General features: G+C 41.5%; 31 protein-coding genes and 2 pseudogenes. 15 read left to right on the top strand and 18 right to left on the bottom strand.

The genetic code is table 11. From position 1 onward, the window contains the following. From F8S12_RS25310 to F8S12_RS25290, 5 genes and pseudogenes are all read right to left on the bottom strand, one after another. Nucleotides 1-291, bottom strand: a pseudogene (locus F8S12_RS25310) (ATP-dependent DNA helicase RecG); the annotation flags it as partial. A 148-nt stretch (nucleotides 292-439) separates the two neighbouring features. Continuing rightward, nucleotides 440-1,267 (bottom strand): hypothetical protein, encoded by an 828-nt coding sequence (locus F8S12_RS25305; RefSeq protein ID WP_196519056.1) that lies wholly within the window; start codon nucleotides 1,265-1,267, stop codon nucleotides 440-442. A 237-nt stretch (nucleotides 1,268-1,504) separates the two neighbouring features. Then, entirely contained in the window at nucleotides 1,505-2,449 is a 945-nt protein-coding gene (gene tsf, locus F8S12_RS25300; RefSeq protein WP_196519055.1) for a translation elongation factor Ts, read from the bottom strand. A 394-nt stretch (nucleotides 2,450-2,843) separates the two neighbouring features. Further along, the gene (gene rpsB / locus F8S12_RS25295; RefSeq protein WP_196519054.1) at nucleotides 2,844-3,638 is read right to left on the bottom strand and encodes a 30S ribosomal protein S2; all 795 of its coding nucleotides are present in this window, start codon (nucleotides 3,636-3,638) and stop codon (nucleotides 2,844-2,846) included. Between the two features lie 263 nt (nucleotides 3,639-3,901). Continuing rightward, nucleotides 3,902-4,951 (bottom strand): hypothetical protein, encoded by a 1,050-nt coding sequence (locus F8S12_RS25290; RefSeq protein WP_196519053.1) that lies wholly within the window; start codon nucleotides 4,949-4,951, stop codon nucleotides 3,902-3,904. A gap of 700 nt (nucleotides 4,952-5,651) precedes the next feature. Here F8S12_RS25290 and F8S12_RS25285 point away from each other — a divergent pair. Then, nucleotides 5,652-7,580, top strand: coding sequence for an alpha-amylase family glycosyl hydrolase (locus tag F8S12_RS25285; RefSeq protein WP_196519052.1), 1,929 nt, complete (start codon nucleotides 5,652-5,654; stop codon nucleotides 7,578-7,580). Between the two features lie 251 nt (nucleotides 7,581-7,831). On the opposite strand, the gene F8S12_RS25280 is transcribed toward F8S12_RS25285, so the two are convergent. Together F8S12_RS25280 and F8S12_RS25275 are read right to left on the bottom strand one after the other, a co-directional pair. Continuing rightward, nucleotides 7,832-9,322, bottom strand: coding sequence for an ABC transporter permease subunit (locus F8S12_RS25280; RefSeq protein ID WP_196519051.1), 1,491 nt, complete (start codon nucleotides 9,320-9,322; stop codon nucleotides 7,832-7,834). Nucleotides 9,323-9,382: 60 nt separating this feature from the next. Beyond that, the gene (locus F8S12_RS25275; RefSeq protein WP_196519050.1) at nucleotides 9,383-10,663 is read right to left on the bottom strand and encodes a glycosyltransferase; all 1,281 of its coding nucleotides are present in this window, start codon (nucleotides 10,661-10,663) and stop codon (nucleotides 9,383-9,385) included. A 159-nt stretch (nucleotides 10,664-10,822) separates the two neighbouring features. Between F8S12_RS25275 and F8S12_RS25270 the strand changes: the two genes are divergently transcribed. Beyond that, the gene (locus F8S12_RS25270; RefSeq protein WP_196519049.1) at nucleotides 10,823-11,917 is read left to right on the top strand and encodes a DUF4350 domain-containing protein; all 1,095 of its coding nucleotides are present in this window, start codon (nucleotides 10,823-10,825) and stop codon (nucleotides 11,915-11,917) included. A 55-nt stretch (nucleotides 11,918-11,972) separates the two neighbouring features. Continuing rightward, nucleotides 11,973-12,923, top strand: a complete 951-nt coding sequence (locus F8S12_RS25265) for an AAA family ATPase (protein WP_196519048.1) — start codon at nucleotides 11,973-11,975, stop codon at nucleotides 12,921-12,923. A 64-nt stretch (nucleotides 12,924-12,987) separates the two neighbouring features. Here the strand turns inward: F8S12_RS25265 and F8S12_RS25260 are convergent, their stop codons facing one another. After that, on the bottom strand, nucleotides 12,988-13,533 hold the full coding sequence (locus tag F8S12_RS25260; RefSeq protein ID WP_196519047.1) for a hypothetical protein: 546 nt from the start codon (nucleotides 13,531-13,533) through the stop codon (nucleotides 12,988-12,990). A gap of 136 nt (nucleotides 13,534-13,669) precedes the next feature. On the opposite strand from F8S12_RS25260, the gene F8S12_RS25255 reads away from it, so the two are divergent. Both F8S12_RS25255 and F8S12_RS25250 read left to right on the top strand, forming a co-directional pair. Beyond that, complete coding sequence (locus F8S12_RS25255) at nucleotides 13,670-14,995, top strand: DUF58 domain-containing protein (protein ID WP_196519046.1); 1,326 nt, start codon at nucleotides 13,670-13,672, stop codon at nucleotides 14,993-14,995. A gap of 498 nt (nucleotides 14,996-15,493) precedes the next feature. After that, the gene (locus F8S12_RS25250) at nucleotides 15,494-15,958 is read left to right on the top strand and encodes a Mov34/MPN/PAD-1 family protein (protein WP_196519045.1); all 465 of its coding nucleotides are present in this window, start codon (nucleotides 15,494-15,496) and stop codon (nucleotides 15,956-15,958) included. A 206-nt stretch (nucleotides 15,959-16,164) separates the two neighbouring features. Here the strand turns inward: F8S12_RS25250 and F8S12_RS25245 are convergent, their stop codons facing one another. Beyond that, nucleotides 16,165-18,963 carry a beta strand repeat-containing protein gene (locus F8S12_RS25245; protein ID WP_196519044.1) on the bottom strand — a complete coding sequence of 933 codons (2,799 nt, stop codon included), beginning with the start codon at nucleotides 18,961-18,963 and terminating at the stop codon, nucleotides 16,165-16,167. A 746-nt stretch (nucleotides 18,964-19,709) separates the two neighbouring features. On the opposite strand from F8S12_RS25245, the gene moeB reads away from it, so the two are divergent. Both moeB and F8S12_RS25235 read left to right on the top strand, forming a co-directional pair. After that, nucleotides 19,710-20,882, top strand: a complete 1,173-nt coding sequence (gene moeB / locus F8S12_RS25240) for a molybdopterin-synthase adenylyltransferase MoeB (protein ID WP_196519043.1) — start codon at nucleotides 19,710-19,712, stop codon at nucleotides 20,880-20,882. Between the two features lie 78 nt (nucleotides 20,883-20,960). Next, nucleotides 20,961-21,104: a hypothetical protein gene (locus F8S12_RS25235; RefSeq protein WP_196519059.1), complete on the top strand. Its 144-nt coding sequence runs from the start codon at nucleotides 20,961-20,963 to the stop codon at nucleotides 21,102-21,104. A 279-nt stretch (nucleotides 21,105-21,383) separates the two neighbouring features. Here F8S12_RS25235 and ftsH4 read toward each other — a convergent pair whose 3' ends face one another. From ftsH4 to F8S12_RS25200, 4 genes are all read right to left on the bottom strand, one after another. Beyond that, nucleotides 21,384-23,246, bottom strand: coding sequence for an ATP-dependent zinc metalloprotease FtsH4 (gene ftsH4, locus F8S12_RS25230; RefSeq protein ID WP_196519042.1), 1,863 nt, complete (start codon nucleotides 23,244-23,246; stop codon nucleotides 21,384-21,386). A 184-nt stretch (nucleotides 23,247-23,430) separates the two neighbouring features. Next, entirely contained in the window at nucleotides 23,431-23,640 is a 210-nt protein-coding gene (locus F8S12_RS25225) for a chlorophyll a/b-binding protein (protein WP_196519041.1), read from the bottom strand. 321 nt (nucleotides 23,641-23,961) lie between these two features. Next, nucleotides 23,962-28,413, bottom strand: coding sequence for a bifunctional diguanylate cyclase/phosphodiesterase (locus tag F8S12_RS40945; protein ID WP_230968261.1), 4,452 nt, complete (start codon nucleotides 28,411-28,413; stop codon nucleotides 23,962-23,964). Nucleotides 28,414-29,319: 906 nt separating this feature from the next. Continuing rightward, nucleotides 29,320-29,556, bottom strand: coding sequence for a hypothetical protein (locus F8S12_RS25200; protein WP_196519040.1), 237 nt, complete (start codon nucleotides 29,554-29,556; stop codon nucleotides 29,320-29,322). Between the two features lie 662 nt (nucleotides 29,557-30,218). Between F8S12_RS25200 and F8S12_RS25195 the strand changes: the two genes are divergently transcribed. Together F8S12_RS25195 and F8S12_RS25190 are read left to right on the top strand one after the other, a co-directional pair. Continuing rightward, entirely contained in the window at nucleotides 30,219-31,244 is a 1,026-nt protein-coding gene (locus tag F8S12_RS25195; RefSeq protein WP_196519039.1) for a cyanophycin synthetase, read from the top strand. A 587-nt stretch (nucleotides 31,245-31,831) separates the two neighbouring features. Beyond that, nucleotides 31,832-33,505, top strand: a complete 1,674-nt coding sequence (locus tag F8S12_RS25190; RefSeq protein ID WP_196519038.1) for a fasciclin domain-containing protein — start codon at nucleotides 31,832-31,834, stop codon at nucleotides 33,503-33,505. Between the two features lie 192 nt (nucleotides 33,506-33,697). On the opposite strand, the gene F8S12_RS25185 is transcribed toward F8S12_RS25190, so the two are convergent. Beyond that, nucleotides 33,698-34,363 carry a class I SAM-dependent methyltransferase gene (locus F8S12_RS25185; RefSeq protein ID WP_196519037.1) on the bottom strand — a complete coding sequence of 222 codons (666 nt, stop codon included), beginning with the start codon at nucleotides 34,361-34,363 and terminating at the stop codon, nucleotides 33,698-33,700. A 66-nt stretch (nucleotides 34,364-34,429) separates the two neighbouring features. Between F8S12_RS25185 and F8S12_RS25180 the strand changes: the two genes are divergently transcribed. Both F8S12_RS25180 and F8S12_RS25175 read left to right on the top strand, forming a co-directional pair. Then, nucleotides 34,430-34,837: a hypothetical protein gene (locus F8S12_RS25180; RefSeq protein ID WP_196519036.1), complete on the top strand. Its 408-nt coding sequence runs from the start codon at nucleotides 34,430-34,432 to the stop codon at nucleotides 34,835-34,837. 198 nt (nucleotides 34,838-35,035) lie between these two features. After that, nucleotides 35,036-35,809: a hypothetical protein gene (locus F8S12_RS25175; protein WP_196519035.1), complete on the top strand. Its 774-nt coding sequence runs from the start codon at nucleotides 35,036-35,038 to the stop codon at nucleotides 35,807-35,809. A 17-nt stretch (nucleotides 35,810-35,826) separates the two neighbouring features. Here F8S12_RS25175 and F8S12_RS25170 read toward each other — a convergent pair whose 3' ends face one another. After that, nucleotides 35,827-38,409, bottom strand: a complete 2,583-nt coding sequence (locus F8S12_RS25170) for a BsuBI/PstI family type II restriction endonuclease (RefSeq protein WP_331001446.1) — start codon at nucleotides 38,407-38,409, stop codon at nucleotides 35,827-35,829. 171 nt (nucleotides 38,410-38,580) lie between these two features. Then, nucleotides 38,581-39,165: pseudogene (locus F8S12_RS25165) on the bottom strand (Uma2 family endonuclease). A 422-nt stretch (nucleotides 39,166-39,587) separates the two neighbouring features. Between F8S12_RS25165 and F8S12_RS25160 the strand changes: the two are divergent. The 4 genes from F8S12_RS25160 (at nucleotide 39,588) to F8S12_RS25145 (ending at nucleotide 45,173) form a co-directional block, all read left to right on the top strand. After that, nucleotides 39,588-39,917, top strand: a complete 330-nt coding sequence (locus F8S12_RS25160; protein ID WP_196519034.1) for a DUF3040 domain-containing protein — start codon at nucleotides 39,588-39,590, stop codon at nucleotides 39,915-39,917. 16 nt (nucleotides 39,918-39,933) lie between these two features. After that, a complete protein-coding gene (locus F8S12_RS25155; RefSeq protein WP_196519033.1) occupies nucleotides 39,934-42,015 on the top strand; it encodes a dynamin family protein in 2,082 nt (693 codons plus the stop codon). 156 nt (nucleotides 42,016-42,171) lie between these two features. After that, nucleotides 42,172-44,358, top strand: a complete 2,187-nt coding sequence (locus F8S12_RS25150; RefSeq protein WP_196519032.1) for a dynamin family protein — start codon at nucleotides 42,172-42,174, stop codon at nucleotides 44,356-44,358. A 119-nt stretch (nucleotides 44,359-44,477) separates the two neighbouring features. After that, nucleotides 44,478-45,173 (top strand): DUF305 domain-containing protein, encoded by a 696-nt coding sequence (locus F8S12_RS25145; protein WP_196519031.1) that lies wholly within the window; start codon nucleotides 44,478-44,480, stop codon nucleotides 45,171-45,173. Between the two features lie 68 nt (nucleotides 45,174-45,241). Here the strand turns inward: F8S12_RS25145 and crtO are convergent, their stop codons facing one another. Further along, on the bottom strand, nucleotides 45,242-46,936 hold the full coding sequence (gene crtO, locus F8S12_RS25140) for a beta-carotene ketolase CrtO (RefSeq protein ID WP_196519030.1): 1,695 nt from the start codon (nucleotides 46,934-46,936) through the stop codon (nucleotides 45,242-45,244). Nucleotides 46,937-47,041: 105 nt separating this feature from the next. Further along, nucleotides 47,042-47,800: an LmeA family phospholipid-binding protein gene (locus F8S12_RS25135; protein ID WP_196519029.1), complete on the bottom strand. Its 759-nt coding sequence runs from the start codon at nucleotides 47,798-47,800 to the stop codon at nucleotides 47,042-47,044. Nucleotides 47,801-48,133 lie beyond the last annotated feature (333 nt).

Here is a 48,133-nt window from a genome sequence, read left to right as displayed (position 1 = left end):
CCCCTGCTCCCCCTGCTCCCCCTGCTCTATTTGATAGAGATACCTACGAGTCTCTGCAACCAAGTCTTGTCTTTCTTCCAGTACCAGATGTGGATAACTCGCAAATTGCACCGCTAGCCCTTGCCAACGGCGGCGTTCAGTTTGGGGCAAGCCTGTTGGGAATTTTCCCAAAGTCAGGCTAAGAAATTCACTGAAGCGGTATTGTCTGCCTACCAAGTCTGTAAAGCCATGTTCGGCTTCTATTGCTAAGGCTTTGTGCAATCGTATCCAATCTGGTTTTTCATTAGTCATTGGTCAGCAGAGTGAGGAGTCATTCAATTTTAGATTTTAGATTTTAGATTTTGGATTTTTAGTTTAATCCAAAATCCCAAATTCAAAATCTAAAATTGTCAGAGTTAGGAATAAACAACTAATAACTCATAATTAATAACTCATAACTTTATTCAAACCAACTGGCACGCCATGCAGCTTCAGCTTCAGCGATCGCTCTTTCTTGATGTTTCTTTTGATACTCTCGCCCTAGCTTACTGAGTTGAACTAAGATACTGCGGATTTGCCTGCGCTCAGAGGAGAGTGTCGCGTCAGCAAATTCAATTTCTCCTAGCCGCAGGTTAATAGCCATAATGTGCGTCAGTCCAGATTCTTCTGACTGCTGCTCACTTTCAATTTCAATTACTAAGTTTAATAAATTGGGTGGCCCTGGCATTACTTCGGCAGATGCTTCTGATGCGGCCGCCGCCGCCGCTGCTAAAATCGGTTCTGGTAATTTTTTGGGTAATACCCCAGCTTTTCGTAATAAAAGATTAGTCTCATGGGAAACTTTTTTCAGTATCTCTTGGGTGACGTCTTCTATGTTTTGTTGCCATTGTGCCAGTTCTATAGGACTAGAAGTGTCGGAGGTGAGAGTCTGAAGGGTAGAGGTGTCCAAAAACGCTGGAGGTGAGGAGGATGTTACTTCCCCATCTTCCTCATCTATCCGTGCTTCTTTACTTTTAATACAAGTGAGCAATTGCTCATCTGTCAGCTTACCCAACTTACGAATGGCTTGTTGTAATTGTTGGCGCTGATTCAATGACAAATGCAGAAAGTTTTCGGGATATCCCTGCGTACAGAGGTGGTAACTCGCCAGAATCAACTGTTTTCGCACAGCTAGTCCCAAGGTGGTTAGATAACTAGCATAAGCGCTTTGTAGTTCTACTGCGATCGCCCGGATCGCTTCTTTCAGTGCTGTAATATCCTGCTCAATTCGTTCGATTGCTCTTGCCATATCTTCTTGTTCTTGCCCATATAACCCATTTTAGTAGTACAAATATACTAATTTATTTAAGGGTAACTTTCCAGAGGATTTTAAATTAAAAGCGAAATTTCGCGTCTTATACTAAATAAAATACAGGTCAGGCTATTTGCTTGACCTGTCCTTAGAAAAGCTAGGAGTTAAGAATTATGAGTTATGAATTATGAATCAAATTCCTATTAACTCCTAACTCCTAACTCCTAACTAATATTACTTAGTACCCATTTGAGCAGCGACTTCTTCAGCAAAGTTACTTTCTTGCTTTTCAATGCCTTCGCCCAATACATAACGGACAAAGCGAGCCACTTGAATGTCTTCGCCTAATTGAGTCTTTACTTGCTTGAAGAGGTCTTCCACGGAAATACTTTGATCGCGAATGTAAGGCTGATCGAGCAAAGTCAATTCTTTTAGGCGTTTTTCAATCCGTCCCTGAACAATTTTTTCTTTGATGTTATCTGGCTTATTTGCCAAATCATCCTTGCCCATTTCAATGTCTTTTTCCTTTTGAGCAATTTCGGTAGGGATTTGGTCTACACTCACATACTCGACATTTGGGCAAGCCGCAACTTGCATTGCAGTGTTCCGTGCCAAGCTTTGGAACTCTTGATTAGCAGCCACCCCCTCAGTTTGGGAACCAAGTTCTACCAATACACCAACTCGACCGCCAGTGTGAATGTAGCTGTCTACAGTACCTTGCACACCTGCTGTTAACGCAAAATTGACAAAGCGACGCACTTGAATGTTTTCACCGAGTGTAGCAATGGTTTGCTTGATGAATTCTTCTACAATCACGCTTTCATTGTCAATATAAGGTTGAGCCAACAAAGACTCAACACTATCAGCAGTTGCCGCTTGTTTGGCTAGGTTCTTAACTAAAGCTTTAAAAGCCTCGTTACGAGCAACGAAATCAGTTTGGCAGTTGATTTCTATAAGTACACCCACCCGGCCATCTGGCTGAATGTAAGTGTCTACTAGACCTTCTGCCGCAATGCGATCGCTTTTTTTACCCGCCGAGGCGATGCCCTTTTTCCGTAACCAGTCGCCAGCTTCTTCTATGTTGCCATCAGTCTCTTTCAGCGCCTTTTTGCAGTCCATCATGCCAGCACCAGTTTTTTGGCGTAGCTCTTGGACGAGTTTTGCAGATATTTCCGCCATGTTGCCTCAATTCCTAACTTGACCTTGAGTTGTAATCGCTCACCGAATTTTAGATTTTAAATTTTGGATTTTGGATTGAAGATTCAAAATTAAAAAAGTCTGAGAGCAAGGGAATTTAAACGCGAGAATAAATCTAAAATCCAAAATTAAATGACAAGCCCCTGACTTAATTGCTCTTTTCAATCTAAAATCTAAAATCTAAAATCCAAAATTGTCTCACGGGTGTTGAGTATTTCTATCTTACTCAGGGCTGGGGGATAAAAAATAATGAAGTTATGAGGTGTGAGTTTTTTCGCCTCTACCTTAGCCTACGAATTGCCGCAGGCTAGGGCGGATTGCCGCTACTCTACGAACAACCGCCCGACTTTGCACACTTGCTTCACCCCTGCTTTACTTATTCCTCTTCTTCCTCATCGGGAATTACGGCATCAGTATATTCGCTTTCTTCGTAGTCTTCGTCATACTCACCGCCCTCGTAATCTTCGTCATACTCTTCACCATCGAGCTGACCGTGACGACCTTCATAAATGGCATCCGCCAATTTTCCTACTATCAGCTTAATTGATCTGATAGCATCGTCGTTTGCTGGGATGGGGATATCTACTACATCTGGATCACAGTTTGTATCCAGCATAGACACAATGGGAATATTCAGTTTTTGGCATTCTTGAACTGCGTTATATTCCCGCCGTTGGTCTACAATTACCACGATATCGGGTACTTTCCGCATTGTTTTAATGCCGCCTAAGTATTTCTGAAGCTTTGTCATTTCCCGACGCAGCATTGATGCTTCTTTTTTCGGTAATAAATCTAGTGCGCCAGTTTCTTCTCGGCGTTCCAAATCTTTCAGGCGGTCTACCCGTGTTTTGATTGTTGCCCAGTTGGTCAACATTCCGCCCAACCAGCGCTGGTTAATGTAGTGGGAACCACAACGGCTGGCTTCTTGGGCAATAATTCCAGCTGCTTGCCGCTTGGTGCCGACAAAAAGAAATTTCTTCCCTTGCTCAGAGTGCGATCGCATATAGTTATAAGCATTATCCATCAGTTGGGCAGTCTGCACCAAGTCGATGATATGTACACCATTGCGGGAAGTATAAATGTAAGGAGACATTTTTGGGTTCCAACGCCGGGTCTGATGCCCAAAGTGAACCCCTGACTCCATCATTTGAGCCAATGAAACTACTGGCATATAAATTCTTAACTCCTATTCGGGTTAAACCTCCATCCAAGTGTATTTCCCAACTGGGAAACACCCGAATTCTTAGATGTGCGAGATTATAGTTAACCATACTAGGTTAGCATATTTTAGGGGCATTGGGCATTGGGCATTGTGGTGTTATTTTCCTGATACCCCTACTCCCCATTCCCTACTCCCCATTCCCTACTCCCTACTCCCTACTCCCCATTCCCTACTCCCTACTCCCCATTCCCTACTCCCTTTCGATTTTGAGACTAAGTGAACTCGATAGTCTCAACAAACTCTAAAATATTATCCTTAATGTCTTCGGCTTCTTCTTCAACCGAGTCGGGAGTTTCGCCGTTTAAAAAGCTGTGTTGACTGCTAACTATATATAAAAACTCACCATTGATAAAGGTGAGTAGCCCTCGGTAGGCATCCAATCTCATCGCAGTTCCATTATTTTCTTGCTTAGAAATCGTCGAACCTTTGGGCATATCTACTAACACGTAGTAAGCCCCTGCCAAAGTATCTTCCAAATATTCTGCATACTCCACAGAAGCATCTGGTACATTGGCAAAAATCGCTTGGGATATATACTTGTCTACTAAAATTGTTTGTAAATATTCTTCTTGTCCAACAGACTCCAATTCTTCTAACTGTTCCGGCGGGAAAGGATAATAATCGATTCTCAGCAATGTGCCAATGTCATCGGAAAAGCCAACTACTCCTTCCTGACTTTGAATTCTACCGCCCTGCTGGGGATCAACCGGAATCGTTACCGTAAAATTACCTAAGGGGGATTGATATGTCTGTTGAGTATAATCTTCTATGACTACTGTTTCATCTTCGTCATCTTCATATTCTTCTTCTTCTGCTTCTTTAAAGGCTGCAATTACCTCTTTGATGATTTCCTCTGCTTCTTCATCCTCAAGTTCCAAGGCTGTTTGTAGCTTTTTGAGGTAGGCTTGTTTTTGTTTAGGGATGGCGAGTTCATCGTCTAAAAGCACTATCACTCCAGCAGCAAAACCATCCAGAACTAACTCATCTGAGAGAGATACTTTGGCGGCATTAAATAGGGGTCCAATTCCCTCCTCTTCTGCAATGCCTATAAGTCTATCGACTATTTCTGTAATTTCATCTTCTGAGTATTCCTCGAATACCTCGAATTCCCAGAGGATAACCGCTAAACTTTCTGCATCTACATCTTCAATCGATGAATCAGCGATCGCTGTGACAGCTGCGATCGCCGCTACCGCTTCCTCTGGACTTAGTGATTCTTCTGATGTCTTTGGTGAGTTAAAAATCTTGTCATGTTTGGTCATAATCGTTACCCAAATTAATTGCTTTATAGTAATAACAGATTGAAAGTGACAATGGTCAGTTTAGCAACAGAGCAAATCTCCTAGAGAGAAACTTCGTTAATAAATAAGTTGGCACAATAAAACTAAATGATAAATTGAACATACATAGTTACCATTTTTATAAAAATACTTTGGTTTGAATAGTTCTGATGATCTAGTCACTACCACTCCATGATTATTTTTCGCGCACAACTCTATAGCTTGACATCCAGTGGTAACAAAAGGAATTTGTTACCTCAAATTTATATATTTTTTGATTACTTATTATTTACTTTCTTTAAAAATCTTAAAGATAAATATATATTCTTTAAAACAAATAATTTTACTCAATTATGTATGAAGCTCGACGAGCCTGCCGCCGAATGTGTCTACCTTACTCAAACACAAGCTAGGCTCAGTATTTCCCGCAGGTCACTTTGACTAGATATTGATATTGTAAATTTTTGTTAGCAAGCAATTACCGTCAATAACTGCTGTATCCCTTTGTTTTTATCCTCTAGCAGAGGAATTACATCTATTGATAGAATTATAAACTAGCTAGCGATAGATACCTACACCGTGGGCAGGATGTCAAAATACCGATGTTTGTAGCTCACATAATACTCAAAACGCTGTACTGTTGAATCTACAAACCTGAATTTCGTGAAATTTTGAGTTTTTTATGGTAACAACTCCTCCATCCCAGTTTTCACCAGATCAATATAAAGTTGATTCTGCACAAGAAAAAGTAGAAGCTCTTATAGAAACACCACCATCAGATACGGAGGTTGACCTAGAGTTCCTTTACACTAGAGATATTGAATTTCGTCAGGAAACCATTTACTTTCTTGTGGTTGATCGCTTTTTTGATGGCGATCCAGATAACAGCGAAGGTGCAAATTCCGAGTTGTACGATCCTAATAGGCAAGATTGGGGTAAGTACTGGGGTGGAGACTTGCAAGGTGTCATTGACAAATTGGACTATCTCAAAAATATGGGAGTCACAGCCCTTTGGCTAACTCCGTTATTCGAGCAGGTTGAAGAGTTATTTGTTGGTAATGCAGCGCTACATGGCTATTGGACAAAAGATTTTAAGAGGCTTAATCCTCGCTACATTGCTGACGGAGACAACCCTTCTTTAAACGCTACCCAGGAAGAAAGAAATACGACCTTTGATCGGTTAATTACAGAACTGCACAAGCGCAATATGAAGCTGGTGCTGGATATTGTCTGCAATCACAGCAGCCCTGATACCAGTGGTAGTAAGGGTGAATTATATGATGATGGCGTCAAAATTGCTGACTTCAATGACGATGTTAATCATTGGTATCACCACTATGGCGAAGTACAAAACTGGGAAGATGATTGGCAAGTACAGAACTGTGAATTATGTGGTCTAGCAACCTTCAATGAAAACAATACGGAATATCGTGAGTATATCAAGTCAGCCATTAAACAATGGCTAGACCGGGGTGTGGATGCACTACGGGTGGATACTGTCAAGCATATGCCCATCTGGTTTTGGCAAGAATTCACTGGTGAGATGACCAATCACAAACCAGATGTATTTATTTTTGGTGAATGGATTTACAGTAATCCTAGTGACGATCGCTCGGTGGAATTTGTTAACCACTCAGGGATGACACTTCTAGACTTTGGGTTGTGCGTGGCAATTCGAGCCGCACTAGCGCAAGGTTCAGAAAACGGATTCCAAACAATTCAATACATCTTTGACCAAGATTATCGCTACAAGGGGGCAACAGAGTTAGTCACCTTCATCGATAACCATGATATGTGCCGCTTCCAATCGCTGAATCCCGATCCAGCGATGTTGAAGATAGCGATCGCCTTAATCATGACATCTCGCGGCATTCCCTGTATATACTACGGCACAGAACAGTATTTGCACGATGACACCGATGGCGGTAATGACCCATATAACCGCCCGATGATGGAAAATTGGGATACTGAGAGTGAGATTTATCGTTGTATCAGGCTGCTGTCGGGATTACGGCGACTGAATCCAGCCGTATCAATGGGTAGCCACTGGCAAAAATACTTAACACCCGACGTTTATTGTTATTTGCGCCGCTATCGTGACTCACTGTGTTTTGTAGCTTTAAACCGGGGAGGAGAAGTTACTCTACCAGAAGTAGAAACAGAATTACCCGATGGCGAACATACCTGCGTGGTAACTCGTAATAAGTATGAGGTGAAAGATGGCAAGATTTATAACCTGATACTGGAAGAACGGGGAGTGCTTGTTTTCAGCCGCGTTGGGGAACGGATAAAAGGACAAACAATTGTGCGTGTCCAACTCACTGGCGTGCATACCGAACCCGGTGAAATCATTGTGGTAACAGGAGATTGCCCAGAGTTGGGTAACTGGGATATCAGCAAAGCATATCCTTTAGAGTACATCAACACCAATACTTGGTCTGCTGAGATTCCTTTTGATGAAAGTGCTGGTAAGCTGATTGCTTATAAATATGCCATGTGGCGGGAAGGGCGATCGCCTCTGCGCGAAAATTTGGTAAATCGCCGTTGGGTAATTGCGAAAGAAGGCACAGTCAAATGGCGTGATACCTGGGCATCGGGAAGAGAATCGTAGAGTTTCCAATAAATTTGATTCAAAATACAGAAATTCAGTCTAATACCCTCTATAAAGAGATTAGGCTGAATTTTTTATTCGGTTTCTGTGCTGGGTAGAGCGAGCCGCAGACTATCACCTTTAATAAATTTTCTCTTCAAAATGATGTCGTCTGAGATTTTTCCAAGCAGCCGTCTTTGTATTTGTATTTACCTACAGGTAAATCGGCGATCTTTTCAGGCTTACAACATTCGTATAAGAGGTCTATTGCATTACTCACTTTGCCGTAACCTTTTTTCTAAAGCGGATGCACTAAAAGTCAAACCCATTACTAGAAGATAGTAGATTAAGCCTGCAAATAGCAAAGGTTCAAAATAAATATATTTATTTGCACCAACAATTTGGGCACTGCGTAATATTTCCACTACACCAATTGTTGACACTAATGCAGAATCTTTTAGCAGTCCGATAGTTTCATTCACCAATGCTGGAAGAATGTTCTTCAATCCTTGAGGAAAAATTATATCCCACATCATCAACCAATAGGGAACACCCATAGACATCGCCGCCTCACTTTGTCCTTTATCCACCGCTTGAATCCCACCCCTGATGGTTTCCGACATATAAGCCCCAGAATTGAGGGTAAAAGTTAGTACTCCTGCTTCCAATGCCGAAATGTCATAACCTGTAAGCTGAGGTGTTGCGTAATAAACCAACGCCAACTGTAACAGCAAGGGTGTGCCTCGAAAGACAGAAGTGTAGGCGTTAGCAAGCCAGGTAAGCGGTTTGATGCCGATAATTTTTAATAGAGAGAGTATTGTTCCCCAAATTAAACCCAAGGATACAGATAATAATGTAAACAGCAAAGTTAAGGGAATTCCCCGAAGAATAAAGGGAATATCTGGGAGGATTCTGGTGAAATCGAGATTGAGTCCACTTTTAATAGGAGTTGAGGATGCAGTAGTGGCGATAATATTCTGTGAAAACCACTTGGTTCCTAGTTTTTTCAATGTACCCAAGTCCTTCATTTGTTGAAGCACTTTGTTAAACGGTTCCACCAAAGAAGAACCTTTGGGAAAAGCGATCGCTGATCCACTTGCTTCGGATGAGGGAATAGTATTAAACTCTAAATCTGGGTTAGCTTGGGCGAATCCTTTAGCGACGGTATCTTCAACAATTGCGGCATCAATTCGCCCCGATTTAATTTCTTGAACTACTTCCGGCACTTTGTTGAGTTGCTTTAGCTGAATACCCGCAACTTTTTGAGCAATTTTTTGAGCATTTTGCTCTTGTATCGTTCCTAGTTGCACTCCAACTTTTTTACCTGATAAATCTTGTGGTTGCTTTAAGTTGCTACCCTTGAGGGCGACAATTGTATCTTTGGCTTCGTAATAAATAATTGAAAAATCAATATTTTTCTGACGTTCTGGAGTTGGAGTCATCCCAGCCATTGCAAAATCAGCCCGATTTGCTTGGAGTGCAGGAATCAATCCATTAAAATCGGATTCCATTATCTGAAGTTTAAACCCTAGTTTTTGAGCTAGAGTCTTGGCAATATCTATATCAAAGCCAACGATTTGGCGATCACCTCCTTTGGTATCATAAAATTCATAAGGCGGATAATCTGGTGAAGTAATCATCGTCAGGGTATCTTTATTTAAAGATGAAGCAGCTTTTAGAGGATCACTATGTCCTGTGATCATGTTGATTACTAAAATTGCTACAAACAGTATCGTTAATAGCCGAACTTTTTTTTTCTTCATATTTAAAGGAATTCCTCAGAAAGCAGGGAAGTACTTTGTTTTATACTTAACGAACGTCCGCTATGGACTTGGCTTAAGATTATTCAGCGTTTTTTCAATAATTTCCACTGCTGTTGCAACGCCATTTTCTAAGCAGATTTTTTCAGCGAGTGCAGTAGCGCGATCGCGTATACTTTTATTTTGAACTGCGGTTGTAATTGCGATCGCTAATGAATCTACAGTCAATTCATTCTGGCGAATCATTGCGGGACTCACACCTAATTTGACACCTAAATATCCCCAAAATGGCTGATCTGCCAAAAATGGAATTATGATTCCAGGTACTCCGGCTCGAAATGTTGCGGCAGTTGTTCCTGCACCACCATGATGTACAATACAGGCCATTTGAGGAAATAACCAACTGTGGGGAATCGATTCTATTTCAAATATAGTATCGGGTAAGTCTGCATTTTCAATCCCACCCCAACCCGTCAGAAAAATTCCCCGTTGCTGAGTTTTAACAAGTGCAGCTAAGGCAATTTCAGCGACTTCTTGGGCTTGTTTTCCGCTCATGCTGCCAAATCCAATGTACACCGGAGGCGCACCCGAATTAAGAAATTCAACTAAGTCGGGAGGGGGTGTAAAGTCCGCAGGTGGATCAAGAAACCAGTATCCAGTAACATGGTTGTGTTCTGACCAATCGACTGGCTTAGGGATAACCGAAGGACTAAACGCATTTAAAAATTGGACTTGAGCAAGTTTCATGCGTTTAAACGGCAAATCCCACAATTTTAATGGTGGTTCGTTCAGAGTTGTTTCACGAAATTGATTAGTACTTTTACGGAATACAAACCAGAACAATTGGCTGATCACAATATACGTAAATCGATTATACAGACTTCCTAGCCGGGCCAGTTCTGGTGGTGTAACTGTATTCGGAAACGCGCTAGTGCGATTCAACGGTTGCATTGATGCCAAATAAAAAGGAACTCCCAACTTCTGGGCAATATCAAATCCCCAAAAAGCAACACTCCCACTGATAATTACATCGGTTAAGATACAAGCGTTCCATGAGTCCTCTAATGCAGTTTTCATAATCGGATCAATTACGGCTGCAAACTGACGCGGGAAGTTAATTGGATTTTTTGTTTGCATTAACGCTTGTCCGGCTTCGCTGGCGAGTGCTTCTTGAGGATTACCGCTAATTAAAGCAAATTCTAATCCGTATGCGCGAATTTCTGGCTCAAATTTGGCGTGGGTTGCTAGTTGCACCCTATGTCCAGCGTTTTGCAAGCCTATCGCCAACGCTATGTAAGGCTGAACATCGCCACGCGAACCAATGGTTAAGATTGTGATGTGCATAATTTAAGGAATTTGTATAGTTTGTTTCATAAGTGTTTTAATGCATGGGTTTAATAAAGTTAATCATATTTTTGACTTTACTTAAAAAATAAGTAAGTATTAGCACTTGTCATCTCTAATCTTGATCGTGAAACCAAGTGATTATTTAGAAAATTGAAAATGAAACGTTCAAATCGCCTTGCTTGGATGGGAGCGATCGCACTAGCAGCCATTATTTTACTTAGTTTGATCGCGGCTCCCAATAATAGTAAACTTAATAATGGCTCTACTTATAACCGCGCCTCCGATGGCTATGGTGCTTGGTATGCTTTTATGCAACAGCAGAAAATTTCTATCAAGCGCTGGCAAAAACCTTTTAGTGATATTCAGCCAGAGAATAGCCCTGTTACCCTTTTGCAGGTAAGTAGCTCTCCCAGAGAGGCGAGCCTGGATAGTGAAGAGCTTGAATGGGTAGAAAAAGGGAATACTTTGGTAATTTTAGGTACGAGGGCGCGGGTTACAGAAGCAGACTTTAGCACCATGCAGAAATCTCCCCAAGGAGATGTTAAGATTGACACGCGCAGACGATATCGCAAAGCTAACCAGAAGCAAGTTAATTTAGGCGATCGCTTTGGTGCTGTAGTCTGGGAAGAAAAGTATAAAGAAGGAAGCGTGATTTTTTCTACCACTCCTTATTTAGCCGCTAACGCTTACCAAGATTATTTAAGTAATTTTAAGTATCTAGCCAATTTAGTTACTCAAAAAGGTAACACAATATTAGTAGATGAATACATCCACGGCTATAAAGATGCCGATATTAGAGAGAAAGAAAACGAAGGAAGTTTATCAAGTTTCTTTGCAAAAACTCCTCTATTTCCAATATTAGTGCAAGTAGGTATCCTGCTATTGATGCTAATTTGGGCGCAAAATCGCCGCTTTGGTAAGCCAGTAGCTTTAGATATACCAGTCATAAACAACAGCGAGGCATACATCCAAGCTTTAGCAGGAGTGTTGCAGAAAGCTGATACGAATAACTTTGTTGTCGAGATGCTAGGTAAACAAGAACAACTGCAACTCCAAAAAACTTTAGGATTAGGGCAAATACCTTTAGAACATCAAGCCTTGATCAATGTCTGGATAGAAAAAACAGGCAAAAGTCCAGCAGAACTAGATGCAGTTTTAAAGCTACAATCCCGGAAACAACCCATCAGTGAACGAGAACTGTTAAGCTGGTTGGGGAAATGGCGAACCATTAGGGTAATTCGTAATTCGTAATTAATTTTTGCAATTAGGCATGATATTTCTGCGTTAGTTCTTTATAAATAAAAATATGAGCGAAACCCATCCTATCTTAATTCGCCTCGGTCAAGGTCTTAACCAAGTAATCGTCGGACAATCTAGCCTTATACAACAACTCCTAATAGCATTGCTAGCGGGGGGACATATAATTTTAGAAGGAGTACCGGGAACTGGTAAAACCCTCCTAGTTAAAGTTTTAGCGCAGTTAATCCAAGGAGACTTTCGCCGGATTCAACTAACACCAGATGTCTTACCATCGGATATTACTGGTACAAACATTTTTGACTTGAATAGCCGCAATTTCACTTTAAAAAAAGGACCAATATTTACCGAAATATTGCTAGCAGACGAGATTAACCGTACTCCTCCCAAGACACAAGCGGCGCTGTTAGAAGCGATGGAAGAGATGCAAGTAACACTCGATGGTGAAAGTTTGCCCTTACCAGATTTATTTTGGGTGATTGCGACGCAAAACCCCTTAGAATTTGAGGGGACTTATCCCTTGCCAGAAGCGCAGTTGGACAGGTTTTTATTTAAGCTGGTGGTAGATTACCCAGATCAAGCTGCGGAAAAACAAATGTTACTCAATCGTCAGGCGGGTTTTGCAGCACGGCGTTTGGATATTAGCCGTTTGAAACCAATAGCAACAGTAGCCGATATTTTGCAAGCACGACAAGCAGCTAAAGAAGTTAAAGTATCAGAAGCGATCGTTGATTATTTGTTGGCATTGGTGAGAACATCGCGCCAACATCCCGATTTAATTTTAGGTGCATCGCCTCGCGCCGCCGGTGCTTGGTTGCAGACATCTCAAGCCTTAGCCTGGTTAGCTAAAAGGGATTTTGTAACGCCAGATGATGTTAAAGCAGTTGCATCGCCCTTGCTACGTCATCGGCTTATTTTGAAACCAGAAGCAATGCTGGATGGTTTACAAATAGACGCGGTAATTGCATCGGTAATTAATCAAGTGCCAGTTCCCAGGTGAAAAAATTCTGGCGTTGCTGAATTCAGGCATGAAAATGATTTTGCGTAATTTCAAAACCTTTAAATTAAGAACAGCCTTCAACATATTCGGCTTCCGGCAATTTACCCGCTCTCAACTTAGTGACAATCTTACCATCAGTCTCGAAGACTAGACGATAGTTCTGATCATCGCGGTCTTTTGGGACGAAAGTTAGATAATGTCCGTCTTTGACATATTTATGGGATGTGACTTCAATCTTTCCTGGGTAAAGGGACTTGATTTGCGCTTCGGTGTCGCTAATTTTTGCACCTTTGAGTGTAGTAATCTGAGTATTTTGCCGCACGTCTATTCTAGAAATGCGACCTCCTGTTACCATGAATGAAAGATTTTTGGGTTCATTTTGTGGCTTAACATAATAGCAATTGTTATTTGGTGGATCACCCACTAGCTGAGTACCAGCAGCTTTTGCCGCTTGGGGGACAGTCATGCCAACTCGTACTGGGCCGATGCCGTTGATAAACAGTTTTGACTGGTTCGTTAGTTTTGACTGTCCTACAACTGTGCTGACAGTCAGAGAAGAAACTGCCAGCGTGACGGTGACAAAAGTCGAGAATTTAGTTTTGCTATTCATGATTGTGCAAATTAATAATTATTTGCTATTGATGGCAGTAATAAATCTATATAGTGATTGTATCGTTAGTTGATCACTGGGATATTTTTTATTTGGAAGTCCCTTATATCTAATTCCTAACTTCTCGCTTTAAAAAATGGTTCCTTCCAGACGAGTTTATTTATTGTTGGTTTTGGGTATAGTGATTGTTCCGATCCTATCCTTATTTCTTACCATTAGAGCAGCGATCGCCATCACTTTGCTATTTGATGCCGTAGTTCTCCTATTAATGGTTATAGATGGTTTGTGGGTGCAACGTTCTCGCGTACAAATTATCCGCGAATTACCGCCACGATTATCAATTGGGCGAGATAATTTAGTTGTATTAAAAGTAACATCGGAAAATACCAACGCTCAAATTCAAATCCGTGACTATTACCCCACAGGGTTTGGCGTGTCTGCGCCTGAACTTAGCGCCATCATTCCCCGGAACAGCACTCAGGAATTAACGTATACTGTCCACCCGACGCAGCGCGGAGAGTTTCCTTGGGGAAATATTCAAGTTCGTCAGCTGGGATTTTGGGGATTAGCTTGGGATGATTGGCAAATTCCCCAAAGTCTGCCAGTGAAAGTTTATCCTGATTTAGTGGGATTGCGATCGCTTACAATTCGTCTGACACTGCAATCATCGGGATCAATGCGCCAAGCTCGTCAAACGGGTATTGGTACAGAGTTTGCTGAACTGCGAAACTATCGCACTGGTGACGATTTGCGGTTTATTGATTGGAAAGCTACAGCTCGGCGAGTTGGTGCTTATGGTAATGCAATGCCATTAATAAGGGTTCTGGAACCAGAACAGGAGCAAACTTTACTGATATTACTCGATCGCGGCAGGTTGATGACAGCAAAAGTGCAGGGTTTGCAGCGATTTGATTGGGGTTTGAATGCAACCTTATCCTTAGCTTTGGCAGGTTTACATCGAGGCGATCGCATCGGTGTTGGTGTATTTGATCGCCAGATGCATACGTGGATACCCCCAGAACGCGGTCAACATCATTTGAGTCAGCTAATTGATCGCCTAACTCCGATTCAACCAGTATTATTTGAATCTGATTATTTGGGGGCAGTAACAAATGTTGTGCAGCGACAAACTCGGAGGGCGCTGGTAGTGGTGATTACCGACTTAGTTGATGTTACCGCCTCTACAGAACTCCTCGCGGCACTCTCCAAGCTAGCGCCTCGCTATTTGCCATTTTGCGTGACTCTACGAGATCCGCAAGTTGATCGTCTGGCGCACACCTTCACAGATGATGTTACAGGTGCTTATGCTCGTGCAGTGGCACTCGATTTATTAATGCAACGACAAGTAGCATTTGCTCAGTTGAAACAAAAAGGTGTATTAGTACTAGATGCACCAGCAAATCAAATTGCCGATCAGTTGGTTGACCGATATCTGCAACTCAAAGCGCGGAATCAACTTTAGCTAATTCCAGTGATATCAAGTTCGGCAAATCACTTACGATATGTCATTGCGAATGTAACGTACTCCTTCGGAGAAGCAAGCTACGCGCTTGCGTCTCGTAGAGAAGCGGCATGTTCGCGCAGCGTCTCTAAGAGTTGCAATCGCAAGGCTTTGGGATTGCCGCGCGACCCTCGCAATGACATAAGTATTAAGCCGGACATGATATGATTCATCAAATGCGAGGTAATATTTTCAGCACCTCGCAATACTTGCCTAAAGAAATGAACCACTAATCACGATTAAACAATCACAAAATTGTTGTTGGTTAGAGACAATCCAGTAGATTTGCTGAGGTTTTCCAAGTTTTGCAGGATGACTTTGGTACTAAAAATGCTCGTTCCATAATTATCCCTATAACTATTGATCGCTGCGATCGCCTGGATTAGGCTACACCCATACTATGATAAAGATAAAGTCAGTGCGTGGCGATGTTAGGTTGCCAAAATTACCAACGCAGACATGATCCAACTTAGCCAAGAACAGTTGCAAACTATCCGCACTCATGCCGAAAGCACCTACCCAGACGAGTGCTGCGGGATTATTTTAGGCTATCTGGCTAGTGAAAGCAAAATTGTGGTAGAAGTCATGCTAACAGAAAATGTCTGGAATACAGAAGCGGCTGCTGATTTCCCAGGGGAACGCACAGCAGAAAGTAAAAAACGGCAATATGCGATCGCACCTCAAGTTATGCTAGAAACACAAAAGCAAGCACGCGATCGCTCACTGAACATTATCGGCATTTTTCACTCCCACCCGGATCATCCTGCTATACCCTCAGAATGCGATCGCCTCTATGCTTGGCAAGGATACTCGTATATAATAGTTTCCGTCCAAAACGGTAAAGCCGGAGAACTCCGAAGTTGGAGCCTTGACCATCATCATCAGTTTCAAGCAGAGGCAATTGAAATAATTCCTAATTTATAATACTCAGAAGAGGCTTAATCCTTTGTTTCCCAAGTCCGCCTAGGCGGACTTGAGTTTGTATAGCCACAAATGAGCTTCAGCGGGGCTTAATTTGACACGCATGAGCAATTATTTATGTACCCCTGCGTGGTCTATTTACCTGAAAATAGCTAATTAAGCACTTCGCTATCTTCCTCTGCTGCTGATTTATGGAATACGAATCACGATTAAACAACCACAAAATTGTTTTCGGTAAGTGACCATTCAAATCCTATTTGTGCAAATTTAACCTGACTAAATGCACCCACACTGCCATCTTGGTCAAAGAACAATGCACCTGTAACGTTGTCATAGATAAATCGTTGATTGCTTGTGATTGCAGATGTTCCGATGGTAAACTGCTCAGATGAGAGTGAACCTAGTGATAAACCGCCACTAAAGCCAGTGGACGATACTTGAATTAGTCCACCATAGCTATAGATAGTATCTATGCCTTCATTAAAACTATTGAAAGCAAAGGTATCAAAACCGTTGCTGCCGCCTATCAGTATGTCGTTCCCATCGCCCCCAAGCAGCAGATTATTGCCTGATGAGTAGTCAACATTCAAGTAATCGTCACCAGCACCACCGTTAAGGGTGTTATTGCCAGAAACAGTATAAACTCCATAAGAAGAGTATACCGAGCTATCGCCAGAGGCAGTAAGAGAATCATTGCCATCGCCACCATCGAGTAGGTTATTGCCAATTGAGTAGTTAATATTTAAGGTATCATCACCAGCGCCACCATTAAGGGTGTTATTACCAGAGATAGCATCAAGAAAAAACTCGCCACGGTACTTGAAGGCAGAGCCATAGGCAGTGAGATAATCAGCGCCATCACCTCCATCCAGTAGGTTATCGCCTGATGAAAACTCAACAATCAAGCGATCATTACCCTGGCCGCCAATAATCGTATCATTGCCATAATAGCCCCCGAGAGAATCGTTGCCATTGCTCCCCACAATCAAGTCATCGTAGGCTGTACCATCGATGTTTAATCTTTCGATATTCTCGTAGCTAATCTCATTGGGACCTACCGTAATTGATCCTTGGTCAGTAGTAGCATTGAAAGTTGAAATGATCCCCCCTGTATAGTAATTAGCATTGTAATAATTGACAGATAATAAATCGTCACCTGTTCCTCCATTTACTGTTTGAGTCAATACAGAAGAGGGGGCAATATATGATGCCCTGAAAGAGAAGGAGTCATTGCCATCATCTCCATTCAGTAGATTATTACCTCCTGAATTGTCAATGCTGAAAATATCATTACCATCGCCTCCGTTGAGAGTGTTATCGCCTATTGAATTGTCAACATTTAAGTAATCATCACCAGCACCACCGTTGAAGGTGTTATTGCCAGATGCGGTGTAGCTTTGATTGAAATAGCCAGAGGCAGTAAGAGAATCATTGCCATCGCCACCATCGAGAAAGTTATTACCTGTTGAATAGTTAATATTGAAGGTATCGTTACCAGCAGCACCGTTGAGTGTGTTATTACCTGATGCGCTACCTGCACTAAAGTAATCGTCGCCATCGCCACCATCGAGGAAGTTATTGCCTGTTGAATTGTCAACAATTAAGTAATCATTGCCATCGCCACTATCGAAGAAGTTATCACCTGTTGCAGAGGTAGCATTTAAGTTATCATTACCAAAACCACCGTTGAGGGTGTTATTGCCTGTTGCAGAGGTAGCATTTAAGTTATCATTACCAAAACCACCATCGAGGGTGTTATTGCCTGTTGCAGAGGTAGCATTTAAGTTATCATTACCAAAACCACCATCGAGGAAGTTATCGCCTATTGCAGAGGTAGCATTTAAGTAATCGTTACCCTGACCGCCAATAATCGTATCATTGCCACTACTGCCCCCGTAGAGAGAATCGTTGCCATCGTTCCCCACAATCAAGTCATCGTAGGCTGTACCTGTGATATTTAATCGTTCGATATTTTTGTAGCTAGCCCGATTCGTCCCATCTGTAATCAAGCCTTGGTTATTACTAGCGTTAAAAGTCGAAGTGATTCCGCTAGTAGTGTAGGTGTAATCGACAGACAACAAATCATCACCTGTTCCACCATCGAGGGTGTCATCACCTCTTCCCCCATCCAGCGTATCATTACCACTTGTGCCTACAATCAAGTCATTATAGGCTGTACCTGTGATGTTTAATCGTTCGATATTTTTGTAGCTAACCCGATTCGTCCCAACTGTAATCAAGCCTTTTTTGGTACTAGCGTTGAAAGTCGAAGTGATTCCGTTAGTAGTAGTAGCATAGGTGTAATCGACAGACAACAAATCATCACCTATTCCCCCATCTACCGTTTGAGTCACTAAGGAAGAAGGGGCTGTATATGAAGCACTAAAATAAAAGGAGTCATTACCAGACTCTCCATTGAGAGTATTTCTGCCTTGAACTTCATAGGCGGAAAAAGAATCATCTCCTGATCCACCTGAAACCGTATTGTTACCAGTAGAGTAATTAATACTAAGGATGTCATTTCCTGCACCTCCAGAGAGGGTATTATTTCCAGCAGAGGCAGAAGCATCAAGGAAATCACTCTCAGAGCCACCGTCTAAAATATTATTCCCAGAAGAAACGGAAATATCTAAATTATCAGACCCACTTCCACCCTTGAGAGTATTTTTCCCTGTAGAATAGGAGGCAGCAAGGGAATCATTTTCAGAGCCACCATCTAAAATATTATTCCCAGAAGAGTAGGAAATATCTAAATAATCAGACCCGCTTCCACCCTTAAGATTATTTGTCCCTATAGAATAGGAGGCATAAAGAAAATCATTACCATAATCACCATCTAGGGTGTCATTGCCCCCATTCAGATATGGGTCATCATAATACCCATTACGGGGATCATAGTAATAAAAATTCCCATATAGGTAATCATCACCTCCTAAGCCTTTAATGAGGTCATTGCCCGGTGTGCCATATAGATAATCATTACCATTCGTGCCATTGATATTTGCCATAACTTTCTACCTACCTAAATTATTGATGTTTTCAGTAACTTCAGTTCTCAATCTGTTGTTAGTGCTGTTTTAAGGCACAGTGAACTAGCCGAGAGTTGAGGCTTTCAACTTCGATATGGTTTTAACGTCACCGTTGAGGGTTAGCAGTTTTTCCTAAAGATTCGCTATCTTAACTAGCTTGCATGTAATACTTATCCAAATTATCTAGGACTATATGTAAGTCTTAGGAACTGTACAAATTTACGAGCGTGTGGATGTTTGAAAATAGCCTGCTTCGGGCTTTTCTCAATTTTTGCGATCAATAGCTTGGCTATTGCCCTTCGGGTGTTTAGCTTGAAAATAGGGAACATATAAATAACCTTATAATAACAATATACAGAATATTTACTTAGATGTCTATGCTTAAAGACATAAGTTTGCGTATTCTTTACATGACTAGAGATAACTGTATAAAATACTGCTACTATTTCTCTGTTTTTCATACTTTGATGATAGTCAATTCTTTGGAGATGCCTGAAGTACTTATAAAGAAGACTAATGAGTGTGGGGCAAATGCGATCGCCTATACCCTTGGCAAGGATACTCGTATATAATAGTTAACGTCGAAAACGGCGAAGCTGGAGCCTTGATGCTCATCATCAGTTCCAAGCAGAGACAATTGAAAATATAATTTAACAGCTTAATTTTCAGACAGATATCATTTTTCGATAGGATTAATATTCCCGCTCTTCCACATCATAAATGTCATGTTAAATCCCAATCTGGATGAAATTCAGTTAACCAAAGACGATTACGAACGCTACTCCCGACACCTGATTTTGCCGGAAGTGGGAATGGAAGGACAGAAACGCCTGAAAGCTGCCAGTGTACTGTGTATCGGTACAGGTGGATTAGGTGCACCACTACTTTTATATCTGGCGGCGGCGGGTGTTGGACGCATCGGGATTGTGGATTTCGATGTTGTTGATACTTCCAACCTGCAACGCCAAGTAATCCACGGTACATCCTGGGTGGGTAAACCCAAGATTGAATCAGCAAAAAACCGGATTCACGAGATTAACCCCTATTGCCAGGTTGATTTATACGAAACTCGCCTGAGTTCAGAAAACGCCCTAGAAATCCTCCAACCTTACGATATCGTGGTGGATGGCACCGATAACTTTCCCACCAGGTATCTAGTTAACGACGCCTGCGTATTGCTAAACAAGCCCAACGTCTACGGTTCAATTTTCCGCTTTGAAGGGCAAGCTACTGTATTTAACTACGAAGATGGCCCCAACTATCGTGACCTTTTCCCAGAACCACCACCACCAGGAATGGTTCCTTCTTGTGCAGAAGGTGGCGTATTAGGAATTTTGCCAGGAATTATTGGTTTAATCCAAGCAACGGAAACTGTCAAAATCATTATGAGGCAAGGTAACACTCTCAGTGGACGGTTGCTATTATACAACGCCTTAGAAATGAAATTTCGGGAATTGAAGCTGCGTCCTAACCCGATTCGCCCAGTGATTGAAAAGCTGATAGACTACGAACAATTCTGCGGAATTCCACAAGCGAAGGCAGAGGAGGCAAAACAGCAGATGGAAAGTCCAGAAATGACTGTTAAGGATTTGAAGGAGTTGCTGGATAGTGGTGCAAAAGATTTTGTACTGCTGGATGTCCGCAACCCCCATGAGTACGACATTGCTAAGATTCCTGGTTCAGTGTTGGTGCCTTTACCAGAGATTGAAAATGGCAATGGCGTTGCTAAAGTGAAGGAAATATTGAACGGTCACCGCTTAATTGCTCATTGTAAGTTAGGCGGGCGATCGGCAAAAGCCCTCGCCATTCTCAAAGAATCTGGAATTGTCGGGACGAATGTCAAAGGCGGAATTACCGCTTGGAGTCGAGAAATCGATTCGTCAGTTCCAGAGTATTAAAAACTAACCGCAAAGACGCGAAGAACACAAAGATTTCTTTGCGTCTTTGCGCCTTTATATAAGGCAAAATCCTATGTCATGAATACCTCAAAATCTCATCTTAATATTTTATGGGTGCAAGTTTGGGTGTTGGCAGCAGTGCAGGGAGCAATTACCCTGACTTGGTTAATTTATATTGTGGTGAGTGGTATTTTACAAACGCAAAGGAACGCAGAGATTTGAATAATTCGTAATTAAGTTTTGCAACGGGGATTTACAGCAGTTTTCGACCAAACCCGCCACAAGATAAATGGCAGAATGAATTAATTATCACTGGCTTTGATTATTTCCGTATGTGGCACGATTGATAGCAATTCGCTGTAAACCCCACCGCAAAACTGACTGCCTGTAGAGGCAGGGGAATTAAACTGACTTTGTTAACGCAAAGGTACGCAAAGTTATTCTCTGCGTACCTCTGAAGATGAAATCTGACTTTCTTAATTACGAATTACGAATTACGAATTACGAATTAGTTACAGGTTTAACCTGGCTCAGTAGACTGTGCAATTTTTCGCCTTCAATGACTTCTGTTTCTAACAGTTGAGTTGCGATCGCTTCTAGCAAGTCTCGATTCTGTCTGAGAATCTCTAGGGCTTGTTCGTGGGCTGTTTCCACGATTTCCTTGACTTCGCTATCAATGGCTTTCGCTGTGTCTTCACTCACCGCCCGCCGGGGATTACTAGCACCATTACCCAAGAACATTGCTTGTTGTCCTTGTTGGTAAGCCAATGGCCCTAAGACTTTGCTCATACCATAAGTTGTTACCATCCGTTCTGCCAAGTCAGTTGCTCGTTGCAAATCGTTGGAAGCACCTGTGGTAATACTGTTAAACACCACCTCTTCAGCAGAACGTCCACCTAACAGAGTCGCAATCTGACCCCGCAATTCTGTTTCATTCATCAAAAAGCGGTCTTCAGTTGGTAATTGCAGAGTGTAGCCCAAAGCTGCCATTCCACGGGGAATAATCGAAATCTTTTCTACCCGACCGTTTCCTGTCGTTAGCGACCCGACCATTGCGTGACCGACTTCATGGTAAGCAACAATCTTTTTCTCAGTCTCGTTCATCACCCGACTCTTCTTCTCTAAACCTGCAACTACCCGTTCAATTGCTTCGGCAAAGTCTTCTTGAGCAACACCTTGACGATGATTGCGAGCTGCCAATAATGCAGCTTCATTTACCAAGTTTGCCAAATCTGCGCCAGCAAAACCAGGGGTACGAGTAGCGATCGCTTTTAAATCTACATCATCTCCTAATTTGACCTTTTGAGCATGAATCTTGAGAATTGCTTCCCGACCAGATAAATCGGGACGGTCTACCAACACTTGGCGGTCAAAGCGACCAGGACGCAGCAAGGCGGGGTCTAGGATTTCGGGGCGGTTGGTAGCTGCTAGCACAATCACCGTTGCATCACCAGCCGCAAACCCATCCATCTCAGTTAGTAGCTGGTTGAGAGTCTGTTCCCGTTCATCGTTACCACCGTAGAAGCCGTTACTGCTGCGAGACTTACCGATCGCATCCAATTCATCAATGAATACAATACAGGGAGCTTGTTTTTTAGCTTGCTCAAATAAATCCCGGACTCTGGAAGAACCCACACCGACAAACAGCTCCACAAACTCGGAACCAGAGATGCTGAAAAATGGAACTCCTGCTTCCCCAGCTACGGCTTTCGCTAAAAGTGTCTTACCTGTTCCCGGAGGGCCAACTAATAGCACACCTTTGGGAATCCTAGCGCCAATCTGCGTAAACCGTGCCGGAGTCTTAAGGAAATCTACAATTTCTACTAACTCAGTTTTAGCTTCTTCTACTCCAGCCACATCTGCGAAGGTGATTTTAGCTGATTCGCCTTCAACGTAAACCTTAGCTTTGCTTTTACCAATGGAAAGCGCACCTTGGGGACCACCACCACCACGGGCGATAAAAAACTGCCAAATGCCAATAAAAATCAGTGGTGGAATCACCCAACTCAAGAGGGTTGTAAACCAAGTATTTTTGGGTGGAGGTGTAGCAGCGAACTCAACTCCTTTTTGTTCTAGCAGTTTGGGTAACTCTAAATCAAAGATTGGTGTAGTTGTAAACACCTGTCCCGGTTCGGCATTCTCTGTTTTTATTTGGTAGAGGATCTGGTTTTGACCGACGGAAACGCGGCTAACTTCACCTTCCTGTACTTGATGAATAAATAGGCTATAAGGGACACCAGCCGGGCCAGAAGCAAATAAACCCGGCAAAAACAGATTTAAAAGCAAGAATAGCCCTGATACTGCCAGCAATATATTAGCAATGATCCGAAATCGAGGCTGCTTAGGCTGTTCTTTAATTGCCATAGATGTTATCAATCCTTAGTATGAAATCAGTCAGAATTCAGAAATAACTTTGAGCGGAGATTTGCACCGGTCAAAAGTTTGGAGAGTCAGAATTTAGTAGAACCCCAATCCTTTGTGAGTTCTGCCTTCTGACTTTTGGCTACGTTAAATAAGTCTTATTTTTAACTTAGCTTGGTAAACTTAATTAAAGACTGTTCAAAAAGGCGATTGCACCATGACCAGTCAAGATTTCTACAGCTAAAAGCGATACAAACCCAATCATCGCCAAACGACCATTCAGCTTTTCGGCATAGTCTGTCAAGCCAAGCTGAGACTGCTGTGTGACATACATCTGGGGTGCGATCGCTAAGTTGTTTAGTTTGTCTTGCTCGTCAAGGATACTACCGCTTCTCATAAGTTCTCCCAAATAGCAATGCTTGCTGCTATTTCTTAATCTATGTAACTAAACTTAACAATTAACTTAATCTTTGGGAACTAACAAGCAAATACGGTTTACCGTACTTAAAACCTACCTTCCGCACCCTAACTGTCACACATCAACAAAAAACCGATTAAATAGTACATAAAAACTAAAGTAGATTCAAGAGTCAAGAGACTTAATGAAAATTAGTTCTATTAAGAGCTAAGGAGATGCAGAGAAAGAAAAGTGTTGTGATGAAAACAGAACAAAGGGAAAAAGAAAGAGTTTAAAAAAATTTACAGTCCCAGGCTATATCTAACTCAATGGGCAAGGTACTGCAATGCCATAGCCCTGTGCGTAATCAATTCCTAGAGCCGTAATTCGCTCTAAAATCGCGTCATTCTCCACAAACTCAGCAATCGTCTGAATACCCATCACACAGCTAATGCGCGTGATTGCTGTCACGATTGCATTATCCACAGGATTCTCGACAATGTTCCGAATAAAGCTCCCGTCAATTTTGAGGTAATCCACAGGCAGAGACTTCAGATAGGCAAACGACGACATCCCCACCCCAAAATCGTCTAACGCGAAGCGACAGCCCATCTGTTGAAGTTCTTGAATGAACTGCTTGGCTTTTACGAGGTTGGCGATTGCCACGGTCTCGGTAATCTCAAAGCAAATGCGTTGGGGTGAGATGGGGTGTAGGGTAAACTGCTCATGCAGGAAGTCAATGAACTGATCGTCGTTGATGCTAGAGCCAGAAAGGTTAATCGCATAGATGCTTTGTTTATCGCCAACGACCCTTGACCAATTCTTGAACAGAGTCCGAATCACCCACCGGTCGATCTGGTGCATCAAGTTGTAGCGTTCTGCTGCTGGAATAAACGCCATCGGCAACACTAAATTTCCCTGCTCATCCCGGAGCCGCAGCAGGACTTCATAATGGTCGCCGTTTTGATCTGTCGGGGCGATAGCAGCAATTCTTTGAGCATAGAGACAAAACCAATCACTTTCCAAGGCTTGAGAAATGCGGTTGGCCCACTGCATCTGGCCGCGCTGTTGCAATCGCTCCTGGTCGTCAGTCTGAGCAACATACACGCGATTGCGCCCCCGGTTCTTCGCGGCATAGCAAGCTGCGTCAGCCGTGCTGATAATCTCTGCAAGGCTCTTGTTATTCGTGTCGATACCGACCAAGCCAATACTTACTCCAATTGAGAATACCTGCTCTTGCCAAACAAACCGGAACTCTTGAACACATGAAAGCAGATTGTTGGCAACTCGTAAAGCTTCCTCTAATGTACACTGAGTGAGTAATACGCCAAATTCATCGCCGCCTAAGCGTGCGAGTGTGTCAGTTTTCCGAATCTTCTCCTGCAATAAGGCAGTAATTTGACGCAGTAATTCGTCTCCAGCCACATGACCACAGGTATCATTTACGATTTTGAAGTGATCGAGATCCAAATAGCACAACCCATAAACCTGGTAGTCTAAAGAAGCAAGGTGCAATGCTTGTTCAACCCGCCGCTCAAACTCCTGGCGATTCACCAATCCGGTTAAGGCATCATGGGTTGCCTGCCAGGATAGCTGACGCGAAAGCTGGCGGTTCTGAGTCACGTCATGAAACACCATAACCGCGCCAATAACTTGTCCCTCACGATTGCGAATGGGCGCGGCGGAATCTTGAATTGCAATCTCTTGATCGTTCTCAGTAATTAAGACGGTATGGTTTGCTAAACTCACAATTCGATTTTCCTGTAACGCTTGCTCAATTGGGTTCTGAACTACCTCCCGTGTCGTTTCATGCACAATTCTCAAGACTTTTTTTAACGGCAACCCTTGTGCAGATGCTTCACTACATCCGAGCAGAGATTCTGCAATGGGATTGAGGTATTGAATCCTACTAAACGCATCTGTGGTAATAACTGCATCTCCAATCGATTGCAACGTCACCTGAGCTAATTCTTTTTCTTGAAAAAGTGTTTCTTCAATTTGCTTCAGGGCTGTGATATCGCGTCCCACCGATTGAAATTCGATAAAGCATCCTTGCTCGTCAAACAGCATTCGGTTATGCCACTGAGTCCAACGCACCTTATTTGCCACAACGACGCGATTTTCAATAATCATAACAGGATTATCGACACTAATTGAAGCGACTAATTGAACAACTCGCTCCCGATCTTTCTCAAAGATAATAGGTTGATAGCGGCTGCCGATCAATTCCTCTGGCGATTGCCCAAAATAAACTGTATAAGCTTGGTTAACAAAGGTGAGTGTGCCGTCTGGTAAATATCGAGCAATGAGTTCAGTCTGATCTTCTACAATAGCACGGTAGCGAATCTCGCTTTGTTTCAGAGCAATTTCTGCTTGCTTGTGATCGCTAATATCAATCACCACACCCAACATCCGCACAGGTTTACCTGCTTCGTTGTAAATACTGCGTCCTTTTCCAACCAACCAGCGCACTTTGCCATCAGGATGAATCACCCGATATTCAGCTTCATAATTAGTATTCTGAGTCATGGCGTTGAATAGAGCCTGTTCAACTCGCTCAACATCCTCTGAATGAATAGCATTGCGCCATTCCTGGTATCTAGCTGACGATGTTTCTGGTTCTAACCCTAACAAACGAAAGTGGTTGTCATTCCAGATGACTGCCCCATCAAGCAAATTCCAATCCCAACTACCGATATGGTTAAATTCCATCGTCAGCCTGAGTTGTTCTTCACTTTTGGCTAAGGCTACTTCTGCTCGTTGGCGTTCTTCTTCGATACGCTTCTTGGGGCTGATATCTGTAACTCGCACCAAATTCATCACTCGGTCAGCAACCATGATTTGTTTGATTGCGATGTTTCCCCAAAAGCAATTGCCCTGCTTGGTGACGTATTCAATTTCCTGACTCCACAACCCTTGCTGGTTAATTTCTTCGACGATGGTGGTTAGTTCATCAGAAGTAAACTGCACCTTTTGTAAAGTTTGACCTTCAATACCAATGAGTTCAGCTTTGCTTGAAGCTGCAAATAGTTCTATTGCCCGATTATTACAGTCAATGCTCAATAACGTGTCTGTATCTACCAAAAAGATTGCATCAGGGGATTCGTTAAAGATAGCTTTTAGCAAGTCGCGGTTCTTGGTGATTTCTAACTCGCTTTCTTTACGTTCTGTAATATCTAGAATAGCTCCATACAGTCTAATACTCTTACCTTGAGTATCATAAGCTACCTCTGCTCTCGATTCCAGGTAGCGCAATGAGCCATCAGATCGGACAATGCGATATTCAAGATTGAAAGGGTTTCCTTTGGTGATCGCCCCTAATAGATGCCTCTGCAACACTGGTCGGTCTTCTGGGTGAAGCATCTGGAGAAATGCAGCCTGCGTCGGTACTGATTCAGCAGGATTTAAACCGAAGATGCGGAAGGTTTCGGCTGACCAAATTTGTTTTTGAGACTCTAAGTACCATTCCCAACTGCCCAGATGGGCAATCTTTTGAGCAGTAGCTAGCAGGGTTTCACTGCGTCGGAGTTCTTCCTCGGCTTGTTGGCGTTCGTTGATTGCGGCTTGCCGTTCTGTAACATCTTGGGCAGTCCCATAGAGGCGAATTACTTTTCCATCCGCGCTGAATTCTGCATGTCCAATCCCCTCAATATAAATAATAGAGCCGTAAGTTGGAGATGCGCGTAGAATGAGTTTGTAGGATTCGCCAGTTGACATTGCCCGTTCAATTGCTTGGGCTAATTTTCCTGCGTCTTCTGGCCAGTACAGTTGCAGATTTTCTTGGTAGTTCGGCTCAAGAAGTGCGGGATCTCGATTAAAGAGGTCAAACAGCTGCTTTGACCAGGTAATTTTGCCAGTGGCAATATCAAACTCCCAATTACCCAGACGAGCAACTCGCTGAGATTCTTCTAATAAGGTTTTACTCTTGCGTAGTATTTCTTCAGCACATTTGAGGTCGGTAACATCCACTACTAGCCCATCCCAAAGCACGCGACCATCCTGCAATTTGCGTGGTGTCGAACGAAAATGGAGCCATTTTAACCGAGCGCTGGGCGTTTGGATTCGCACTTGTCTATCAAACACCGAGAGATTCTGCCGCGATTCATCGACTGCTGCCTGGAAAAGTGGTGCGTCCTCTAGGATAAACTGGCGAGATAGCAAACTTGAATCTTTCAGTGCATCTTCTGCCCTGACTTCTATTAGTTTTTCAATCCCCGCGCTGATATGAGAAAAGCGATCGCTGCCATCCACTTCGCGGATTAGCTTATAAATTGCCCCATTGGGCAGATTATCGCTAATTCGCCGCAACATAGCTTCTCGCTCTTGTAGTGCGAGTTCTGCCTGTTTGCGATCGCTGATTTCCCGCTCCAGTTCTCGATTCGCTGCTTCTAGTTGTGCAGGACTGGGGAGAGCAAGTGCTTTTGGTATCAAAGGTATAAGTTCAGAAGCTGTGTACAGTGAAACTAAGGCTGTAATCGCTTTAATACAACCACTCAACCAATACGTAGGATACCAGAGCGTCCAAATGTCCATCAGGTGGGTAGTACCGCAAGTAACAATAAATGCTGCAAATAGCAGAAATATCCAGTTGAAGGGCAAATCTTGGCGCTTGCGGACAAAATAAAGTAGCGTGATCGGAATGGAATAATAAGAAAGCGCAATTAAACTGTCGGATACAATATGCAACCCCACTAATTCTGGTTTCCAAAGATAGCAATGACCGTGGGGAATAAACTGTTTATAAGCAAGAAGGCTTTTCCAAAATTCCAGCATCAAGTTGTCTAAACTAATTGTTATATATTTAGTTATTAACCGAAGTTCTTACAAGATTATATGCCTAAATAATATAAGTAAATGTATTTACAAGCAGGGTTGATATTTACACCTGAAAAAGTGTATACTTAATTAATATATTTACCGTATTTTTACGGGGTGAAATGAGCAACCGTGCAGAAATTTAAGGCTTCCAGACGTTGGGAGTCTTCAGGGGTCATAGTAGTTGCACTTGCTACTTGTGTCAAAGAGTGTAACTATCTTCCCTCACTTAGACCTATATTTGCAAAGGTGAGATGCTCCCGAGCGATCGCTCCGAGGATGTTTACTACAAGCCTAAACGCCCAGAGGAGCCTTCTTATACCCTACATTCAAGAAGCACGGGTGTAGGGAAGCAAAAAGGGTTTTTTGATTCATAACAGGTGGTGTGCCGCAAGTTGGTTTGCTTTTAACCAAGTAAGCTACGCACACGACAACAGGAAAAGCGTAATGTGGATTAGGAGCAAAGGTTAGAGAAATTAAATTTTCTTTTTCCCTTAACCCTTGCCTTTAACCACAAAAGTCCAAAAGCCCCTTTTGCAAGGGAGATATAAAAATGAACAGAGTTCACAACAAAAGATGAAAATCTCTCTTCCTAAGTAAATGAACAAAAATATTTACAGTCATTGCGTACTCATTTGGAGAAGCCGTAGGACACGAAGCGTACTCCTTTAAAGAAGCAAGCTATGCGGAGCATCTTTAGGACTAGCAATCCCAACTCTTGCGATTGCTAGCCCTTCTCTACGAGACGCTTCGCTCCATAAAGTCCTTTGGGCATGGCTGCGCTTAGTGCAATGATGTTGTGTAGTTAATTCTGTTCGACTACTTACTATCTGTTACCTATTCCTTATTTTCAATACCTATACTTTAAATCGCAGCTTCTTGGCGTTGACAATCAAAAACAACCATGTACGAAGCATTTGGTATTTCTTGAGGAAGGTGTCGCATATAGCCATCGGCATCAGAACGGCTGCGGAAGCGAGCAACAATCTCCCGTTGTGTATTAGGAAGTAGACGCGCGATCGCCCAAGAATTGAGTCGCTCTTTATAAGCAATAGGTTGATTGTCTGATTTGGAAGCTTTGTAATCCGTATTTTCTGGCATAATTATGTTTTCCTTATGAAGTTTCATGAAAGGCATTAATTAGTTTCTAGGTAGGAATGCACTAACGCTTTTTTTAATGCTGCTGCCACCTTGTTATTCGATTATTTATATATTGTCAACACTTGGCGCTATATTTTAGACCAACGAAATTGTAACTTTCAGGTAACTATGAATCTCAAAGCCTTAATTTGTAACTGTTTTCAGGACACAACAGTGCTCAATCTGGAAATTAGGCAAGTATTGCGACTGCACGATTTATTTCAATACGCTTAAGTAAATTCCACAACAGTAAAGAGTTAAAGACCATGCTTTAAACTATACATTAAAAACTAAACTTCAAATGTCCAATAACGCGCGTAGACACTCTTGATTCTTATACAAGTGTGAACAGTAAAGCTATGCTGCGGGCATTTGCGCTTTTTACAGTTAGTTGAAAAATCCTTAAAATCTTCAAGTTGATTGATTATTTTAAAACAAATTTTCCCCAAATTTTGAAGATATTTTTAGGATAGCTCCGAAGATACATCCATGTATAAATTTAAAATTTTAGTATCTTGACTAATAGCTATGAATTAGTTAAATTTTTTAAGAAAATAGCTGTTCTTGACGATTGCTACTAAATTCGATACAATTCCTGCGTAATAGATTCTTGGCTACTAAAGATGAGAGCAACAGCATCAATCTTAAAAAAATTAGCTACACAAATGGGAGCGGTTGTATTCATAGAACCAGAATATGAATTAGTTGGACATATTACATTTAAAAACGGAAAAAAATCAGTTTTTAACAATACTAGACTTGATATTAATGGCTTTGGCTCTTCACACTTAGCTAGCGATAAAGGTTATTGTAATTATTTTCTAAAAGAATTTGGGTATGCAGTCACAGAGGGAAAAACATTTTTTAATGAAAAAATATGTGCTTACATTCCCAACCCTAGAAACATCCATGATGGCTGGAATTATGCTCAGGAATTAGGATTACCGGTCATTGTTAAGCCCTTAAGTCTGAGTTTAGGAGTTTTAGTAGCTAAAGTGTATGAAAAAGAAGAATTCTATGAAGTAGCTGAGAAAATTTTCCAGACTCAATCAGGTTTACTTGTAGAAAGATTTTATAGTGGTGATGACTTCAGAATTTTAGCTTTCGATGATGAAGTAGTTGCTGCTTATCAAAGAATCCCTTTATCTGTGATCGGTGATGGTAATTCTACTATTATGCAATTAGTAGAAAATAAACGCCAAAAGTTTATAAAAAATAATGAAAAAATACTTATTGATTTAGAGGATTTCCGCATTCATCGAAAATTACAAAGACAAAATCTCTCTTTGGAAACTGTGCTTCCTCAAGATACTTTAGTTTATCTTTTAGATAATGCTAATTTATCCAATGGAGGTGATTCAGTAGATTTCACTGATAATATTCATCCTGATTTTCAAAAGTTAGCTATTAATATCACTAAGGATTTAGGCTTGAGATTGTCAGGGGTAGATATAATTACTACTGATATTACTAAACCATTGGGAGATTATACTGTGATTGAAGTCAATAGCGCCCCTGGTTTGGGTCATTATATGTCACTTGGAGAGATCCAAACTAAGAGGGTAGAAAACTTATACCTCAAAGTTCTTCAGGCTTTAGAAAACGGGCAAAGTCCAGCAGTGGTTAATTGTACTACTGCTGCTCATTAACGAGATATCAGACAAAATCCTCGTCCAGAGTGAGGATTTTGTTTACTAATTTTTATTTAGTAGGGATTCAAATTCAGCTTGTAAAGCTGCAATATCTGCCAATCTTGCGGTTTTAGATCAAGAAGAAGAATATGAAAGTTACGCAAAAAATCACGTTGTATAAGTATACTGTCTGACTTTGCCTGAGATTTAGACGATCGCTTAATTAGTAATGACTGGAGATTTATCTTAGCGATCGCCACATCCTTTATGCGTCAGTGATACTGTAGATGATGACCAAAGAGTGCAGGATAAGGTTAGTTATGCCAGACGTTTGGTTTGATTAATCATGGTCGAAATTTTTGATTGCGATCGCTGCTTTACAGTCTAGCATTTTCAAATTTACCATTACGGCCAACTATCTAAAGAGTGAAAGTCTTTTCTTAAAATTCGGCCATTAGTTAGTTGTGTAATTTGAATAATAGATTAATACTATTTTTAGTATCGCAAATACACATTTTGGTTTGTTAAAAAATAACAAATATTACAAAGCATAATCAATCGAAGCATTTGAAGAATAGCTTTACTTTTTTGTGGAGGAGATTTTCATGTCTAATTTATTTCGTTGGTCATCAGCAAGGGTCATTTTGCTAGTTCTGGGAATGACAGCTGCTACAGTAACTCCTATGGTTATTTCTGCCCCAGCTTCATCTCAAAATACTGTTCCAACTACCACCCCATCGCCTACTTCAACAGTTAACTTGTCTGATGTTTCCTCAGATTATTGGGCACGTCCCTTCATTCAAGTTTTAGCTGACAATAATGTGATTAGCGGCTTTCCTGATGGGACTTTTAAGCCGAATCAATCTGTAACTCGTGCTGAATTTGCCGCCCTAATTCAAAAAGCTTTCAGTAACCAAAACCGAATTCGGCAATTAAGTTCTGGTGGATTTAAAGATGTTCCTGCTGGCTACTGGGCAACCTCTGCAATTCAGTTCGCCTATGAAACTGGATTTTTGGCAGGCTATCCCGGAAACGTGTTTTCGCCAAGTCAGCAAATACCCAAGGTACAGGCGATCGTTGCTTTAACCAATGGCTTGGGTTTGGCTAGTAGCACCACTGGCACAAGTATTGATCTTAGCACTTACTACACCGACGCCTCAGCTATCCCGAACTACGCCGTTAGTAGTGTGACAACAGCAACACAAGCTAATATTGTTGTCAACTATCCAGATGTAAAACAACTTAATCCGCAACAATCCTTGACTCGTGCTGAAGCAGCAGCACTTTTATATCAGGCTTTAGTTAGGCAGGGACAGTTGCAACCTATTGCTAGTAATCTTCCAGCTACTCAGTATATTGTCGGCGGAACTCAAACTGGTACTGACATTGTTGCTCTTGCTGCATCCAGTAATTCTTTTACAACTCTGACTTCTTTATTAAAGACAGCCGGTTTAGTAGATACTCTGCAACAGTCTGGGCCTTATACAGTTTTTGCTCCCACTGATGAGGCATTTGCTGCTTTACCTGCTGCTACCTTACAGCAATTACAGCAACCAGAGAACAGAGAAACATTAGTTAAGATTTTGACATACCATGTGGTTTCTGGTGCAGTAACTTCTAGTCAACTGACGAATGGGGAACTGAAAACTGTTGAAGAAAGACCTGTAAATATTCAAATCGATTCTGCTAACAATCAAGTTTCGGTAAATAGTGCCAGAGTTATCCAGGCAGATGTCAAAGCTAGCAATGGTGTTATCCATGCAATTAACCAAGTCCTAATCCCGCCCGATATTAACATCAGTCAGTTAAATCAGCCAACAACAGGAACCAATGGTACAACGCCTGATGTTACGCCAGGTAGAGCTACTCGTGGTGGCAGAAGCTACATTGGAGCTGCTGGTAACATTGGTTTGAACGGCAACGATACAGCTCTGAGCGAAGGTAACTTTGCGGTGATCAGTAAAGTTGGTCTAACAAACTATATATCAGTGCGACCATCGGTGATCTTTGGGGACGATACAATATTTTTGGTTCCCTTGACTTTTGATTTCAATCCACGCAGAGCAGGTTCGGTGGGTGAACAGACTTTCAGTATATCTCCTTATTTAGGTGCTGGCGTAGCGATTGAAGCTAATCTCGATACTGATTTTGGATTCCTCCTAACTGGTGGTGTAGACGTTCCTATAGGTTCTCGATTTACGGTGACAGGTGCTGTAAATGCTGCTTTTCTGGATAACACTGATGTAGGATTGCTACTCGGACTTGGCTACAACTTCTAAATATTGGTAGAGACGCGATTAATCGTGTCTCTACGCCTAACTTTTTTAGTAGGGGCGAATTGAGGGTTGAAGTTTAAACGCATAGGCGCTTCGCCTTCCCGCAGGGTAGGAGCGCAAAGGGAAGCGCAGAGGCACGCAGAGAATTCGCTAGGATATTAATGAAATGTAGTACTAAGGTGGCATCAAACTGGATTAACGTCGTTTGATAGCTAAAGTTAGTCCATCTGCAATAGGGATAAGGGAGAGCGTTATACGATCATCATGATGTAACTTTTTGTTGAGCGCCCGAATCGCTTGGGTACTTGCATCTTGAATTTGCGGATTAGCAACTTGTCCTGACCATAAAACATTATCAATAACAATTAATCCACCCGGACGCACCAATTGCAGCGATCGCTCATAATATCCATCATAATTTTCTTTATCAGCATCAATAAAAGCAAAATCAAATGTCTCGGCTTGTCCAGTTGCCAATAATTGATCTAAAGTTTCCAAAGCTGGTGCCAATCGTAGATCGATTTTATCGGCAACCCCGGCTTCATGCCAATACCGCCGGGCGATCGCAGTAAATTCTTCACTTACATCACAAGCGAGAATTTGACCATCAGTTGGTAATGCCAAAGCTACAGAAAGTGAGCTATAACCCGTAAATACTCCAACTTCCAGGGTTTTCTTCGCTCCAATTAACTGCACCAAAAGGCTCATAAACTGCCCTTGTTCTGCTGAAATCTGCATTCCGCTTCTGGGATGACTGGCGGTTTCTTGGCGCAACTTCAAAAGAATCTCCGGCTCCCGCAGCGAAACGGATAAAAGATAATTGTAGAGTTGGTCATTAAGACCTATACTTTGTTTTGTCATAGTAGATGAAAGAATTAAAGAATCTACAGTTATACTATCGCTGATGAGTGGTTTATCAGGAATAACATGGTGCGGTTGGTTTTGACAGCAATATTGCTGGTGCTATTGACAGCTTGTGGCAGTATTGGACTGCTACCGACTAGGGAGTTAGTGCAGAAAGCGATCGCATTCGGTCTAGAACAAACCCAACAAAAGCTTAGTCAACAGTTGGATCTAGATTTTCAAGGATTTGAAATCAAGCGGCTATCAATCACCGAGGAACAACCCCTAACGATTGAAAATTTACCAGCTTTCCGTGTTCAGGGAACCTACGACTTGATTGTTAAGTTACCAAAACGACGCTTGACGCAACCGAAAAAACCGTTTGACGTTTACTTGCAAATTCAGCAAGAAGGTAAAACTTGGCGATTGCTACTTCCAGAAAAAGGTAACAAAGATACTCAACCAATTTGGCGCAGTTATCTCATCCAGTAATTGCTACGTGCAACTATAAAAACCATCACAAGCATTTGGCGTTGCTACTTTGTCAAAAAGGGTAGCAAATCAATTTGGCATAGCTATCTCATCGAAAAGCTGGTATGTGCAAATAGAAAAACCATCACAATGATTTAACGTATAACTGCTGGGTTACAGTCATGATCGAGGTGATAGTTTCACCGGAGATAAGGCAAAATGTATATTAACTTTTTTATCAGTTCCATTACTGGAATTGTAGTTGTGGTGCTGGCGGCTTTTGGCTTATTGCAATGGTTGCACATACCTGCTGGTAACTTTCTCGATTGGGTAATTGGTGGTGCTAGTTTTTGGTGGCTGTTGGTAATTGTTACCGTCCCGTGGAATGTGCATTTTCAAGCTAAAGAAGTCTTAGTAGAAGCAGCACAATCAACTGAGAAAGGAATTCCGGTTGATGAGAAACAAGTGAAGTACGTTACACTTTTGGCAAAGCGATCGCTTTGGGTTGCCATTGCTTTACACTTGTTCTCAACTGTTGGTCTTTATGCCCTCGCTGCTACTGGTATTAGTACGGTGGGATATATTAGTTCTGGTGCAGCTTTGTTATTAACAATTCTGCGTCCAGCGGTTCGGGCTTACGAGTATTTATATGCGCGGTTAGCGATGATTCGCCAAGAATGGAAGTATCCCCGTGAAGATATTTTTGAACTGCGCGATCGCTTCTCAAATTTGGAACAAAAAATCCAATCTTTCGAGGATCAATTAAATCCAGAACAACCCTATTCATTACCAGCAACTCAACAACGTTTTGCCGAAGAGACTCGCAGAGATTTAGCCCGAATTGCTGCTAATTTAGAAGAATTACGAGCGACAAATCAAACTGAACATGAGCGTTTGGGGAGAGAAGCACGAACTGCGATCGCGCAGCTTTCTACTGATGGGCAATTTCTCGATCATGTGCGTGAACTTATTCGATTCTTTAAAACAGCCTAATCAATTCTAAGCTAGATTTAAAAAGTTTTCCTCTTTTCTATTTGGTATGCCTGCAATAAATATTCACCATTGAAATGAATCAGGTGAGTTGCATCTTCAGCAACCCAAACATCTGTTTCCCAAGCAATCTCTGTCAGATATGCCACCATTGCCTTACGACTAAGAAATGTTGTTACCATCACCAGAGGTATTTGGACACTTTTAAATAAGACTTCAAGTTCCTTTTTGCGTTTAGGATTAATTGGGCCATGTGAGGTTACAGCTTCAATCAGTACCAACCAGTTATTTTTTGTGAAGTGAATGATCACATCTGGCATTTTGCAGTGGGAATCGATGTTAACGCCTAAAACTGTCAATGCTGCTTCATCAAAATGGGCGAACTTTTCATCTGTATCGCCAACATAAACGAGCTTTCCACTAGGAGTAAAACGAGGGGCAAAATCATTAATAATTTTTTCAATCAGAATATTCTGACCACCTGGTGATAAAGTTTTAATTTCCCCATTAATTACTATTGGAATACGGGACATTTCACGTTCTTGAGCATACTGCTTTTTCAGAGTTTCAACCGAAGCAAGGTAAGTGTGAATGCTCTTTTCCCATTCGTCAGTGGCGTAAGTTCTTAATAATTCTAGCGCACTGGTTTCAATTTGATATACAGTTTTTGGACTGTTGATAGGGCGGGTTAAATCATCTGGATTAGCAACTATCAAAGCTGCATCTAGAAATTGATGCACTGTCTGACGGCGAACTGTTTCCCGCGTGTTGGGCTTATAGGTTTTGCCATAATGTTGAGCCATAAAGTCCATCATCGGCGTAATTCCCATCAAAGGGGAAGTTGCTAATTGCCAAGAGTCTGTCGGTTTTAAGTCAAGCAACGCCAGAAGAGTTAAAGCTGAACGTTCGTTAAGTTGTGCTCGTGGAAAGCCCAATTTTGTCAATATTTGCAGCGCTTCATCAATTCGAGATTTAGTTGCAATTGGATTATTTTCTGACAGATTAGACATACTCAAGAGCTTAGTTTCTATAAGTTGATCAATTTCCCACAAACAAGGAAACTGCTCTTTAATCCCTGTCCCTAACGACAATAGCTGTGACAAATTAGGGTACTTTAATTTTCGCAAATCTGTTGCATTTACCTGAGTATGGCCATTGAACAATCGGAAAAAAGCATCGACTAAAGTTGAATTTAGATAAACAGCAAGCCCACGAGCCAAGGTAAGGCTAAGTCCACGCCCATCTTTGTGAAAGTAATTCAAGTGATTTTCAAAACCGACATAGGCATAATTAAATTGGTTGGCATCATAAACCACTGTAACAATACGCCTTTTCTCTTCTTTCGCTGAGAATCTTTTACATAAAACGTAATGCTCATTTGGAATCAGAAGATTCGCTGTTTTTTCTATATGCACTATCGCTTGGGGTTTTTTGGTTATTTTTGGATAATCTACAGATCCATTCGATAAATTCACCGGATAAATTAAAGGAACAGTATTGTTTTCTGGATTTGTCCTTAGGTAATCTTTTGCTCGAAAATCTACTACCCGTCCGGTTGAAACTGTTAGCCCTAAGTCTTTCAACGTACAGGTGAAAAGTGCCATTTGCTGTACGATTTGCTGGCTAATCTTATCTGGAATAATATGAATAAATTGCTCTAGATCATCGGGGTTAACTAAGTCCAAATATGGTACAGAGTGTGACATGATAAAGTCATCAATAGCACCAGAACTGCTATTGATGATTACACTGCTAGACTTTTGCTTTTGTTTTGTAGCTTGGATGATGATAGTTTCTTGCAAAATATCATCGTCACTAAATGCTTCTTGCCGCGACTCAAAAAGATGTACTTGCTGTAAAGCCATCATCTCTAAAAACATCTTGCGGAAGTTACGGAAATAAGGCCCATTGCAAAAACTGCGCGGGGTAATCGCTACAAACTCTCCACTTGGTTTTAGAAGTTGCGCTGTAGCAGCCATAAAACCAGTATAAAGATTGCTAGTCTCCAAACCTATGGAACGCAGCAATTCGCGCACCTGTGAATGAGCATTGATTTTCAAATAAGGCGGGTTGAGGATAGCATGGGTAAATTCTGTTGCGATTGCACTATTTAATAAACCAACCTGAAGCAGCCTGACTGCATCTTCGATAAAATCAGTCTCACGAATTTCGTAATTGAAGGAAATACCTACATATTGACATTCCCTCTCACATAGCTCTAGAGTCTGATGCAAATATCCAATTAGAAAAGGGTCAATTTCATAGGCTACAACGCGCAAACTTGAAGTGTGTTGTGGATGCTGGCATACTTTAGCCACAAAAGCGGCTACTAATGAACCGATTCCTGCTCCAGCATCAAGCAAGGATATTTCAGGCAAATCCAGCCTATTAAACATCCCAGCCATCAATTCTGCTACTGAGGCGGGAGTCAAAAACTGACCTATCGACCCTTTTTTGTCTTGCCTTAGCTTTAAACTTACTACAGCCCGACGAAGATCCACTTCTGCAAGCAAGTTTCCACTTGATAATTCTGCGAGGCTGGTAAACCGCAAACTACTGTTGTCACTTACTACTAACGTTCTACTGCTTGATGGGACGATCACGGTCTGTTTTTTTAATTGCTATCAAGTTTACAACAACTTTACAGTAGACCTCTTGCATAAATAATTTTTTGTCTCACGCAAAGGCGCAAAGGCGCAAAGAGGAAGTTGAAAAGAAGGACTTTTGCAAGAAGTCTAGTTTAGCTATTCACATTAACAAATATTATTTTGACACTACCAAACTTTAATCATATTCAAAACAAATCCAGGCAATACCGATTCCCTGCTCACAGTCGCGGGATTTTCCAGACATTCCTCTGGCGCACCAGGACGATAAATATAGACTCAGCGATGTTTGCGGTCAATTAGTAAGCCTAGCTGTACTCCTGGCTCTCTCATATATTCCTCCATTTTCTCTTTCAAGGGTTTGAGGTTATCAGAAGGCGACCTCAGTTCAACTAAAAAATCTGGACAAATGAGAGCAAACCTTTGCTGTTGTTTTGGCGAGAGAGCATTCCACCGTTCTAGTTTTATCCATGACACATCAGGCGATCGCTCTGCACCTGTTGATAGCTTAAATCCTGTACTAGAGTCAAAACAAATACCTGTGCCGTCTTTTTCTGTCCAAACGTACAACTGGCCAGCTATGTTGAAATTACGATTACCTGTCTCGGAACCAGTAGGGGACATAATTGATATTTCTCCAAATTGATTCCGCTCAATGCGTAAGTCACGATTAACCTGACAGAAGTCAAAAAACTGCTCGTCTGTCATTTGCATTGAGGGGGGGATTTGCACAACTAAAGGGGATGAAAACATGATGATTTCCTCTAAGTTTTGCTGTCTTATCCGACTGGCTTTTATTTCTTATTCTCACGCAATTCATTAACTAAATCCATGCTGGGATGAAAGCATAATAGGGATAATAGTCATTTTTGCTGCAAATTTCCAAAAAGCGAGTGCATTTTATGGTGACTAACTTCCAGCTTCACTTTAGTGCGTTGCTGAATCAAGGGATGAAATGTTATGCATTGAAATCTAAAACTCTTTATACTCTCTGCGCCTCTGCGCCTCTGCGTGAGATAAATCATCCCGCAAATATGCAACGCCCACTTTAGCAGGTAATGAAAAGTAAAATAGTAATTTTACTGGGGGTAAAAATAATCGTGTAAGTTACTATACTGCATGAATAACGAGTTAATCCTGATATCATTTCATTGTCTTAGATGGGGTGGACACCAATGACATCTGAAAGCAGCGATCGCCAAAAAGAACTTGAACAACGGGAACGTATACTCCGAGAACGAGAAGTTGAATTGCGTCTCCGGGAAATGGAAGCTAACATCCAGGCTACCGATGCGGCTTTTCATCAAACTGCGAAGCATCAGCCGGAAGATTCCCAAAAACCTTGGATGAAAAAAGTTATCCTCGGTGGAAAGCTGTTTGCTCTTGGTGTGGTAACGCTGGTTGCAGTGAAGATAGCCTCCGTGCTGGCTGGATTTATTATTGTTGCTGCACTGGGGTTGATGTCTTACAAATTATTTTTTGAATCCAAAAAAACCAATCTTTAATAAAGGTGTAACTATTATGAGTGATCAGGTAGCAACTGACAGATTTATCCAAGATTTAGAGCGTGTTGCTCAAGTGCGATCGGAGATTTCTATATGTTTGACTAAACTAGCTGAAACAATTAATAAAGCTGAGTTAGCTGGGGACTCTTCATCAGGAAAACTAAGTTTAGAACGAGATATTGAAGATATTACAGTAGCTAGTAAAAACCTCCAAAAAGGTGTATTTCGCCTTTTGGTATTGGGCGATATGAAACGGGGAAAAAGTACGTTTTTCAATGCTTTAATTGGCGAAAACTTATTGCCGAGTGATGTTAACCCTTGTACCGCAGTGTTAACGGTTTTACGCTATGGGGCAGAAAAGAAAATTACCATTTATTTTAATGATGGTAAAAGTCCGCAACAGCTAGATTTTCAGAACTTTAAATATAAATACACTATTGACCCAACTGAAGCTAAAAAACTAGAGCAGGAGAAAAAGCAAGCATTTCCAGATGTTGATTATGCAGTAGTTGAGTATCCTTTAACGATACTAGAAAAGGGAATTGAAATTGTTGATAGTCCAGGACTAAATGATACAGAAGCCCGGAACGAATTATCTTTGGGTTATGTAAATAATTGCCATGCAATTTTGTTTGTGATGAGGGCTTCTCAACCTTGTACCTTGGGTGAGCGTCGCTACCTAGAAAATTATATCAAAGGTCGAGGATTAACGGTTTTCTTCTTAGTTAATGCTTGGGATCAGGTGCGGGAATCATTGATTGATCCTGATGATGTAGAAGAATTAAAAGCATCTGAGGATAGATTGCGGCAAGTATTTAAAGCGAATTTAGCAGAATATTGTTATGTAGATGGTCAGGATATTTATGACGAACGTGTGTTTGAGCTTTCGTCAATTCAAGCACTCAGACGACGGTTGAAAAATCCTCAAGCTGATTTAGAGGGGACTGGCTTTCCTAAGTTTATGGGTTCGCTTAATACTTTTCTTACCAGAGAACGGGCGATCGCAGAACTCCGTCAAGTCAGAACCTTGGCAAGACTTGCCTGCAATCATACCCGCGAAGCAGTTGCTAGACGCATACCATTACTTGATCAAGATGTAAATGAATTAAAAAAACGAATTGATTCAGTGGAACCAGAATTTAACAAACTCACAGGTATTCGAGATGAATTCCAAAAAGAAATTATCAATACGAGAGACACTCAAGCAAGAACGATTTCCGAATCTTTTCGCAGCTATGTTTTAAACTTAGGTAACACCTTTGAAAACGATTTTTTACGTTATCAGCCAGAATTAAATCTATTTGATTTCCTCAGTAGTGGTAAGCGAGAAGCATTTAATACCGCACTGCAAAAAGCCTTTGAGCAATATATTACTGACAAATCTGCGGCTTGGACATTAACTGCTGAAAAAGATATTAATGCAGCTTTTAGAGAACTTTCTCGCAGTGCTGCACAATATGGCGCGTCTTATAATCAAGTCACAGATCAAATCACAGAAAAGCTCACCGGACAAAACGTTAAAGCAAATACGACTACCACTGCTGAAGAAGATAAATCTCCCGGATGGGCAAAATGGGCAATGGGATTGTTTTCACTGTCTAACGGAAATCTTGCTGGCGTCGCCCTAGCTGGAGCCGGATTTGATTGGAAAAACATCTTGTTAAACTACTTCACTGTAATTGGCATTGGTGGGATAATTTCGGCAGTGACAGGAATTTTGCTCGGCCCTATCGGGTTTGCACTGCTAGGTTTAGGAGTAGGATTTTTGCAAGCAGATCAAGCGCGGAAAGAGTTGGTTAAAACGGCTAAAAAAGAGTTAGTTAAATATCTACCCCAAGTAGCAAATGAGCAATCTCAGGTTGTATACAATGCAGTGAAAGAGTGTTTTGACTCTTACGAAAGAGAAGTGAGTAAGCGGATTAAAGATGATATTGTATCCCGCAAATCTGAATTAGATAATTTAGTAAAGCAGAAGCAAACCCGTGAAATAAATCGTGAGAGTGAGTTCAAACGTTTAAAAACCTTACAAGAAGATGTAATAGCTCAGTTGCAAAAAATTGAGGCTGCGTATAGCAATTTATTAGCTTACTATAGCTAATATTTTTCATTACTCTCGACTCTCGTTCCCAGTCTCAGACTGGGAATGCCTACTGGGAGGCTCTGCCTCCGATAATAAGAATGTGAGGCGGAGCCTCAATGAATTGCATTCCCAGCTAGAAGCTGGGAACGAGGAAACGAGGAAGATAGAGGAACTATGCAGCAACAGTATGAAGGTTATAAAGATTTAGCAGATTCTCTCAAATCTACATCTGCGTTACTAAATTTAGAAAGCAAATCGCAACTGCATCAAGATATAATTACCATTTGTAATCATCTGGTTAATCCGACCTTTCGGATTGCGGTATTTGGCCCCTTTAATTATGGCAAGTCTACCCTATTGAATGCCATGCTGGGTAATCGTACTTTACCAATTGATTTAATTCCTACTACAGGCGCAGCAATTACTGTCAAGTATGGCTCTGATGTGCGAACCCGCATCATGTTGGTAGATGGTACAGAAATCTATCGCAGTGGCACAGAAGTTTTACAACAATTTGCAATTCTTGATGGCAATAGACAGATGCGAAAAGATGTAGCATCTGTAGAAGTTTTTTGTCCGCATCCCTTTTTGGAAACAGGTGTAGAATTACTCGATTTACCAGGAACAAATGATCGAGATGAACAAGATAATTTAATCCGAGAACAACTCCTAAGTGCAGATTTAGTTATCCAATTATTAGATGCACGTAAATTAATGACTTTGGGTGAGCGGGAAAATTTGCGAGATTGGCTATTAGATCGGGGTATTCAAACAGTTATATTTGTCGCTAATTTTATGAACTTGCTCGAACTCGACGAGCAAAAACAAGTTCAAAATCGTCTGCTGTTTGTCGCGGCAAGCTTTCGAGCCGAATTACCTTCAGGTTTTAGTAATTTATATCGCGTTGATGCTTTACCTGCCTTAAGAGCCAGATTAAAAGGTGATGTTGCTGCTGCTAATAGTAGTGGGTTAGCGGCTTTTGAAACAGCGTTGCAAAATATTGTGGGGATTTTGCAACCAAATCGTGGTAGTGTGCGTTTGCCAAGAGTGGAAGCGATCGCTTCTCAAATTCAACTCTCATTAAAAGCTAAAATTGACCCAATTGCTAGTGAAATAAAATCCTTTAATGATAAACAAAATGCCAAAATTGAAATTAAAGAAAAAGCAGCCAACTTAATTTATAAAGGTTTTACTACTAGCGTGGCAGAGTTACGCGATTGGCTAGCATTACCCAAGCTACTTACAAAATATCAAGCTGATGCAGCAGTTGCATTGGCAGAAAATAACTTTAAAGCTTGGCAAACAAATACTCTTAAAAAAGACCTAACTCAGTTGCAACTAGCTGTGGTGAAATGGCTTTATCAAGCTTACGAATTTTTCCAAGAAGAACGACCGCAAGATTTATTAATTCCCTTTCCTAGCGAACCACAAGTAACACTACCCTCAAAGTCAAACAATACTGATCATTTGAATGAACCTGGTTCCATCGCTGTTGGTGGTGGTATTGGTTGGTTGTTAGGCGGCCCAGTGGGTGCTGCTGTAGTTGGAAGTATTTCTTATTTGTTGAACAAGAATATCCAAAAACAAGACCAACAATCAGCAAAGGAATCTTATCATCAGGAAGTTGCAAAACTTTGTATAACTGCAATTGATGAGTATTTATCTAGCTTCAGCAGTCAAGGCTTATCAATTTTGAATGAATATGAACAAAAAGCCGCAAAAGTAATTTGCTTTGAATTTAGTCAAGAACCGCCAGAAATTACTAAGAAACGTGAAAGTTTGCAGCAGTTACAAAACGGTTTTAATCAGTTGCTACGAGAGTTAGAAAAAGTCAAAATTCTCTCAAATTATCAATTTTATCAAGAAATACCAAAATCCAGGAACAGCAATGGAAAATATTCGCCACAGCCAGAGAGAGTTCAAACTTCCTCACAAAAAGATACTGGTAATAATACTAGGGTAGAATCTGTTTCTCCACCACCGCCAAAAGCTCCTCCCTCTCCACGTCCAGAAGAGGTAGAGGCTAAATTTCGTGATTGGGAAGTCAATGAGGAAATAGCGCGAATGAAAGCAGAAATGCGAACGCCTGGTTCTCAAACTGGCAAACAGCAAAATACAACTCAAAGCAACAAAGCACCCAATCAACCAAAAACCCAGACGGAAAAAGATAAAATTACTCACGCCTACAACATTTTAGGATTGCAAGCAAATGCTTCTTTGGCTGAGGTAAAGCAAGCTTATCGAACTTTAGTAAAAAAATGGCATCCAGATTTGTTTGTGAATCAACCGCAACTGCTAAAACAAGCACAAGAGAAAATACACTTAGTTAATGAAGCTTACGCACTTTTGAGTGAGAAATGAACAACAAAATACCCAAGTTTTTTCATAAGTCGGGGATCTTTTAGATTTCATCCTAATTTCATTTCTAGCTGCAAAGCTAAGAAGTAAATATAGAATTAGGAAAGTATTAGGTGAGACTTATGCAACTGCTATCGTTGAGGAATGGCTTTTTGGCGTTAACCTTTAGTGCGATCGCTTCAGCCGGTGGGTTAATCACAGCCTGTACCAATACTGCTTCCCAGAACCAAAGCCAAGCCCCAAATGCAACTGCTACCAATGCTAGCGGCAAGCAACAGATGAACCACGGCAGTGGCATGAATCACAGCATGGGAATGGATTTAGGCCCAGCCGATGCTAACTTTGATTTACGATTTCTTGACGGTATGACACCGCATCATCAAGGGGCTGTGGAAATGGCTAAAGAAGCGCAGCAGAAATCAAAGCGTCCTGAAATCAAAAAGCTAGCAGACGATATCATCAAATCGCAAAACCAAGAAAGTACTCAAATGAAGCGGTGGCGACAAGCTTGGTATCCCAAGGCGGGAGATAAACCAATGGCTTATAACAGTCAAATGGGTCATAACATGGAAATGTCGGCTGACCAAATGAAAGCCATGATGATGAGTCAGGATTTAGGTGTGGCTGATGCTGAGTTTGATTTACGCTTTATCAATGCGATGATTCCTCACCACCAAGGGGCTGTAACAATGGCACAAGATGCTTTGAGTAAGTCTAAACGCCCTGAAATCAAGCAATTAGCCCAAGAAATTATCAAAGCACAAAATACAGAGATTAAGCAAATGCAGGAGTGGCGAAAAGCCTGGTACAACCAGTGAGATTTGTTTCATACACATCATTGGGTAAAGACGCGATGAATCGCGTCTCTACATCATCTGTGCAACGCTTAATTAGTCCCAAACACTGACTCGACAGTTGACTTAATTGAATCGCGCGCATCCTTCAAAGTTTGGCTAATGGGATGCTTTGCCTGCAAAAATACACGGGCACAATTGCGTCCTGGCATTCCCGAAATCGAACCACCTGGATGAGTTCCTGCACCAGTCAAAAATAGATTATCAATTGGCGTTTTGTAGTTCGCTATTTCTGGCAAGGGACGGAAAAATACCATCTGATCTAGGGTCATGTCAATATGGTAATAATTTCCTTTGTACGCACCTAATCTTTCTCCTAGTTCTGCTGGACTTTCTACACGACGGGCGATAGTTGCATTCTTAACGTTCGGTGCATAGTCTGCTAACTTATCAATCACTCTATCTGCAACTTTGTTTTTTAATTCATCTGTCCAACCAGTACCTTTTAAACCAGTGCCTTCTGCACCGGCAATTTGATAAGGGGCAAAATACTCAATCCATACGGTATGCTTGCCTGGCGGTGCTAATGTGGGGTCTAAGTAGCTAGGCATCACCACATACATTGATGGGTCAGCATCAGGAATCTGTCCCAAGGTACATTTACTATGAGCCTGTTCTACATGAGCCACGGAATCTGCAATTAAGATAGAACCGACGAGATATTCGTCTTTGTGGTCGTGGTGTGGAAAGCGCAGTGGTTCGTCTAAAGCCAAATCTATTTTGAGGATGGTTTCGTTGTTGTTAACGATGCGGCGTTCTAATCTTTCCCATAAATTTGGGTCGGCTCCATCAATATCGCTTTTATCAGTCATTTGCAAAAATAACCGCTTGGCATCAATATTAGAAATAACTCCGTGTTTAGCGCGATATTCTATATTACCAGCAACGCGCACACCTACAGCTTTTCCATCATCAATTAAAACTTTTTCAACATGCTGATCTGTGAGAATAACGCCACCTTTACTTGTGACTAAATTCACCAAAGCTTGCACAAGTGCGCCAGTTCCGCCGCGAGGTCTTGCCATACCAGGGCTGTGACGCATTGCCATCATAATTGCACCAATGGCAAGGGTTTTTTGTGATGGTGGCGCACCAAGTTCTGATGCTAATCTGGCTAGTGGCGCTTTGAGAAATTCTTCATCAAACCACTCGTTAAGTAAATCCTCGGCGCTGGTTAACATGGTGCGAATAAAGTCCAGCGTTTTGTTAGGGGAACCAATAATAGAAAATAAATCTTTTAGTTTTGTGATGTCGTAGTTACCAAGGATGTCTATAACTGACTTTGGCGGTGCATTAAACATGGGAATCATTGCACCTAGCGATCGCTGCCAAAAGTCTACAAATTCGGCATATTTTTTAGCATCACGTTCACTATACCGGGCAATTTCTGCACAAGTCTTTTCCACCGACTTATGTCCTAAGAAATACTTGCCATCAGGATGAGGACAGAAAACAACTGGATCGCACTCTAAATAATGCAAGCCGTATTTTTCTAGTTCTAATTCTTCAACAACTGGTCCTAAGTGAATAAATTCATGGTCAATAGCACACAAATTGAATTTAAATCCAGGCGCTTCTTGGGGTAAACATTCTTCAGTTGTTGCTGCACCACCTGGAACAGAACGCTTTTCTAGTAACAGAACGCTATAACCAGCTTTCAGCAAATAAGCTGCACAAACTAGTCCATTGTGTCCAGCACCGATCAGCACAACATCATACTCTTGCATAGTTGTTATTTTTAAATTAAGTAGCTTTCAGAATATTAAAAAACTTTTAGAAAATTTACATCACCCGTCAGTAACAAAGATTATCTTTAGCTAGAGTAAATACTACTAAAGAGATAGTTCAGTCAACGATGATGGTATTTGCCTGACTTGAGTTTCTATCGTAAGTATTAGACTACCAATTTCTACTTTTATATCTTTAATAGAAAACGCTATATCCTCCCATTTAAAAAATGGTGTATTCATCAGTTCTTTGGCTTTCTGCATTAATGCTGTAACTAATTCTATGGAAATCCCGCCTCCCTCAGTGCAGTTAAAACTTTCCAGCATCGCGGGTTTTGAATGAGTCTGTAAACGAGCGATCGCACTGTAAGCGAAAGGGCGAGTATTTCCAATTTCCTTTAACAGCACCTTTCCCCTACATTCTATTTTGCCATCACCAGGTAAAAGTACCTGAATTTCTTGCGGCTCAAAACTCACAATTTCACCATCTACATCCAACTCCAAGTTTTGCATCTGGCTGCAAATAAAGTCTGAGGTCAAGGCGCGATTAATATCTACTTCTGTAAGTATAATCCGAGCAATGGCATTTACTGGCTCATTGAGTTCTATTTGACCAAAAAGAGCGCTTAAGGGGTTAATGGCAATACTATCTGTTTGCAGTTTGATTTCCTGTACGCGAATATCTTGCTGGATGACTAATCCCTGTCCTGCAACCGAAACTCCATCAGCCTGTCCCTGAACTATTTTCAACAGATCGGTTTGTATATCTATTTCTATCTGTTCTACTTCATCTAGCTTGTCAGATATTCTTTTTTCAACTTCCTGGGATAGAAATTTTTCCTCTAACCGATGCTCATCAGGCATGAATTAGTAATCTCATAAATGTTCTCTTGCTAATTACTGTAAAGGCTAGATCCTAACGAGCGAATCTACATTGCGGTATATATAAATCGGAATATTAAAGTAATTTGTAATGACGCTCTCTACGTTCGCGCAGCGTGTCGCAGACAGAGGAGTACGAATACTCGCTCTAAGCGCGCAGCCTCTCGTTCGCGTAGCGTCTCCCTTTGGGAGAAGAGAAGGCTTTACACTACGCTAACGTAATTTATAAACAACTATAAACAAGACTGCCATCGTTAAGGGATCTGCGGGTTAATAGAGCCTACCGTGTACACACAAGTCTTTCCTAAAACCTCA

The organism is Nostoc sp. WHI (assembly GCF_015714725.1).
In the GTDB taxonomy this organism is placed as follows: Bacteria; Cyanobacteriota; Cyanobacteriia; order Cyanobacteriales; family Nostocaceae; genus Nostoc.
This window is presented reverse-complemented; position numbering and strand designations above follow the sequence as displayed.

Bases quoted from the DNA above. Each gene is read 5' to 3' on its own strand.
- F8S12_RS25305 (WP_196519056.1), bottom strand. From the start codon at position 1,267: ATGGCAAGAGCAATCGAACGAATTGAGCAGGATATTACAGCACTGAAA.
- tsf (WP_196519055.1), bottom strand. From the start codon at position 2,449: ATGGCGGAAATATCTGCAAAACTCGTCCAAGAGCTACGCCAAAAAACT.
- rpsB (WP_196519054.1), bottom strand. From the start codon at position 3,638: ATGCCAGTAGTTTCATTGGCTCAAATGATGGAGTCAGGGGTTCACTTT.
- F8S12_RS25290 (WP_196519053.1), bottom strand. From the start codon at position 4,951: ATGACCAAACATGACAAGATTTTTAACTCACCAAAGACATCAGAAGAA.
- F8S12_RS25285 (WP_196519052.1), top strand. From the start codon at position 5,652: ATGGTAACAACTCCTCCATCCCAGTTTTCACCAGATCAATATAAAGTT.
- F8S12_RS25280 (WP_196519051.1), bottom strand. From the start codon at position 9,322: ATGAAGAAAAAAAAAGTTCGGCTATTAACGATACTGTTTGTAGCAATT.
- F8S12_RS25275 (WP_196519050.1), bottom strand. From the start codon at position 10,663: ATGCACATCACAATCTTAACCATTGGTTCGCGTGGCGATGTTCAGCCT.
- F8S12_RS25270 (WP_196519049.1), top strand. From the start codon at position 10,823: ATGAAACGTTCAAATCGCCTTGCTTGGATGGGAGCGATCGCACTAGCA.
- F8S12_RS25265 (WP_196519048.1), top strand. From the start codon at position 11,973: ATGAGCGAAACCCATCCTATCTTAATTCGCCTCGGTCAAGGTCTTAAC.
- F8S12_RS25260 (WP_196519047.1), bottom strand. From the start codon at position 13,533: ATGAATAGCAAAACTAAATTCTCGACTTTTGTCACCGTCACGCTGGCA.
- F8S12_RS25255 (WP_196519046.1), top strand. From the start codon at position 13,670: ATGGTTCCTTCCAGACGAGTTTATTTATTGTTGGTTTTGGGTATAGTG.
- F8S12_RS25250 (WP_196519045.1), top strand. From the start codon at position 15,494: ATGATCCAACTTAGCCAAGAACAGTTGCAAACTATCCGCACTCATGCC.
- F8S12_RS25245 (WP_196519044.1), bottom strand. From the start codon at position 18,963: ATGGCAAATATCAATGGCACGAATGGTAATGATTATCTATATGGCACA.
- moeB (WP_196519043.1), top strand. From the start codon at position 19,710: ATGTTAAATCCCAATCTGGATGAAATTCAGTTAACCAAAGACGATTAC.
- F8S12_RS25235 (WP_196519059.1), top strand. From the start codon at position 20,961: ATGAATACCTCAAAATCTCATCTTAATATTTTATGGGTGCAAGTTTGG.
- ftsH4 (WP_196519042.1), bottom strand. From the start codon at position 23,246: ATGGCAATTAAAGAACAGCCTAAGCAGCCTCGATTTCGGATCATTGCT.
- F8S12_RS25225 (WP_196519041.1), bottom strand. From the start codon at position 23,640: ATGAGAAGCGGTAGTATCCTTGACGAGCAAGACAAACTAAACAACTTA.
- F8S12_RS40945 (WP_230968261.1), bottom strand. From the start codon at position 28,413: ATGCTGGAATTTTGGAAAAGCCTTCTTGCTTATAAACAGTTTATTCCC.
- F8S12_RS25200 (WP_196519040.1), bottom strand. From the start codon at position 29,556: ATGCCAGAAAATACGGATTACAAAGCTTCCAAATCAGACAATCAACCT.
- F8S12_RS25195 (WP_196519039.1), top strand. From the start codon at position 30,219: ATGAGAGCAACAGCATCAATCTTAAAAAAATTAGCTACACAAATGGGA.
- F8S12_RS25190 (WP_196519038.1), top strand. From the start codon at position 31,832: ATGTCTAATTTATTTCGTTGGTCATCAGCAAGGGTCATTTTGCTAGTT.
- F8S12_RS25185 (WP_196519037.1), bottom strand. From the start codon at position 34,363: ATGACAAAACAAAGTATAGGTCTTAATGACCAACTCTACAATTATCTT.
- F8S12_RS25180 (WP_196519036.1), top strand. From the start codon at position 34,430: ATGGTGCGGTTGGTTTTGACAGCAATATTGCTGGTGCTATTGACAGCT.
- F8S12_RS25175 (WP_196519035.1), top strand. From the start codon at position 35,036: ATGTATATTAACTTTTTTATCAGTTCCATTACTGGAATTGTAGTTGTG.
- F8S12_RS25160 (WP_196519034.1), top strand. From the start codon at position 39,588: ATGACATCTGAAAGCAGCGATCGCCAAAAAGAACTTGAACAACGGGAA.
- F8S12_RS25155 (WP_196519033.1), top strand. From the start codon at position 39,934: ATGAGTGATCAGGTAGCAACTGACAGATTTATCCAAGATTTAGAGCGT.
- F8S12_RS25150 (WP_196519032.1), top strand. From the start codon at position 42,172: ATGCAGCAACAGTATGAAGGTTATAAAGATTTAGCAGATTCTCTCAAA.
- F8S12_RS25145 (WP_196519031.1), top strand. From the start codon at position 44,478: ATGCAACTGCTATCGTTGAGGAATGGCTTTTTGGCGTTAACCTTTAGT.
- crtO (WP_196519030.1), bottom strand. From the start codon at position 46,936: ATGCAAGAGTATGATGTTGTGCTGATCGGTGCTGGACACAATGGACTA.
- F8S12_RS25135 (WP_196519029.1), bottom strand. From the start codon at position 47,800: ATGCCTGATGAGCATCGGTTAGAGGAAAAATTTCTATCCCAGGAAGTT.